Source organism: Microcoleus sp. D2_18a_D3 (assembly GCF_036702455.1).
GTDB lineage: Bacteria > Cyanobacteriota > Cyanobacteriia > Cyanobacteriales > Microcoleaceae > Microcoleus.
The window spans coordinates 40,476-98,146 of record NZ_JAUBTK010000015.1; the positions used below are offsets into that span (position 1 = coordinate 40,476).

Annotated in this window: 53 protein-coding genes, 1 other RNA gene and 1 pseudogene (1 of these 55 only partly in view); 24 read left to right on the top strand and 31 right to left on the bottom strand. The window is 45.8% G+C overall.

Going from position 1 to position 57,671, the window contains the following annotated elements:
* Window positions 1–764: 764 nt before the first annotated feature.
* Window positions 765–2,960, bottom strand: a complete 2,196-nt coding sequence (locus QUB06_RS09715) for a protein phosphatase 2C domain-containing protein (protein WP_333435114.1) — start codon at window positions 2,958–2,960, stop codon at window positions 765–767.
* A gap of 335 nt (window positions 2,961–3,295) precedes the next feature.
* Here QUB06_RS09715 and QUB06_RS09720 point away from each other — a divergent pair, with 335 nt between their 5' ends.
* The 4 genes and pseudogenes from QUB06_RS09720 (at window position 3,296) to QUB06_RS09735 (ending at window position 6,921) form a co-directional block, all read left to right on the top strand.
* Window positions 3,296–3,727 carry an NfeD family protein gene (locus tag QUB06_RS09720; RefSeq protein ID WP_333144335.1) on the top strand — a complete coding sequence of 144 codons (432 nt, stop codon included), beginning with the start codon at window positions 3,296–3,298 and terminating at the stop codon, window positions 3,725–3,727.
* A 235-nt stretch (window positions 3,728–3,962) separates the two neighbouring features.
* Complete coding sequence (locus QUB06_RS09725) at window positions 3,963–4,931, top strand: SPFH domain-containing protein (protein WP_333435115.1); 969 nt, start codon at window positions 3,963–3,965, stop codon at window positions 4,929–4,931.
* Between the two features lie 201 nt (window positions 4,932–5,132).
* Window positions 5,133–5,670, top strand: a pseudogene (locus tag QUB06_RS09730) (IS1 family transposase); the annotation flags it as partial.
* Window positions 5,671–5,850: 180 nt separating this feature from the next.
* A complete protein-coding gene (locus tag QUB06_RS09735) occupies window positions 5,851–6,921 on the top strand; it encodes an IS630 family transposase (protein WP_333435116.1) in 1,071 nt (356 codons plus the stop codon).
* Window positions 6,922–7,028: 107 nt separating this feature from the next.
* Here the strand turns inward: QUB06_RS09735 and cimA are convergent, their stop codons facing one another.
* A complete protein-coding gene (gene cimA / locus QUB06_RS09740; RefSeq protein ID WP_445251369.1) occupies window positions 7,029–8,687 on the bottom strand; it encodes a citramalate synthase in 1,659 nt (552 codons plus the stop codon).
* 75 nt (window positions 8,688–8,762) lie between these two features.
* Here cimA and QUB06_RS09745 point away from each other — a divergent pair, with 75 nt between their 5' ends.
* The 3 genes from QUB06_RS09745 to QUB06_RS09755 all read left to right on the top strand — a co-directional run bounded on the left by QUB06_RS09745 (window position 8,763) and on the right by QUB06_RS09755 (window position 10,682).
* Window positions 8,763–9,101, top strand: coding sequence for a 2Fe-2S iron-sulfur cluster-binding protein (locus QUB06_RS09745; protein WP_333144333.1), 339 nt, complete (start codon window positions 8,763–8,765; stop codon window positions 9,099–9,101).
* A gap of 151 nt (window positions 9,102–9,252) precedes the next feature.
* Window positions 9,253–10,362, top strand: a complete 1,110-nt coding sequence (thiO, locus tag QUB06_RS09750; protein WP_333435117.1) for a glycine oxidase ThiO — start codon at window positions 9,253–9,255, stop codon at window positions 10,360–10,362.
* Between the two features lie 113 nt (window positions 10,363–10,475).
* Window positions 10,476–10,682, top strand: coding sequence for a hypothetical protein (locus tag QUB06_RS09755; RefSeq protein WP_333284565.1), 207 nt, complete (start codon window positions 10,476–10,478; stop codon window positions 10,680–10,682).
* Between the two features lie 336 nt (window positions 10,683–11,018).
* On the opposite strand, the gene QUB06_RS09760 is transcribed toward QUB06_RS09755, so the two are convergent.
* Both QUB06_RS09760 and QUB06_RS09765 read right to left on the bottom strand, forming a co-directional pair.
* The gene (locus QUB06_RS09760) at window positions 11,019–11,486 is read right to left on the bottom strand and encodes a hypothetical protein (RefSeq protein WP_333162310.1); all 468 of its coding nucleotides are present in this window, start codon (window positions 11,484–11,486) and stop codon (window positions 11,019–11,021) included.
* A gap of 109 nt (window positions 11,487–11,595) precedes the next feature.
* Window positions 11,596–11,826: a hypothetical protein gene (locus tag QUB06_RS09765; protein ID WP_333435118.1), complete on the bottom strand. Its 231-nt coding sequence runs from the start codon at window positions 11,824–11,826 to the stop codon at window positions 11,596–11,598.
* 218 nt (window positions 11,827–12,044) lie between these two features.
* On the opposite strand from QUB06_RS09765, the gene QUB06_RS09770 reads away from it, so the two are divergent.
* Complete coding sequence (locus QUB06_RS09770; protein WP_333435119.1) at window positions 12,045–13,160, top strand: fatty acid desaturase; 1,116 nt, start codon at window positions 12,045–12,047, stop codon at window positions 13,158–13,160.
* A gap of 212 nt (window positions 13,161–13,372) precedes the next feature.
* On the opposite strand, the gene QUB06_RS09775 is transcribed toward QUB06_RS09770, so the two are convergent.
* Entirely contained in the window at window positions 13,373–15,121 is a 1,749-nt protein-coding gene (locus tag QUB06_RS09775; protein ID WP_333435120.1) for an ABC transporter ATP-binding protein, read from the bottom strand.
* A 70-nt stretch (window positions 15,122–15,191) separates the two neighbouring features.
* Here QUB06_RS09775 and QUB06_RS09780 point away from each other — a divergent pair, with 70 nt between their 5' ends.
* Window positions 15,192–15,362 (top strand): hypothetical protein, encoded by a 171-nt coding sequence (locus QUB06_RS09780; protein ID WP_333435121.1) that lies wholly within the window; start codon window positions 15,192–15,194, stop codon window positions 15,360–15,362.
* 319 nt (window positions 15,363–15,681) lie between these two features.
* The gene (groL, locus tag QUB06_RS09785) at window positions 15,682–17,373 is read left to right on the top strand and encodes a chaperonin GroEL (RefSeq protein ID WP_333435122.1); all 1,692 of its coding nucleotides are present in this window, start codon (window positions 15,682–15,684) and stop codon (window positions 17,371–17,373) included.
* 417 nt (window positions 17,374–17,790) lie between these two features.
* Here groL and QUB06_RS09790 read toward each other — a convergent pair whose 3' ends face one another.
* The gene (locus tag QUB06_RS09790; protein ID WP_050813024.1) at window positions 17,791–18,048 is read right to left on the bottom strand and encodes a DUF2811 domain-containing protein; all 258 of its coding nucleotides are present in this window, start codon (window positions 18,046–18,048) and stop codon (window positions 17,791–17,793) included.
* Between the two features lie 226 nt (window positions 18,049–18,274).
* Between QUB06_RS09790 and QUB06_RS09795 the strand changes: the two genes are divergently transcribed.
* A complete protein-coding gene (locus QUB06_RS09795) occupies window positions 18,275–18,541 on the top strand; it encodes a hypothetical protein (protein ID WP_333435123.1) in 267 nt (88 codons plus the stop codon).
* A gap of 649 nt (window positions 18,542–19,190) precedes the next feature.
* On the opposite strand, the gene QUB06_RS09800 is transcribed toward QUB06_RS09795, so the two are convergent.
* The gene (locus tag QUB06_RS09800; RefSeq protein ID WP_333435124.1) at window positions 19,191–19,850 is read right to left on the bottom strand and encodes a class I SAM-dependent methyltransferase; all 660 of its coding nucleotides are present in this window, start codon (window positions 19,848–19,850) and stop codon (window positions 19,191–19,193) included.
* Window positions 19,851–20,012: 162 nt separating this feature from the next.
* Here QUB06_RS09800 and QUB06_RS09805 point away from each other — a divergent pair, with 162 nt between their 5' ends.
* Window positions 20,013–20,174, top strand: a complete 162-nt coding sequence (locus QUB06_RS09805) for a hypothetical protein (protein ID WP_333435125.1) — start codon at window positions 20,013–20,015, stop codon at window positions 20,172–20,174.
* Window positions 20,175–20,523: 349 nt separating this feature from the next.
* Window positions 20,524–22,572 carry an ATP-binding protein gene (locus QUB06_RS09810; protein ID WP_333435126.1) on the top strand — a complete coding sequence of 683 codons (2,049 nt, stop codon included), beginning with the start codon at window positions 20,524–20,526 and terminating at the stop codon, window positions 22,570–22,572.
* Between the two features lie 38 nt (window positions 22,573–22,610).
* Here the strand turns inward: QUB06_RS09810 and QUB06_RS09815 are convergent, their stop codons facing one another.
* The 6 genes from QUB06_RS09815 to QUB06_RS09840 form a co-directional block, all read right to left on the bottom strand.
* Entirely contained in the window at window positions 22,611–23,870 is a 1,260-nt protein-coding gene (locus tag QUB06_RS09815) for a Gfo/Idh/MocA family oxidoreductase (RefSeq protein WP_333435127.1), read from the bottom strand.
* Between the two features lie 186 nt (window positions 23,871–24,056).
* The gene (rnc, locus tag QUB06_RS09820; RefSeq protein ID WP_333435128.1) at window positions 24,057–24,764 is read right to left on the bottom strand and encodes a ribonuclease III; all 708 of its coding nucleotides are present in this window, start codon (window positions 24,762–24,764) and stop codon (window positions 24,057–24,059) included.
* A gap of 280 nt (window positions 24,765–25,044) precedes the next feature.
* Window positions 25,045–25,478: RNase P RNA component class A (rnpB, locus tag QUB06_RS09825), an RNA gene on the bottom strand.
* Between the two features lie 449 nt (window positions 25,479–25,927).
* Window positions 25,928–27,109 carry a magnesium/cobalt transporter CorA gene (gene corA, locus QUB06_RS09830; RefSeq protein ID WP_333435129.1) on the bottom strand — a complete coding sequence of 394 codons (1,182 nt, stop codon included), beginning with the start codon at window positions 27,107–27,109 and terminating at the stop codon, window positions 25,928–25,930.
* A gap of 76 nt (window positions 27,110–27,185) precedes the next feature.
* Entirely contained in the window at window positions 27,186–31,421 is a 4,236-nt protein-coding gene (locus QUB06_RS09835; protein WP_333435130.1) for a PAS domain S-box protein, read from the bottom strand.
* Between the two features lie 739 nt (window positions 31,422–32,160).
* Window positions 32,161–32,385, bottom strand: a complete 225-nt coding sequence (locus QUB06_RS09840; protein WP_333435131.1) for a hypothetical protein — start codon at window positions 32,383–32,385, stop codon at window positions 32,161–32,163.
* A 34-nt stretch (window positions 32,386–32,419) separates the two neighbouring features.
* On the opposite strand from QUB06_RS09840, the gene hemG reads away from it, so the two are divergent.
* A complete protein-coding gene (gene hemG, locus QUB06_RS09845; protein WP_333435132.1) occupies window positions 32,420–33,880 on the top strand; it encodes a protoporphyrinogen oxidase in 1,461 nt (486 codons plus the stop codon).
* 118 nt (window positions 33,881–33,998) lie between these two features.
* Here the strand turns inward: hemG and QUB06_RS09850 are convergent, their stop codons facing one another.
* The 5 genes from QUB06_RS09850 to QUB06_RS09870 all read right to left on the bottom strand — a co-directional run bounded on the left by QUB06_RS09850 (window position 33,999) and on the right by QUB06_RS09870 (window position 39,414).
* Window positions 33,999–34,691: a response regulator transcription factor gene (locus QUB06_RS09850; RefSeq protein ID WP_333320696.1), complete on the bottom strand. Its 693-nt coding sequence runs from the start codon at window positions 34,689–34,691 to the stop codon at window positions 33,999–34,001.
* Between the two features lie 105 nt (window positions 34,692–34,796).
* On the bottom strand, window positions 34,797–37,064 hold the full coding sequence (locus QUB06_RS09855; protein WP_333435133.1) for a hypothetical protein: 2,268 nt from the start codon (window positions 37,062–37,064) through the stop codon (window positions 34,797–34,799).
* 588 nt (window positions 37,065–37,652) lie between these two features.
* A complete protein-coding gene (psb34, locus tag QUB06_RS09860) occupies window positions 37,653–37,820 on the bottom strand; it encodes a photosystem II assembly protein Psb34 (RefSeq protein WP_333103838.1) in 168 nt (55 codons plus the stop codon).
* A gap of 69 nt (window positions 37,821–37,889) precedes the next feature.
* Window positions 37,890–38,696 (bottom strand): thiazole synthase, encoded by an 807-nt coding sequence (locus tag QUB06_RS09865; RefSeq protein WP_333435164.1) that lies wholly within the window; start codon window positions 38,694–38,696, stop codon window positions 37,890–37,892.
* 208 nt (window positions 38,697–38,904) lie between these two features.
* The gene (locus QUB06_RS09870) at window positions 38,905–39,414 is read right to left on the bottom strand and encodes a CdiA C-terminal domain-containing protein (protein ID WP_333051398.1); all 510 of its coding nucleotides are present in this window, start codon (window positions 39,412–39,414) and stop codon (window positions 38,905–38,907) included.
* Between the two features lie 41 nt (window positions 39,415–39,455).
* Here QUB06_RS09870 and QUB06_RS09875 point away from each other — a divergent pair, with 41 nt between their 5' ends.
* Window positions 39,456–40,157, top strand: a complete 702-nt coding sequence (locus tag QUB06_RS09875; RefSeq protein WP_333435134.1) for a Crp/Fnr family transcriptional regulator — start codon at window positions 39,456–39,458, stop codon at window positions 40,155–40,157.
* Between the two features lie 246 nt (window positions 40,158–40,403).
* On the opposite strand, the gene QUB06_RS09880 is transcribed toward QUB06_RS09875, so the two are convergent.
* From QUB06_RS09880 to QUB06_RS09895, 4 genes are all read right to left on the bottom strand, one after another.
* Window positions 40,404–40,739 (bottom strand): cupin domain-containing protein, encoded by a 336-nt coding sequence (locus tag QUB06_RS09880; RefSeq protein ID WP_333435135.1) that lies wholly within the window; start codon window positions 40,737–40,739, stop codon window positions 40,404–40,406.
* Window positions 40,740–40,838: 99 nt separating this feature from the next.
* Window positions 40,839–41,618, bottom strand: coding sequence for a class I SAM-dependent methyltransferase (locus QUB06_RS09885; protein ID WP_333435136.1), 780 nt, complete (start codon window positions 41,616–41,618; stop codon window positions 40,839–40,841).
* A gap of 177 nt (window positions 41,619–41,795) precedes the next feature.
* Entirely contained in the window at window positions 41,796–42,854 is a 1,059-nt protein-coding gene (locus QUB06_RS09890) for a DUF389 domain-containing protein (protein WP_333435137.1), read from the bottom strand.
* A 192-nt stretch (window positions 42,855–43,046) separates the two neighbouring features.
* Window positions 43,047–43,301, bottom strand: coding sequence for a hypothetical protein (locus QUB06_RS09895; RefSeq protein ID WP_333435138.1), 255 nt, complete (start codon window positions 43,299–43,301; stop codon window positions 43,047–43,049).
* A gap of 31 nt (window positions 43,302–43,332) precedes the next feature.
* Between QUB06_RS09895 and QUB06_RS09900 the strand changes: the two genes are divergently transcribed.
* The 4 genes from QUB06_RS09900 to QUB06_RS09915 all read left to right on the top strand — a co-directional run bounded on the left by QUB06_RS09900 (window position 43,333) and on the right by QUB06_RS09915 (window position 44,557).
* The gene (locus tag QUB06_RS09900; RefSeq protein ID WP_333435139.1) at window positions 43,333–43,743 is read left to right on the top strand and encodes an MAPEG family protein; all 411 of its coding nucleotides are present in this window, start codon (window positions 43,333–43,335) and stop codon (window positions 43,741–43,743) included.
* A 90-nt stretch (window positions 43,744–43,833) separates the two neighbouring features.
* Window positions 43,834–44,016: a hypothetical protein gene (locus tag QUB06_RS09905; RefSeq protein ID WP_333435140.1), complete on the top strand. Its 183-nt coding sequence runs from the start codon at window positions 43,834–43,836 to the stop codon at window positions 44,014–44,016.
* Window positions 43,985–44,347: a hypothetical protein gene (locus tag QUB06_RS09910; protein ID WP_333435141.1), complete on the top strand. Its 363-nt coding sequence runs from the start codon at window positions 43,985–43,987 to the stop codon at window positions 44,345–44,347. Before QUB06_RS09905 ends, QUB06_RS09910 begins: the two co-directional genes overlap by 32 nt.
* 36 nt (window positions 44,348–44,383) lie before the next feature.
* Window positions 44,384–44,557, top strand: coding sequence for a hypothetical protein (locus tag QUB06_RS09915; protein ID WP_333435142.1), 174 nt, complete (start codon window positions 44,384–44,386; stop codon window positions 44,555–44,557).
* Between the two features lie 138 nt (window positions 44,558–44,695).
* Here QUB06_RS09915 and murD read toward each other — a convergent pair whose 3' ends face one another.
* The 4 genes from murD to glyS form a co-directional block, all read right to left on the bottom strand.
* Window positions 44,696–46,042 (bottom strand): UDP-N-acetylmuramoyl-L-alanine--D-glutamate ligase, encoded by a 1,347-nt coding sequence (gene murD, locus QUB06_RS09920; protein WP_333435143.1) that lies wholly within the window; start codon window positions 46,040–46,042, stop codon window positions 44,696–44,698.
* 88 nt (window positions 46,043–46,130) lie between these two features.
* Window positions 46,131–46,280 (bottom strand): hypothetical protein, encoded by a 150-nt coding sequence (locus QUB06_RS09925; RefSeq protein ID WP_333435144.1) that lies wholly within the window; start codon window positions 46,278–46,280, stop codon window positions 46,131–46,133.
* Window positions 46,261–46,503: a hypothetical protein gene (locus QUB06_RS09930; protein WP_333435145.1), complete on the bottom strand. Its 243-nt coding sequence runs from the start codon at window positions 46,501–46,503 to the stop codon at window positions 46,261–46,263. The genes QUB06_RS09925 and QUB06_RS09930 overlap by 20 nt, the downstream gene beginning before the upstream one ends.
* 353 nt (window positions 46,504–46,856) lie before the next feature.
* Window positions 46,857–49,004 (bottom strand): glycine--tRNA ligase subunit beta, encoded by a 2,148-nt coding sequence (gene glyS / locus QUB06_RS09935; protein WP_333435146.1) that lies wholly within the window; start codon window positions 49,002–49,004, stop codon window positions 46,857–46,859.
* A gap of 136 nt (window positions 49,005–49,140) precedes the next feature.
* Between glyS and QUB06_RS09940 the strand changes: the two genes are divergently transcribed.
* The gene (locus tag QUB06_RS09940; protein ID WP_333435147.1) at window positions 49,141–50,268 is read left to right on the top strand and encodes a HetZ-related protein 2; all 1,128 of its coding nucleotides are present in this window, start codon (window positions 49,141–49,143) and stop codon (window positions 50,266–50,268) included.
* A 605-nt stretch (window positions 50,269–50,873) separates the two neighbouring features.
* Window positions 50,874–51,932 carry a hypothetical protein gene (locus QUB06_RS09945; protein ID WP_333435148.1) on the top strand — a complete coding sequence of 353 codons (1,059 nt, stop codon included), beginning with the start codon at window positions 50,874–50,876 and terminating at the stop codon, window positions 51,930–51,932.
* A gap of 528 nt (window positions 51,933–52,460) precedes the next feature.
* Here the strand turns inward: QUB06_RS09945 and QUB06_RS09950 are convergent.
* From QUB06_RS09950 to QUB06_RS09970, 5 genes are all read right to left on the bottom strand, one after another.
* Window positions 52,461–53,093, bottom strand: a complete 633-nt coding sequence (locus tag QUB06_RS09950) for a ribonuclease D (RefSeq protein ID WP_333435149.1) — start codon at window positions 53,091–53,093, stop codon at window positions 52,461–52,463.
* Window positions 53,093–53,260, bottom strand: a complete 168-nt coding sequence (locus tag QUB06_RS09955; RefSeq protein ID WP_333435150.1) for a hypothetical protein — start codon at window positions 53,258–53,260, stop codon at window positions 53,093–53,095. Before QUB06_RS09955 ends, QUB06_RS09950 begins: the two co-directional genes overlap by 1 nt.
* The gene (locus QUB06_RS09960) at window positions 53,244–53,750 is read right to left on the bottom strand and encodes a CAP domain-containing protein (protein WP_333435151.1); all 507 of its coding nucleotides are present in this window, start codon (window positions 53,748–53,750) and stop codon (window positions 53,244–53,246) included. Before QUB06_RS09960 ends, QUB06_RS09955 begins: the two co-directional genes overlap by 17 nt.
* 295 nt (window positions 53,751–54,045) lie before the next feature.
* Window positions 54,046–55,284, bottom strand: coding sequence for a tryptophan synthase subunit beta (gene trpB / locus QUB06_RS09965; RefSeq protein ID WP_333435152.1), 1,239 nt, complete (start codon window positions 55,282–55,284; stop codon window positions 54,046–54,048).
* Window positions 55,285–55,313: 29 nt separating this feature from the next.
* On the bottom strand, window positions 55,314–55,505 hold the full coding sequence (locus QUB06_RS09970; RefSeq protein WP_333435153.1) for a hypothetical protein: 192 nt from the start codon (window positions 55,503–55,505) through the stop codon (window positions 55,314–55,316).
* Between the two features lie 550 nt (window positions 55,506–56,055).
* Between QUB06_RS09970 and QUB06_RS09975 the strand changes: the two genes are divergently transcribed.
* From QUB06_RS09975 to QUB06_RS09985, 3 genes are all read left to right on the top strand, one after another.
* Window positions 56,056–56,715 carry a TIGR00266 family protein gene (locus tag QUB06_RS09975; RefSeq protein WP_333435154.1) on the top strand — a complete coding sequence of 220 codons (660 nt, stop codon included), beginning with the start codon at window positions 56,056–56,058 and terminating at the stop codon, window positions 56,713–56,715.
* A 36-nt stretch (window positions 56,716–56,751) separates the two neighbouring features.
* Entirely contained in the window at window positions 56,752–57,432 is a 681-nt protein-coding gene (locus QUB06_RS09980) for a TIGR00266 family protein (RefSeq protein WP_333435155.1), read from the top strand.
* Between the two features lie 160 nt (window positions 57,433–57,592).
* On the top strand, window positions 57,593–57,671 hold the start of the coding sequence (locus QUB06_RS09985; protein ID WP_333435156.1) for a TIGR00266 family protein. The gene runs 617 nt beyond the window's last position; only the first 79 of its 696 coding nucleotides appear in the window; the start codon lies at window positions 57,593–57,595; the stop codon falls past the right edge of the window.

A 57,671-nucleotide genomic window follows, 5' to 3' on the forward strand; every position in this document is an offset into this window, starting at 1 on the left:
TTTAGATTTTCGATTTTAGATTTTAGAGGCGACCCCACGGATAAATGCGGGGGCTCTTCTGATTTTCGATTTTCGATGTCAATCGATTTTAGATTTTCGATTTTAGATTTTAGAGGCGACCCCACGGATAAATGCGGGGGCTCTTCTGATTTTCGATTTTCGATTTTGGATTGATTGCACGGATAAATCACGTGGCGGGTACCACCTTTGAAATTCGTGGTCAATATAAAAAAGCTTATGTTGTTAGTTCCTAATCGCTAATTGTTAGCTGCATGGAGATTCTTAAGCATTTTTAACTACTTTTTGTAGCGATGGCTGACTTTTTAGCCATCTTGTTTCTGCAAGCGGACTATGATACAAAATCATTAACTGTGATGGAGCATCTCATATTAGTAAAAACACTTCTTCTGGCTCCTTCCTTCTGCCTCTTTCCTCAAAACTCCAATTTCTAGCGGAGGGCTGCAAAAGTGAGATGATCCCCTGTGAAGTGTGATTTATATACAGCGTATTCCAGGTTTATGAAGTACACCCCAGAAACCAGGTTTCTTTACAGTTCTCGCATCCTTAGTCATTCTGTTCAAAAAACCCGGTTTCTCGCGATCTACATCTACATGGAATATGCTGTAAATCAATGACCTCTACCAGAAATCATTCCATTTACACTGGGAAAGTTTTCCCGAATTGGGATAGTAGAGAGCTGCGACGCTCGAAGCATTGTTTTGTCAGCTCAAAAGTCGATTCGGGCGACGGCGAGAGACTCTCCCTTACTCCGCTGATGGCAAAGGAGTTTCCGCTTCTTCGGGCGGCGGAATTTCCGCAGGAGTCGATTCGGGCGACGGCGAGAGACTCTCGCTATCGGGCGGCGGAATTTCCGCAGGACTCGATTCGGGCGACGGCGAGGGACTCTCGCTATCGGGCAGCGGAATTTCCGCAGGAGTCGATTCGGGCGACGGCGAGGGACTCTCGCTATCGGGCGAGGGACTCTCCGAAGGACTTGGGGCGGGAGTTTCCGGCGGTGGGGGAAGTTGTGCCGGATCTGGCTGGGGGCTTTGGAGGCTTTGCACCCACAAACCTAAACCGCCGCCGGCTAATATCAGCCCCAACACCCCCAGTAGGGGCAGCGGCAGCTTGGATCGCCGTTTTTGAAAGGGTTCCGGGGCGGGGGAAGTTTCGGGGTACAACAACTGTTTGGACGATTCTGAAAGCTGAGATTCTGGAATCCTCCCGGACTTCTGGAGGGACGCCGCGAGGGAAGGCGGCAGCGACACCGAGGCTGACACTGGCGCTGACGCCGGCGCTGAGGCCACGGCCGGATCAAACAGTACCAATCTCTCCGGCGACATCCGACAGTGAGTCGCCACCACGGAGGTGTTGTCATAACCGTTTTTCTCGTTGGCCAGACGAATCCAAGACTGAACTGCGGCTTCTAAAGACATTTTGCCCTCGAGCACCTCTGGGCCATAATTCTCCCAAGATTTCTCTACCCAGTCGTTGTCGCTCAAACCGTCGGAACACAGCAGCAGTAAGCCTTCCTCTTCGACAATAAATCGCTGAATCGTCGGGCGCAGGAAATCGGCATCCCGCGTACCCAAAGCTTGAGTCAGGGCTCCTGCATCCGATCGCAGTTGAGTCTCCCAATATAAACAATGTCCTAGCTGGACTTCCCTTGAGGCTACGTCGTCGTCCACAGTCAGCCGGTGACAGTAATTTTTGCCAATCCAATAAGCGCGGCTGTCTCCAACATTGACTAAATAAAGTTCGTGGCTGTTATTCGAGGGCAAATCCTCGGAAATTTTCACTTTTTGAGGCAACTGGAGGGCCATCACCAAAGTCGTCCCCATCCGCTGTCGCAACTCTTTTCCCTGCTCATTATTTTGAGCGGAAATCACATTATTCACAACTCTGACTATTTCTTCGAGTTGCTTGATCACCATTGTTGGCGTCATCAACTCTTCTTGTTGAGCAATTTCTGAGAGCAAATTTTGGATTAAAGCTTTCAGGGACTGCACGGCTAATTGACTGGCAACTTCTCCTCCTTCGTGGCCTCCAACCCCGTCGCAAACCATTGTCAAGTAAGGAATTAGTTTCTCGCCCCCTGAAGTTTTGCTAAATTGAAAATCAGCAGCAGTCGGATAGCAACTGTCTTCATTTTGGGAGCGCTGCGGCCCGGTATCAGTCATGCCGACTACTTCTAAGTGCAGAGGCAATTTAGCGGCTTGTTCTAATATTAAATCGTTTAGTTCCAGGGCGATCGCGTCGAAATTCATGCTGCTGCGGCGCATAAACTGACAAATCTCTCCGAGTTTCGACTGCACCTCGGGTTGCGCTGATTCCACCAAACCTGACCACACATCTCCCAAATCCCGCAGCGTCGGTACAAAATTGCCCCGGTGCAGTTCCAGCAGGCGTACCCGCCAACCTTCCACCCGCAAATTTTCCGGTACCAGCAAACTCGAAGCGACTCCCTGTTCCGACAGCGGCGCCCACAGTTGGAGCATTTGCCACAGCCAGTAAACTTGGCGCGCGGCGCTTGTCCCAGACCAAGATTCTAAAATAGAAGGATACAGGCGACCGAAATTATTGATGGGCACATTTTCCAACAACAGCACCTCTGTCGCTTCCGGTGCTTCCCCAAGCGAACAAAAACCGTAGACTTCCGGCGTATGCAGCCGTTGGGGATACAAATGCAGGTAAGGCATAATCGTATCCGGCAGTTGTTCCGGGACGCTGGGAGGCAACGCTGGACGGCTGTCGAGCCAGATTTGGGGTGCAATGACAAAGTATCGATCGGCTATTACCTTACCCGCCGGCACTTCCTCGGCTGCTTCTCCCACCACCCACACATAGCGATAAATTAAATCCGTTTCGCACGCTGCACAGTGCTGGCGGCCAAAGGTATTGCGGGGATCGGGACAGCTAAGATTCGGGCAATAAATGGGTTCGGAGAAACTGCTGATCATATCGAAATAGTTTGTGTAAAAACATTCTCAAGATATATGATTCGCAAGCTCAAATTCATGAGCTTGAGAATAAACTGATTTTAGCCCCTATCAATTTCTTAACTGCCTTTGGGCCCCTAGAAATTGTAGTTTCTGCCAGCCTGCACCGGCTTAAATTGTAATTTAAGTTACTAAACTCAGACTTGGAGTACGATGGAAGCCTCAACGTCGTACCGCTGTGCGAAAAATCGCTCTGAGGGGCTGCAAGTCGCAAACCCTTGCAGAGTCAGTTTTTGGCAATTCTTAAATCTTAAATTTCAAATCTAAGAATCTAAATAATATCACTATTCCTTTTTATGATCTTGACTCCGACGCTCCTTTGGCTGATAGCTGGGTCTTTGCTCTGTTTGGCAGAGATATTTCTCCCGACTGCTTTTGTCGCTTTTATGATGGGACTGAGCGCCTTCGCCGTAGCTGGATGCTCTCTAGTTCTACCTTACGTTAATTTACAAATATTCCTGTGGATGGTATTTTCGACCGTTTTTGTGCTGCTGTCTCGGCGGTTGATACCAAAAGGCACGGCAAGGGCGATCGCAGATTCTCAGGAAGCAAAAACTTTAACAGAAATTCCCCCCGGAGAAGCCGGCAGAGTCATTTATGAGGGGAATTCTTGGCAAGCTCGCTGCGAAGACACGAAGGCCACTATCCCCCCCAACCAAAACGTAATTGTCGTCGGACGTAAAGGCACTACTCTGATAGTTTTGCCAGAAAATCTCTTGCATTCTTAAACAAAATGCGTAATTAATCACAGGCAATTAGTAGTCAGTAGTCAGTAGTCAGTAGTCATTAGTCAGTAGTCAGTAGTCATTAGTCAGTAGTCAGTAGTCAGTAGTCATTAGTCATTAGTCATTAGTCATTAGTCATTAGTCATTAGTCCACAAACATTTAACAGTCAACAGTCAACAGTCAACAGTCAACAGTCAACAGTCAACAGTCAACAGTCAACATTTATAGGAGGCAACCGTGGAACAAATTTTTTTACTTGTATTTTTAGCTTTAGGCGGCTCAGCCCTCGCAGGTTCCGTCAAGATTATCAATCAGGGAAATGAAGCGCTGGTGGAAACTTTAGGAAAATACAGCGGCAAGAAACTGGAACCCGGTTTGAATTTTGTCACGCCGTTTCTCGATCGCGTCGTGTACGAGCAAACAATTCGGGAAAAAGTCTTAGATATTCCCCCGCAAGCTTGTATTACCCGCGACAACGTTTCCTTCACCGTTGATGCTGTGGTTTACTGGCGCATTGTAGACTTGGAAAAAGCTTGTTACAAAGTAGAAAATCTCCAGTCAGCAATGGTAAATATGGTGCTGACTCAAATTCGCGCCGAAATGGGTCAACTGGATCTAGAACAAACCTTTACTGCTCGTTCTCAAATTAATGAAATCTTGCTCAGAGACTTAGATATTGTTACCGATCCTTGGGGAGTGAAAGTAACGCGGGTAGAATTGCGGGATATTATCCCTTCTAAAACTGTACAGGAATCGATGGAATTGCAGATGGCAGCCGATCGACGCAAGCGGGCGGCAATTCTGACATCCGAGGGCGAACGCGAGTCAGCAGTTAACAGCGCCAAAGGTAAAGCTGAAGCGCAAGTTCTGGATGCAGAAGCGCGCCAAAAAGCGACTATTTTGGAAGCGGAAGCTCAACAAAAGGCGATCGTCCTGAAAGCTCAAGCAGAACGCCAAAGTCAGGTTTTGAAAGCTCAAGCTACTTCTGAGGCCTTGCAAATCATCGGCAAAACTCTGCAAAATGACCCCAATGCCCGGGAAGCTTTACAATTTTTGTTAGCTCAAAACTATCTGGATATGGGTCTAAAAATAGGCACCAGCGACAGCAGCAAGGTGATGTTTATGGACCCGCGCAGCATTCCCGCTACCCTCGAAGGAATGCGATCGATCGTTGGGGAAGGTAATAATAAGGAGGTGAAAAAGTAGTCTTAGCTAGAATGGGCAATTGAAAGAGACTGGTAACTCTGTATGAGGCATGAAAATCCTCATACAGAGTTAGCATAAATAGCAAGCAAAAATGATTGTGTCATCACGCACCACATTATTAAATAATCGGCGTTGCTGAATTAAGATATAATTGATTCGGAGAGCCATTCACAAAAAACAATTTAACACAAGTCATATTCTATGAAATGTCCTGAATGTAAGTCAACTCATATCAATAAAAATGGGCGAAAAAAAGGTAAGCAGAACTACCTGTGTGTTACCTGTGGTAGACAATTTATAGACTGCTATCAACCTCACAGAGGTTATGCTCAAGAAGTGAAAGACGAATGCCTACAAATGTATGTTAATGGCATGGGTTTTAGGGAGATTGAAAGAGTCAAAGGTGTACATCATACCACAATTATGAATTGGATCAAACAACTAGGATAACTCCTGCCCGATTTTTAGGATCGACAGACAATTCGCGAATTTAAAGAATTAGATGAATGATTAAGATTTGTTTGTAAAAAAAACAAAAATTTGGCGGCCGACATCGGTAAATCACTTTAAAAGCGGTATTTTAGGATGGGTACAAGGAGACCCTACTAACCAAACATTTAAATCTTTAGGGGATGTAGTTAGCAAATGGAAATGCTATTTTTATGTAACGCATCACCCGAAACTTTACCCGATGTTCATTCCCGATGCAGACCAGATTAATGGGAGGTTTGGTTTGACTCACGCCCCGAGCACCATTCTCATTTAACAGGCTTTCGGGCCTGTTCCACAAAGAATGAATTTCTTGTCGGTGGGATCTTATAGCCAGCCCATAAAAGCCTTATTGAGCATGATGTAAAATCTCATACCATTTTTTTAAAGATGTGATAGACTTGTGTAAAAAGTAAAGGAGAGAATTACAATGTCTGGTCGTCCTCATATAAAGATTACCGAATCTGTAGAAAGTTTGCGAGAAATACTCAAACAACAAAAAAGAATCCTAGCTTATAACAAAGTCCAAATGCTTTATTTGTTTCAGTCTAAACAAGTAGGAACTGTGCGGGAAGTATCGGCAGTTTTAGGTAAAAGTGAGGCGACAATTCATCGCTGGCTCTTTCAATATAAAAAGGGTGGTCTGGAAAATTTGTTAAAAAATCGCCAGGTTTTTGGTCGCCCAAAAAAGTTCTCAGTTGAAATAGCAGCTTCATTGCAACAAGAGTTGAGAGACCCCGAAGGATTTCAGAGTTATAAAGAAGTTCATCTTTGGCTCTGGTTGATTAAAGGAATAGCCAGTAGTTACCAGGCTGTATATTCTTTAGTTAGAGGGGAATTAAAAAGTAAATTAAAAATTCCCCTACCTCGCAGTATTTCTCAGAAATCTACGGCAATTAATGAATTCAAAAATAACTTGCATCAACAGATAAAAGCTCTACTATACCAAGCTTTACCTCAAGTAAACAAATATAAAAAAGTCATCTTTTGGTGCAGTGATGAAACGCGGCTAGGACTGCATACAATTCGTCGGCGTAAGCTGACGCTTTCAGGCGTAAAGCCCGTCGGGAAGCATCAATGGAAATTTGAGTGTTTTTGGCTGTATGGGGCAGTATCGAGCGCTACTGGAAAAAGTTTTTTTTGGGAGTTTTCCCATTTAGACAAAGTTTGTTTTGGAGCATATTTACAACTTTTGTCAATACAATATCCTGAGCAATTACACATCATTCAAGTTGATAACGCACCCGCTCATAAGTTGGACTCATCTGAATTACCAGACAATGTTATTTTACTATTTCAGCCTCCGGCTTGTCCCGAAGTAAATCCTACAGAAAGAGTGTGGGAATATCTGAAAGATTTTTTAGCTTGGTCGGTGTTTAGTAATCTTGACGAACTCCGCATAAAAGTCCAGGAAATTTTGGCATCTTTCACCGAGCGTGTCATTGGTTTTCTCACCGGATGGTCTTGGATCTTACATTCTCTATCTCTATCACATCTTTAAAAAAATGGTATCAGGTTTCACTCTTTTTAAATTGGCTAACTCTATCTTGAAATCGCCTGGTATCTATTTAAACATCGATATTCAGGCAACTTCTCTTCGCCGTTAACCTAATAACTCGACACAGTTAAAACGATCGCCTCCCTATCTCCCAAAACCAAACCATACTCCAAACCCTCAACAACCGCCTGATAAGAAGCATCCAAAATATTACCAGAAACCCCCACAGTCGTCCAGCGGTCTTGACCGTTGCTAAACTCAACCAAGACGCGAGTTTTAGCAGAAGTTCCCGCACATCCGTCCAGAATTCGCACCTTATAATCGGTTAAGTTAAAATCAGTAATTGCCGGATAAAAATTCCGCAAAGCCTTCCGCAAAGCCGCATCAAGTGCCGAAACAGGCCCGTTTCCTTCCGCGCATTCCAGAATATCTTGACCGTTAACAGTCACTTTCACCGTTGCTAAAGAATTAACTGTTTCCTCCCTACCTTTATCGCAGTGAACTTGAAAACCTTTGATTTCAAATAAATGCTTGCGCTTTCCCAAGGCCTCCCGCATTAACAATTCAAAAGACGCCTCAGCACCCTCAAATTGATATCCCTGACTTTCCAAATCTTTCAATTTTTCCAAAATTTGGCGGCAAGCAGGATTTTTGCGATCGAGATCCATGCCAAAAGTGCGCGCCTTCGCCAAAACATTGCTCAAACCCGCTTGATCCGAAATCACAATTCGCCGCCTGTTGCCAATTTTTTCCGGTTCCAAATGTTCGTAAGTTAACGGATTTTTCTCAACAGCCGATACGTGAATTCCCCCTTTGTGAGCAAAAGCTGAAAGACCGACAAAAGGAGCATGATCATCGGGAGCTAGATTGACAATTTCACTAATCGATCGACTTACTTGAGTTAATCTAACTAATTGCTCGTCTTCAATGCAATTCTGACCCAACTTTAGCTGAAAATTAGGAATTAAGGAACATAAATCGGCATTGCCGCAGCGTTCGCCGTAACCGTTAATAGTTCCCTGTACCATCCTCACTCCTTCCCGCACAGCAGCCAAAGCATTAGCAACCGCAACTCCTGAGTCGTTGTGAGTGTGAATTCCTAATTGTAAAGATTTTTCGCGATTGGTTCCTAAAGCTTCTAAAACATCGCAAACTACCTGACTGACTTCGTGAGGTAAAGTACCCCCGTTAGTATCGCAAAGCACTAGCCATTCTGCACCGGCATCGGCGGCAGCTTCTAAAGTTTTAATAGCATAATCTGGATTGTGTTTGTAGCCGTCAAACCAGTGTTCGGCATCGTAAATAACGCGCCTTCCCTGACTCCGTAAATATTCAATTGTATCTCGAATCATCGCCAGATTTTCTTCTAGCGTAGTCTTCAAACTTTCAATAACGTGCAAATCCCAGGACTTGCCAAACAGCGTCACCCAGCGAGTACCGGCGGACAAAATAGCCTGCAACATTTCATCATTAGCTGCCGTAGTTCCCGGCCGCCTAGTCGAACAAAAAGCTACAACTTCGGCTTGAGTTAGGGGCTGTTCTTTGAGACGCCAAAAAAATTGTACGTCTTTAGGATTCGCCCCCGGCCAGCCGCCTTCAATAAAGGGAATTCCTAAACTGTCTAACTGTCGAGCAATTCGCAGTTTGTCTTCGAGAGATAAGGAGAGTCCCTCACACTGAGCACCGTCTCGCAGCGTGGTATCGTAGATCCAGAGCCGATTTGTCATGGGAAATTGCGATCGAGAAATTGGTAATATATCACTTACCATATTAGATGAATTTATTTGAATTTAATGCGATAATATATAGGAAAATTAACATAAATCTAACTGGGGTAAATTGCTGTGGTCAAGGTACAAGCGCAAGGAAAAACATTTGAGTGCGATCGCGGAGCCAATCTCCGTGAAGTATTGCTCAAAAACGGCATCGATCTCTACAACGGCAACGCCAAAGTCATCAACTGCCACGGCCTCGGCACTTGCGGCACTTGCGCCGTCACCGTCGAGGGCGAAGTTTCCGAGTCCCAGTGGCGCGAAAAAGCCCGACTTTCGGTTCCTCCCCATTCTCCCGCCTCCAACCGCCGTTTGTCCTGCCAAACCAAGGTTTTAGGCGATATTAAGGTGACAAAATATGACGGTTTCTGGGGTCAAGGTTCTGAAACTGTCTGGAAACCCCAAGCATAGATTTTTTGTTAAGGAAGGCAGATAGGACGATCGCCTTGCCAGATAATCTGTAAGACTTGTGCAAGAATTCTCACTGTAAGGTGCACACAGGGCACCTTACCATAAAGAAACCCGAGAGGTCAAAAAAGCCAGAAAGTCCATATAAAAGTTAATGAATTCATCTAAAGATATTCTGATTATTGGCGGCGGAATAATTGGTCTTTCGCTAGCAGTAGAACTGAAATTGCGAGGGGCATCTGTCGCGGTTCTCACCGCCGATTCTAAACAACCGACGGCTCGGGCTGCTGCGGGAATGCTTGCCCCCCAAGCCGAACGAATTCCCCCCAGTCCGATGCTGGATTTGTGCGTGCAAAGCCGCGCACTGTATCCCGTCTGGGTGGAACAGCTAGAAGATATTACCGGATTAAAAACGGGATATTGGCGATCGGGAATTCTCGCACCAGTTTGTCAAAACGAGCCTCAAGAAAAGCCACTTTTGTCAAACCTTAATTATCAATGGTTGGACAGAGATACTGTTCGCCAACACCAGTTTGGATTAGGTCAAGAAGTAATTGGCGGTTGGTGGTATCCTGACGACGCTCAAGTAGACAACCGCGCTTTATTTCGGACGCTTCAGGCCGCAACTAAAGAATTGCAGATTGAGATTATTCAAGGCAGTGCAGAGGAAATCATTCGGCAGGGAAACCGAGTTTTTGGAGTGGAAACAACGGCAGGAAAATTACAAGCTGACCGTTATGTTTTGGCGGCGGGCCCTTGGTCTGAGAAATTATTGAATGTTCCTGTTTTTCCAAGAAAGGGACAAATGCTATCAGTATGTGTACCAGAAGATTGTGGAGTTATCCAGCCCCTACAAACCGTTCTATTCGGGACTGGCATTTATATTGTGCCACGTCAAGATGGCAGAATTATTATTGGCGCAACTAGCGAAAATGTAGATTTCACGCCGGGAAATACACCTGCGGGAATGCAAAGTTTGCTAGCAGGAGCGATTAAGTTATATCCCGAATTACAAAATTATCCGATTCTGGAGTTTTGGTGGGGATTTCGGCCGGCTACGACCGATGAATTGCCGATTTTGGGTGCTAGTGCTTGGGAGAATTTGACGCTGGCTGCGGGGCATTACCGCAATGGCATTTTGTTGGCTCCGGTGACGGCTAAATTATTGGCTGATTTGATTGGAAATCAGAACTCAGATCCGTTATTGGCTGCTTTTCATTATTCGAGGTTTCCTGAATCTTGGAAGTTTGAAAATGGTAAATAGTGAGATTTTTTGCTTTTTTTAAGACGAGGCAGAGCCGGGGAACGAGAAACGAAAGTCAACCAAAAGAATATTTTTTGCTATAATCAAATCAGCACAATAGGGTTTTGTAAGTTATGACTTTCAGTGATGTGGTCGAGACGATTAAGAATCTTTCTACTGACGAAAAGCAAGAGCTTCAACTGTTGTTGAAGCAATATCTCCGGGAAGAACGTCGCGAAGAGATGTATCAAAACTTTAAGTCAGCGCAGATTGAAGAACAAAAAGGTGAACTGAAATTTTTCGCTAACATCAATGAACTCAGAGTAATGATAGAGGAATAATTGTGGAAGTCAGTTTCAGTTCTTCATTCAAGCGTGCTTTCAAAAAGCGGATCAAAGGCGATGCTGATTAGGAGGCTAGGTTTTGGCAAAAGCTGGAACAGTTCATCAGAGAGCCGTTTGAACCAAGCTTAAAAACTCATAAATTGTCCGGTAGGCTCAAGGAGTTTTGGAGCTTTAGCGTAGATTACGACGAAAGGGTACTTTTCTACTTTACAGAAGACGGAAAAGCTGTGTTTGTAGATTTGGGAAGTCATGATGAAGTATATTAATCGACACAACAGTTGCTACAGTACCGCTGGAAGTAGCGCGCCAAACCATTTTTTGGTAAGTCCTGAATTAGTTCGCATCCTGTTTTTTGGGTTGGTTTAATTCTCTGCATTTAGCGGCCGCCAAATCGTAAGCATTTTGGTAATCGCTACCGCCTAACATCAAATCGCCGTAATATTCATAAGGTTGATTGCCATAAATCGGCAGCGGGTCGTCTTCAGGATAATCTTCTTTTGATTCTTCTAGGATTGCTTTGAGTTTCTTGACGCTGAAGCGCTGGACTGGGAAGTAATGAATGTCTTGAGCGATGAAACCGAGATGGGGAAATGTTGGGTCAACAATTCGCTCGTCGAGTTCAATCCAGCTATACTCGATGGGTTTATATGGCACTCCGGGCACAGCTAAAAAGCCTTGAACATAAATCGCGCCCTCGGTGGCTAACGCTGCTTTACAGGCGTTGTCAAAGCAGTTTTTACGGTTGCTTTTGATGCGAGTCGCCATTTCAATAGAAAGCGTCTCATCTAATAGTTCGGTCATAACCCATTTCTAGTCGCGTGTGCGATTAGATTGTAGCAAATCCGAGCTATCTCCGAGCACAAAAACGCAGGCAATTACGATCGCTCCTCAAATTCTCTTCTCAAGGACTTTAGCCAAAATCCTCTACGGTTGTGGATGTTGTGTCAGCTTTGGTTTCCGAGATGGGCTGTTTGCGATCGCCCCTATAGCCCGCCAATAAAAAGTTTTCGCCAGTAGCCCAACTTTTGAGCGTGCGATCGAGTTGAGGGTAGATCCCGGTACGGTAAAGTGTGGCACATACGATGCAAGCAAAAATAGCGGCATACATCACCAAAGGTCGATCGTGCAACCAATCAATCATATTAATGCCTTCCGGTGCAGCAATTTGTTCGGCTGCTAACAGGCTTCACAGTTTTTTTTGTAAACAAACCAGAGTTGTGATAACCTCATAAATGTGCCAAAATCGGTTCCCACAAAAAAACCTTTGGAAGAAACGGGGAAAGTCCGGGGTAAATCCGCCGCTGTCCCGCAACTGTGATGCTAAGCTAAGCACTTATCCACACACCATAGATATACTGAATGAAAAGCGCGATCAAAAAGTCGGATTTTGTGCTAGCTCCTTATATGAAGAGCAACAATTTGAAAGCTACTTGCCAAATACTCAATACAGTTATTCCTTATATATTCTTATGGTTTTTAGCATTTAAAGCTGCTGCTATTTCTGTATTCCTGCTGCCGCCGATAATGGTGTTGATGACACTTTTTTCAGGACGTTGTTTCTCTTTGATGCACGATTGCGGGCACTATTCTCTTTTTAGTTCCAAAAAAGTCAATCGCATTATGGGTTTTCTGCTAGGTATCATCAATGCGATTCCTCAGTACCCCTGGTCGAGGGGACACGCTTATCACCACAAACATAATGGTAATTGGGATATGTACCGTGGCCCTTCGGCGTTGATATCCACCGAAAAATTTGCGGCGCTAAGTCCATTTAGTCAAAAGATGTATCAGTTACTCAGACACCCATTGATGCTGTTTCCCGGTGGTTTTTTCTATCTAATTATTAAGCCCAGACTCGCGCTAATCTTAGGAATTACGGGTTTTATCCGACATATTTTTGCTTGTCTAAATCAAGATTTAGGCATGGGTTTATCTGCAATCATTGCTTCTTATAAATCCAAACATTGGTATACGACGGCTGAGTTTTGGGATTTACTCTTCAACAATATTTGTGTTGTTGGTAGCTGGATTTATATGAGCAACTTACTGGGGTTTGGCTTTTTCTGGAGTGTTTACTCAATTGTCATGACCTGTTCAGCAGCGATATTTATCTGTATTTTCTTTGTTCAGCATAATTTTGACGGTTCCTACGCTCATAAATCCGAAGGTTGGGACTATCTTCTTGGCGCAATTGAAGGCAGTAGTTACCTAAAATTACCAACTATTCTCAATTGGTTTTCCGCTGATATTGCTTACCACAATATTCATCATCTCTCTGAGCGCATACCTAACTATAATCTTCAGGCTTGTCACAATGCTAATATTCACCTGCTTGCTAATTCAAAATCACTGACAATTCGCGATATTCCTGACTGCTTCCAATTCATTCTTTGGGATGCTGCTTCAGATAGTCTGCAATCGATTAAATTGTTTCAACAACAACAAGAAATCCCCTTCAGTAATGTAGCTAATTAAAATCGGGGGGCAATAAATTTGGTGGCTTCTTGCTCCCCAAAATCCTATGGTGTCGTTTCCGGTTGCACCGAAATTATATAGAGGACACGGCAGTGCTGTGTCCCTACCCGGATTAATTGTAGGGACACTGGACACTCGCGGTGTGGAAAGCTGTGGGTAATATTAATTCCGATGCTACCACATTTGGTATGACTCAAAGTATCTGTCACTTGTCAATGCAGCAATTCCTCTAATTTTTGCTGGTTCCACAAATACTGATAAAGCCCTGTTTGCCCTACCAATTCAACGTGAGTCCCACTCTGAACTATTTCTCCTTTCTCCATCACAAAAATGCGATCGGCACTGGCCGCCGCTGACATTTGATGCGAGATAAAAATTACCGTTTTGCGATCGGTTCCCGTTGCCAAGTTTTGCAAAATGTCGGTAGCAGTTTGATTGTCAACGCTAGAAAGAGCGTCATCCAAAATTAACACCGGGGCGTCAACTAACAAAGCGCGAGCAAGTGCCGTCCGCTGGCGCTGGCCGCCGGATAAAGTAATGCCGCGCTCGCCGACAACTGTTTTGTACTCCTGCGGAAAGTTGAGGATTTCGGCGTGAATTTGCGCTTGTTTTGCCGCGGCTTCAATCTCCGGCTGTTCCGCTAAAGGGTTTCCGTAGCGGATGTTATTCTTGATGGTAGTGCCGAATAGAAAACTTTCTTGCGGAACGTAGGCGATCGCCCCGCGCAATTCTGTCAATTTTACCTCGGTAATATCCTGTCCGTCTACAAATAACTGACCCGGATCGATATCTAGCAAGCGTGGCAGCGCATTAGCTAAAGTTGATTTTCCCGAGCCGATCGCCCCGACAATTGCGACAGTTTCGCCCGGTTTTATGGTAAAATCAACATCTTTAAGCGCCGGTGTCCTAGCCCCGGGATAAGTATAATTTAGATGGCGGGCCACAATTTCACCTTTGACTGGAGTTGGCAGTTCACCTGCATCGGCAGCATCCTTAATTTGCGGTTCCACAGTCAAAATTGATTCGATGCGATCGACACTCACTTCTCCCCGCTGGTAAGCAGTAATTGTGAAACCCAACAGCGCCGTCGGAAACACCAAACGCTCGACATAAATCAGCAACGCCACAAAATCGCCAATGCTAATTTGACCATTAGCAATTGCCCCGCCACCAGCAGAAAGCAGCACCAACAAACTGATGCTTGCCAAACCGCCCAGCAGTGGAAAAATAAAGTTTCTAGTTTTTGCTAATTCTAAATTTGCTGATAGCAACTTCGCATTGGAATTGCGAAAAGCTCGGCGTTCGTTCTCTTCTTGAGCGTAGATTTTAATTACGGACATCCCGCTCATATCTTCTTGAATTAAATCGCTCATCGCCGACAATTCCTCTTGCACGGCTAACTGTTGGATGCGAAGTTTGTCGCTAAATAACTGTACCAAAACCAGCATTAAAGGATAAACTGCGATCGCGAACAGCGTCAGCCGTACATTAATCCCCAGCATCACCGGCAAAGTCAAAGCATAGGCAAATGCCGTATTCGCCAAACTCAGCACCGCAAACCCCACCAAGCGCCGAATATTGTCCAAATCGGAAGTAGCGCGGTTAATTAAATCTCCTACCGTATTGGCAGCAAAATAAGACGGTTCTAATGTTAATAAATGATTAAATATTTGCTGTTTGAGGTCAAATTCGACTTGACGCCCGACGCCAAATAGCAAAATCCGCGACGCCATCCGAATTACCCACATAATTGAGGCGAGAATCAGAATTAGTGCCACGAAGTTGAAAACTTCGTCAAATTTTGTCGCCACTTGGAGAGTGTCAACTGCATTCCGAATCAGCAGGGGAATGTAAACGCCCACAGCATTGACAACTAATAGCGAAAAAACGCCCCAGAAGGTTGGTTTCCAGTGCGGGCGCATATAAGAACCGAGTTTTTGCAGTCGAGAATAACGAGCCATAGGAAGAAGGAAGAAGGAAGAAGGAAGAAGGAAGAAGGTTCGGCAGCGGATTTTGTAACGGATGTAACGGATGGATGCTGAAGGAAGAAGGAAGAAGGAAGAAGGAAGAAGGAAGAAGGAAGAAGGAAGGCGCAATCTTCAGCTCATGTTTCAGCAATTAAGAACGTCATCATCGTCGGGCGTGGTTGCTATAGAAGGTAGAAGGTCGAAAAAAAATAATAGAAACTCTATCGAAAGGTAGATGACCGAAAACACAAGTTAAGAAATTTTTAATAAAAATTCTGCTTTGGGATAACGCGCCATCAAAATTAGGTTTTGGCCTGAACCAAAACCTGATTATATCGATATGTAACAAACCACATTATATCTGTGGCGACACGAGATATGTGGGGACACGGCATTGCCCTGTCCTTAGCCACCCGGAACGAGCTCGCCCAAATCTCCCATCCGTCCCCCCAATCCCCCACACCGTTGAGGCGCGCTACAATCAAAAATCGATCAACTTAGCACTCAGACTCAGAGAGTGCTAAATTTGCTAATGTAAGCGATTGGAGACAAACATGACCAAAATAGTTGCATTTAGCGACAAATCTCGGCGGGCACTAGAACGCGGCGTCAATCAACTCGCCGATGCTGTCCGCATCACCTTGGGCCCGAAAGGCCGGAATGTCCTATTGGAAAAGAAATACGGCGCTCCCCAAATAGTTAACGACGGTATCACCGTTGCTAGGGATATCGAGCTCGAAGATCCCCTGGAAAATGCCGGCGCTCGCTTAATTCAAGAAGTCGCCTCCAAAACTAAAGATATCGCAGGCGACGGCACAACAACCGCAACGGTTATCGCTCAATCCCTCATTCGCGAAGGTTTGAAGAATGTCGCAGCAGGCGCAAACCCAGTCGCGCTGCGCCGGGGTATTGAAAAAACGATCGCCCACTTGGTGCTGGAAATCGAGAAATTGGCCAAACCCGTCGAAGGAAGCGCCATTGCTCAGGTCGCCACGGTCTCCGCCGGTAACGACGAAGAAGTCGGCGCCATGATTGCCCAAGCAATGGAAAAAGTCACGAAAGACGGCGTAATTACTGTAGAAGAGTCCAAATCTCTGACAACAGAATTGGAAGTTGTCGAAGGGATGCAGTACGATCGCGGATATCTTTCTCCGTATTTCGTCACCAACACCGATCGCATGGAAGTTGAGTACGAAAACGCTCGCATCCTGATTACCGACAAAAAAATTAGCTCGATTCAAGAACTAATTCCAGTTCTCGAAAAAATCGCCCGCACAGGTCAACCGCTGCTAATTATCGCCGAAGATATTGAAGGCGAAGCTTTGGCAACTCTGGTAGTCAACAAAGCCCGCGGCGTATTGAACATCGCAGCAACCAAATCTCCTGGTTTTGGCGATCGACGCAAAGCTATGCTTCAAGATATCGCCGTGCTCACCGGCGGTCAACTGATTTCTGAAGAAGTCGGACTCAGCATCGATACCGCAACCCTAGAAATGCTCGGTACCGCCCGCAAAATTACGATCGACAAAGAAAACACGATCATTGTTGCTGGCGAAGAACACAAAGCTGACGTGCTAAAACGGATCGAGCAAATCCGCAAACAGCTAGAAGCGACGGATTCCGACTACGACAAGGAAAAGCTAACCGAACGCATCGCCAAACTCGCCGGCGGCATCGCTGTAATTAAAGTCGGCGCAGCTACCGAAACCGAGCTCAAAGACCGTAAACTGCGTATTGAAGACGCTCTGAACGCTACTAAAGCTGCTGTGGAAGAAGGTATCGTTGCCGGAGGTGGGACGACGCTAATTCACCTGATTACAAAAATAGATGCGATCAGAAATACTTTAGACAGCGAAGAACAAGTAGGCGCTGACTTGGTGAAGAAAGCTTTGGAAGCACCTTTGCGTCAAATTGCTGATAATGCCGGCGTTGAAGGTTCGATCGTCATCGAGCGAGTGCGGGCTAGCGAGTTCAACGTTGGCTACAACGCTCTTACCGACGTGTACGAAGATATGATTGCCGCCGGGATTATTGACCCCGCTAAGGTGGTGCGATCGGCTTTGCAAAATGCCGGTTCCATTGCTGGTATGGTATTGACCACTGAAGCTGTGATTGTCGAAAAACCCGAGAAGAAAAAAGCCGGCGGCGACATGGGCGACATGGGTGGCATGGGCGGCATGGGCGGCATGGGCGGCATGGGCGGCATGGGTGGCATGGGTGGCATGGGCGGCATGGGCATGATGTAGTCTTCAGCCATTAGTTTGTAGCCTGTAGGGTGCGCCGCACCATGCGTGTAAACAAGCGCGTCTTATGTACTACCCGTCTACTGTTTGACGATTAAGGCAGCTTATCCCCCCGGCATCCCCTGATAGTCCGGGGGGATTTTTCATTCTCTTGTAGGGGCAATCCCCCCGTGGTTGCCCCAATCCCCCCGTGGTTGCCCCAATCCCCCCGTGGTTGCCCCAATCCCCCCGTGGTTGCCCCAATCCCCCCGTGGCTGCCCCAATATTTGAAACACCGATTCCCTCGTCCGTGGAGGGGGTAGGCACCGGGAGTAGGGGTAGCACTACCCCTACAAAATCCCGATTTTCGTGAGAATGAAACCGCCCTGCTTCTTAAGGGAGATGCAATGGGGCTCGGCATTAAGCTATAAGCGATAGTTCTCAGGACGAGGGAGTTACATTGTTGCTGTGCAAGTCTTGAGGAGATTGAAACAGAGTTTCGAGATAAACTCTCGCAGCTTGGCGATAACTGCGCGAAGCTTCAGGCGTACCGCTATCGGCATTCTGCAACAAAAACAGCGACAGGGCCGCGCAAAATACTCGGTCTAGATCCCATTCGGGATGGGTTTCCAGGTAAGTTTTGAGAGAATCGTGCAGCGTTTCGGGAATTTCAGCAAAAATACTGACTGTTGGGTTCATCATTTTTTTTAGTCTCGCTAATAAATTGAAAACAGAACCCCCCCTTCGGCCGGATACAGGTGCAGGCACAGCCGAAATCAGAGCGCTTTTTTTTAGGTCGGTCGCATCATTGTGCGCTATGAGGGGGTGGGTTTGTCAATGTTGCGAAATATTACAAACTCCTTTATATAAAAAAAAGGTTTACCAAAGAATAAGCTTTTTAGGGCATTTTTTGTTACATATCTTTATGTGTTGGTGGGTTTATGAGGAATTAGGCAGCAAGTTAAGGAAATCCCCAATTCCGCAGCAAGATGCTACCGTGCCGTTAATTTCTGTGGAAAACTTTGTCGAATCTGTGGAAAACCTCAGACTGGCCTGTGGAAACGCTGTGGAATGTTTAGGGAAAAGTCAGGGAAAAAATAAGAATTGCAAAGGGCATGGGGCATGGGCATGGGGCATGGGGCATGGGGCATGGGGCATGGGGCATGGGGCATTGTTGACTGTTGACTGTTGACTGTTGACTGTTGACTGTTGACTGTTGATTAATGTTATTGGTTATTGGTTATTTGTTATTAGCCACTGCAAAGGATTAACAAATGACAACTGACAACTGACAACTGACAACAGTCAACTGACTAAGTGCCACTCTGCAGCTTTTTGGCGGATGGTTGCCCATTCTGCCGGCGGCATTTTGTCGAGATTGGCTAAGATAAAGCTCATGCGGACTCAACTTTGTCCCGGTGGCGCGCTAGGAAATCCCAGTAGGGAAGATTTATCATCTGTGCGGTTGATAGCAGCTTGGTTCTGCCAAAGTCGATCGCCTAATATCCAAACGCCAACAGTCATTTTATTTGTTTCACCATAAAAGTTATCTTTTACTTTTCATGTAAGGATTCAGGTCACTGAACTCCTTGCTGGGCAAAGACTTTAGATATGGAGCTTGATACTAAATCAATCTCTATTCTCAATAAACCACGAAAAACTGTCACTTCTCCTCGTTTATTGACAATTAACCACGAAAGACAAAAACCCTTATTTTGCCCTAAAACCCTTGCCAGACAAGGGTTGGAGCCGCAAGTTTTTAGACCTGAATCCTTACCTTTTCATGAGGGCTGGTTGTCTATTCAGAAAACTTAATGGGCTGAAAAATCACAACTCAAAACTCATGATTTCTCCGCTTCTGGCGAGAACGTACTAGAGCATAACATTGATTTCCAAAGATAGGGACACCGACCAGCAAATTTAAATTTTATGTCTGTGTATCCTTCAGATGTTAATAACTTGGTCAGCGTCTCTACTGAAAAGAATTTAATGTGACCGTTATCCCAAAGAACGGTAAAATGTTTATCTAGTTTGCCAGAAACCGCTAAAACAAGATTTTTTAAATAGCCGTGATAGGGTGTGGAAATAATTAGTCTTCCTCCCGGATTGAGGCATCTTTTTGCAGTTTTTGCTATTTCTTTAGGATAAAGCAAGTGTTCGATTACTTCAATAGCTAAGACAACATCAAATGAGTTCAGAATATCGGTATCGGGGAGGTCGTAAATATCTGCTTCGATAAACTGACACTCGGGGAAACTTTGACGGGAGATGGCAATTCCGGGTGCAGAAGTGTCAACGCCGACCACTTCGCAGCCGTGCTCTGCGATGACGTGACTGAGGCTGCCATTGCCGCAGCCGAGATCCAAAACTCGGAGTTTTGTCTTGCTGGTCTGCTGAAGTGCCGCCAGCATTTCTAAAAGGGGAGATATCAAATAAGCGTGATGATATCGGGGACGGTTATTTGTGTAATAATACGTATAATCGCTAAAGTTTTTTTTCATCGATTAAGCTAGGGAGATTATTGCCGAGACCGCGAATTTACGGAGCGTGGGTGCACTGTTTGGGCCAAGGTTCCCCATATTAGAGTGGTCAGAGTCGATCGGCAGCTCGATCATCTCATTCTTTTTGTTTGACAGGTGAATTATTGTCACCGAATCAATCGGATGGCAAAAGAAATCTTTGACAGGGTGCAAAATCTCGCATCGCCCATCTCTGGCCCATCTCTCGAAGGCATAAGGCATTCGGAAAGAAAAAGTCCGATCGAGCAAAATTCTCTCTGTGTACTACCCGGAGACAGAACTTTTTGCCCGTTAATTTGGGTGTGAGAGTGCATCTATGCGATTCTAGCTTCCAGCAACAGTGGTATGTCCACCCGACGCTTTTTGCAGCCTGAAAAATGGGCCTCTGGGCGATCGGGTGCCAATCGAGCCGAAAATTGAGAAGGGAAGTGTGACCGAAATCACAGGCAGTTGCCAAACAAATTGCTAAGCCTCTTTAAGTCCACACACTTAGAATCGAGATTACTACAGTGGCTTCTATAATTGTGTTTAAATGTTGTTCGGAAGCTGTGTTGTCCAGTCAGCAGAGCCCCCTAGACAGATTCACGCTTTCGGTCTGGTTTATTTCACTTTAATGGTCGCTGTTGGGTGTTGCACCTTAATTTAGATATTTCCTATGGTTAAGTTAGGTCAATCCTCCTTTCGCCGTATTTTACTGTCGCGGATTTTGTTGCTCAGCGTACCGGTTCTACTGGTGGGGGAGTATGTTACCTATCGCAAGGCACGCTCGACGCTTCTGGAAACTGCTCGTCAAAACTTGACAGAAAGTGCAGTCAGAAAAGCAGACACTATTGAACAGTGGGCGAAATCGCTGAAGTCGAATCTGATCGGCGCTTCCGAAAGCTCGATGTTGCAGTCGGTAGATCCGAAGGATTATCAAAAGTTTATCGCGCAATTAGGGCAGCGGTTGCCAGCGCAGGTTGATTGCTTGCAATTGACTAACTTAAAGACAAATCAAGTGATAGCAAGCACTTGCGGGCAGCAGCCGATTCAGTCGTTGCCGGCAAAATTTTGGCCGCCCGTACAGCAGCAGCAAACGCTGCTGGACGACAAGAGCGTTTACATCAGTCTGTCCTTACCTCCCCAGCGCCAGGGGACAGCAAACGATCAGAAGATGGCTTTGGGGGCTGAGGATTTTCCCGAGGCGGGTAAAGAAGGCTCCGATAGCCAAGCGAGTTTGGTGTTGAGCGCTCCTGTTTACATTCGTCGGGGCAATACCCTGCAGTTGAGTTATGCTTTGAGTTTGCAGTCGGCCTTGCCTGTGCAAACCAGCGCTCCCAAGGGTTCTCTAGCCGGCTATACGGTGGCGATCGACCAAGATGGGACAATTTTGGCGCACCCTAATGTCAACCGCGTGGGCCGCAATATCGACCAAGAGGCAGATGCCGATCGACTAAAAAGTATTGTCCGAAGGGCGATCGCAGGCGGAACAGCTTTTCTCCACCTATTTTCTTTTGAAAGAAATGGTGTAGAGTTGCTAGCAGGATACGCCGCTATCCCGAGTCCTTCAACTACACAGGAGAACAGCAAGTGGATTATTTTAGCTGTCTCTCGTTTAGATTACGCTCTGTCAGGTTTGGAAGAAATTCAGCAAGTTTTATTTAATTTAATTGTAGGTTTGGTTGCTGCTAGTATCATCGCGACTTTATATCTGTCTCGCGACTTGGCGCGTCCTGTGGAAAAACTGAGAGACTACGCCATGAAAGTAGATACGGAAGCGTCGCAGACAGTGCCCCAAGATTTCCAAATTAGGGAATTTAATCAACTATCAGAAGCACTCAACAGCATGGTACAGCGCCTCAGAGCCTGGGCCAAAGAATTGGAAGTAGCAACCAAAGAAGCGCAAGTTGCCAATCAATTAAAAAATGAATTTTTGGGGAATATTTCTCACGAATTAAGAACGCCTCTCAACGGGATTATTGGTTTTATTCAAATTGTGCGGGACGGCTACTGCGATGACCGAGATGAAGAAATGGAGTTTTTACAGCGGGCCCACGACTCGTCCATGCAATTGCTCAATATTATTAATGATATTTTGGACATTGCTAAAATAGAATCCGGCACCTTCTCCATGATTTTAGAAGTAGTTGATATTACTCAGGTACTTGAAGACGCGATTGATTTGCAAGCGACTCAAATTGAGGAAAAAGGCTTGAAGTTAAGTTTGCCAGAGCCTCACGATCCGATTATTGTTCATGCCGATCCGGAGAAGCTAAAACAGGTGTTTTTAAATATTTTGAGCAATGCCGTTAAGTTTACAGAGTCGGGGAGTATTAGTATATCTGTGCGGCTAGAATCGAGGACTAATTCTGCTAGTTTTAACAACGGCAGTGGGGAAAGTACGACGGGCCCCAGCGGTCAAAGCGATTGGGTGGTGGTGACAATTAAAGATACGGGAATTGGTATCGATCCCGAGCACCAGCAGAAATTGTTTCAACCTTTTGTGATGGCTGATGGTTCTACAACTCGCAGGTTTGGCGGTAACGGTTTGGGCTTGGCTATCTCCCGAAGGATCATGGAATCTATGATCGGAAGCATTACCCTGCACAGCGCGGGCGTGAATCAAGGTACTACGGTGATGATTTCTTTGCCTGTCAATCAGCAGTCAAGTTTTTATTTTCACAGCCCGGATTTAGTAACGGAAAAGGGAAATTCCAAAAGTTAAGGAGTGATTTTCCCAATCTAAAATCTAAAATCTAAAATCTAAAATGGTATTAGGGGCTGTCCGCCGAGTTCGAGGGATTTGCTCAAAGTGCTGAGAATGCGGATTAATTCGACCGAGGCCGCGCCCGAAGAGGTAAGACAGGGGGTATTTGTTTGCACGCAGTTGAGGAAGCGATCGCACACTCGCCTCAGCGGTTCTACTTGTTCTAAACTCAACACTTCGCGGTGTCTCAGGCCAGTTGGCTGCGGCGCGAGCGCACTTTCAAAAGAGTTATTCTCTTCCCCTCGCCACTCTGAATTGCCGCGCTGCAAAATCAGGGAAGTTTCTGGCGACATTTCATCAAAAATCAAGGTTCCCAAACTGCCAACAACTGTTAAGCGCCGTTGTTTGTCGGGATTTAGCCAGCACAGGTGAATAAATGCTTGAAATCCGTCGGGATAGGTGAGCGTTACCCAAACTAAATCTGCTAGTTTTTCTGCAGGATTAGTAGTCAGCAGTGAAGGAGCAAATTGATTTTCAATTTCTGCTGCGTCTTGATTTATTCCTTCTTCCCTATTCCTTCTTCCGACTTCCATCGGACTGACATCCGTTACATCCGTTACATCCGTTACATAATCCGTTGCCGAACTTCCTTCTTCCTTCTTCCCTCTTTCTTCTTCCTGCTTCCTTCTTCCTTCTTCCTTCTTCCCTCTTCCTTCTTCCTTCGGAAAAACAGTGCCGATCGCCCTTACTTCAATTGGCATTTGTTCCAACCAAGTATTGAAAATAGCGATATCGTGAATCGCCAAGTCCCAAAGGGCATCAACGTCATGGCGCACCGGTTCAAAATGGGTGCGCTGGGCGTAACCGTAGCGTAATTTTCCGAGTTGATGCTGTTGAATAATTCTTTGGCCTCGATCGACTGCTGGATGAAACAGATAAGTGTGGTCAACGAAGAGTTGCCGCTGCTGTTTTTCGGCTAATTGACAGAGTTCTATTGCTTCAGTCAGGTTGAGAGCGAGGGGTTTTTCTGCTAAGACGTGGTAGCCTTGTTTCAGCGCTGCTGCTGCGAGGGTGTAGTGTGTGGAAGCTGGAGTGGCGATCGCCACAGCTTGCAGTCCCGGCAAGGCTTGCACTTGAGACCAATCGGTAGCTAGAATCACCGAGGCATCCAGATTAAACTGTTTTTGAACGGCCGCCAATGAATCTCGATTCGGGTCTACCACCGCTAAAACTTGGCTGTTGGGATGTTCGAGAAAGTTGCGAATTAAGTTAACTCCCCAGCGGCCCGCACCCAATACAGCTATTCCGATTTTCATTGATTATAATTTCAAAAATCGCACAGCAATTATAGCATAATTTGTAAGTTATTTGGTGTTATTTAATACTAAAAATTCCCCATTCGCAATTCCCCATTCGCAATTCCCCATTCGCAATTCCCCATTCGCCCGAATGACTAATAACTAATGACTAATGACTAATGACTACTGACTACTGACTACTGACTACCAACTACCAACTAATTTATTGAAAGCTGCCTGAGCCGCTGCTTGTTCGGCCGCTTTGATCGATCGACCTTTTCCCTCTGCTACCAACTTTCCCTGAATGAGAACTTCTGCGGTAAAACGATCCTCCCCGCCCTGCACTGTCCCGGTTTCTTGCACGCTATATTTGGGCAAAGTTTTGTATTTGCCTTGAGTCAACTCTTGGAGAGCAGCTTTGTAGTTTTGGCGGGCAGGATCGCTGCGGATTTCCGCCGCTAGGCGTTGAAAGTGAGAATCTAGCCAAGGGCGAATTAATTCTAACGTCTGGGTACTCAAATAAAGCGCAGCCAGTACCGCTTCCAAAGCATCTGCCAGCCGGGGCTCAGCGCCTGTTTTGTCTGCGGCGGCGCTGCTGGAAACAATTAAATAGCGATCGAAGCCGTAACTTTCAGCGATTTTAGCAAGAATGCGATCGCTCACCAAGATCGATCGAATAGCAGCAAATTCCCCCACTGTACAGTCAGGATAAATCTCAAACAACAATTCCGACGCAGCCAGCCGCACGACTGCATCCCCGACAAACTCTAGTTGCTCGTAATTTGCCTTAGCTGACGCGCTCGCATGAGTCAAAGCTAAATCGAGGAGATGCCATTTTATCGAAGCATTCTTCGTCAGTCCCAATTTTTGAATTAATGTTTCAAGTTGCTTTTGGCGACCCGGATAAATCATACCATTTTAGATTTTAGATTTTAGATTTTAGAAGTGGGAATCACGGATGACTATCCGGGTTTGGAGCTTTTCAAAAGTTGCATTATTTTTTTTTACTGGTATCAGATTCATATTAATAAAAAAAAATTAGTTGAAAAACTAAATATTCCTCCGGGTGCTTATGGTGCACCTTACCCAAAATCTTCCTCCGGGTGTGCAGTGCACACCTTTCCCAACATAAAACAGGTCGAAAGGATTTGTTGACCTGATTCCCAAGCGGTAATTTTAATTAAATGGGGGGGGAAAAAGTCGGACATAAGCCGGGTTCTGTTCTCTCAACTGCAAGCAGTTTTCGAGGGCAGTTATCTATCTGGGACGCCTGTTACCAGACGCCTCAAGCGGTACCAAAAAACGGAACTGGTAAAAAACCAACCATAGTTCCTCCGACCTTGCTCCCAACTGGGGTTTACCGAGCCAGCACCTCTCGATGCTGCTGGTGCGCTCTTACCGCACCTTTGCACCCTTACCAAATTAGTGGTTGCTTCCCAGTCAAAAATCCTCAGTTACTTACTAATGACCAATGACTGCTGACTAATGACTAATTGGCGGTATCTTTCTGTGGCACTATCCTCACGATCGCTCGCACTGGGCGTTACCCAGCAAGTTTGGTTTTTCGGGAGCCCGGACTTTCCTCAGACAAGCTTTCGCTAATCCGCAACCGCCTGCGCCTACTTTTTCCCCAGATTTATTGTACGCGATCGTTCGTCAATCAATTTGAGATTTGAGATTGAATATTTTAACTTGTCGCCCACTTAATTTGGACATTTGTGTTTATTCTCACATCTGGCACTATTGTCAATAAGCTTTTTATGAACAGGCAAGATGCCTGTTCCACAATAAAATTCATCTCTTGTGGAACAGGCCGGAAAGCCTGTTAAGCGAGAATGGTGCAACATCTCAGTTTATTCAAACTCTTGTACGGTGGGCCCGAAGGCCCGCCCAACAATTAAATTTCCCTGCAACTCCCCTTAAAATCACTCACGGATGAATCTGGAGGCCCAAAAGTTGGGAATGATCATGCCAGGATTTATGGCAGGGATTCAACTAGGGGCAGGAAACCTTTTTACATAACAGGATTTTGAATTATTCAATCTTCAATCCCAAATCTCAAATCTCCAATCCGGTTACTTTAATGAGTCATCTTTCACAGTAGAAAAATTATCAAACCAGCCGCGCCGCCAGAAGAAGTAAACTAAACCAGAGGCGATCCCTAGCATAATTGCCCAACAAAGCGGATAGCCAAAATACCAATTAAGTTCCGGCATATTCCAGGGCGATTTCTCTGTATTGAAATTCATCCCGTATACTCCCGCCACAAAAGTTAGAGGAATAAAGATACTCGAAATCACCGTCAGCAATTTCATGATTTCATTCATTTTATTGCCAACCGAAGACAAGTAAACATCCATCAAACCCGAAGACAACTCTCGATAGGTTTCCACCATATCCATCACCTGCACCGTGTGATCGTAACAGTCGCGCAGGTAAATTCGCACCTCTGGACTAATCAAATCACTGCTATCTCGAATCAAAACATTAATTGCATCCCGCTGCGGCCAAATGGCGCGGCGCAGAGTCAGCAATTCGCGCCGGATTTTATAGATTTTTTCCAGGGTTTTGCGGGTGGGGTTTAGCACCACTTCATCCTCTAATTGTTCAATGCGCTCTCCATAAACTTCTAATACAGGGAAGAATCCATCTATAATCGAATCTAACAGAGTATAAGCCAGATAATCGGCTCCGTGTTTGCGAATCATTCCTTGTCCTTTACGAATGCGATCGCGCACGGGCCCAAAACAATCATAGTCTGGTTCTTCCTGAACAGTTAGCAGGTAATGCTTGCCCAAAATAAAACTTACTTGTTCTTTATGAAAAGTATCTGATTCTGGATGAAGCATCACCATCCAAGCAATGATTAAAATATGTTCTTCATAATCTACAACTTTCGGTCGCTGGGGAACATTAACTACATCTTCCTGAGCCATTACGTGCAAATTAAATACTTCGGCCATTTGCCGCCAAGTTTCTTTGTTTCCTAATCCCAACATATCCACCCAAGAAACAGATGCTGTATCTAAATACGCAGCACCTTCTTGAGGATTTGCCAAGTGGGCGCGAGTAGCTGCTGTTTCGCAATAGTCAATTAATACAATCTCCGGAGGCGGCGCATCGGGTTCTAAGTCGAGAGTTCCCGGCGGAGCCCCCTGATCGTCATAAAAATAGTCAACGTAGGAATCATCATCATCCTCATCATCTTTAATTGGTTTGGCAACGGCATTAGAAGTATGTATGCTTTTGTATACCATGCTAATATTCCTGACTTTTACAACCTTTAGTTAGAGTATCATTTTTCTCGTGCTACTACCAATTACCAATGACTCCTTACCTCTGCCGAATTGGAATCTCGATCGCAAATTCAGTTCCCTCTCCCGGCGCGGAAATGCACTGCAGCGTCCCTCCGTGTCTTTCCACCACAATCTGATAGGAGATAGACAGTCCCAAACCTGTACCTTTGCCTACTGGTTTAGTAGTAAAAAACGGGTCAAATACCCGACATTTAACAGACTCTGCCATTCCACACCCGTTATCGGAAATTACGATCGCAACCCGATTATTCTCCAACACCTCCGTGCGAATCCGAATCCAAGGCAATGTGTCACAACTTAAAGGTAAACTAGCAAAATCTTGCCCTTCCTCTTCCACATAACTCGCCAAGTCCAACTTCCTCTGCCTGACATTCGCCAAAGCATCAATAGCATTATTTAAAATATTCATAAACACTTGATTTAACTGTCCCACGTAGCACTGTATCTGCGGCAATTTTCCATATTCTTTAACTATTTGAATAGGACGATTTCTACCATTTTCTTTAATCTTATGTTGCAAAATTAACAGAGCACTCTCTATTCCTTCGTGAATATTAACACGCTTAAGATCGGATTCTTCCAGGCGGGAAAAGTTACGCAAAGACAGAACTATTTGGCGAATTCGATCTGCTCCCGTTTGAATTGAAGTCAGCAGGTGCGGGAAATCCTCTTTCATGAATTCTAGTTCTATTTCTTCGGCCAAATCTTGGATAACAGCAACAGGTTCCGGGTAGTATTCCTGGTACAAACTGCACAGTTCCAGCAAGTTTTTGGCATACTCACTAGCGTAAGTGATATTACCGTAAATAAAACTGACAGGATTATTAATTTCGTGAGCAATTCCCGCCACTAGCTGTCCCAAACCCGACATTTTTTCCGCTTGAATTAGTTGAGCTTGAGTCCTGCCTAATTGTTTCAATGTTTGCTCTAGCTGGCGATTTTTATGTTTTAATTGAGCTTCGGCTTGTTTGCGCTGGGTAATATTGCGGGCTAGAATAATAATCTGATCTGAATTAAACGGCAACAGTCGGGCTTCATAAGTTTTTTCTTCTTCCGACACGAAAAGCGAATATTCTATATCGATTGAATTTCTTGTTGCGGAAATTTCAAAGATTGCTTGGGCAAATTGGTCGGCGACATTGGGTGGCAATATGTCTGTGATTCGTTGGCCGATAAAATGTTCGGGAGGTAGGTATAAACTCGAAGAAGTTCCTGACAAATAATCCACGATTATACCGTCAGCATCTAGTCGAAAATACAAATCAGGCAAAGCGCGAAAAACTGCTTCTAACTCTAAAGTTTTTTGGCGCAATGCTTCCTCGGCGTAGTACCGATCGCTAATATCAAAAATCACCCCGTCCAAATAGCAAACGTTTCCATCTGCGTCAAACACAGGAGAACCCTTATCCCACACCCATTTAACCGTGCCGTCTGCTGCTAGCAACCGATATTCCAAGTTATAAGACTCTTTGTTTCCTATGCCTTGCCGAATAGTTGCTTCTACTTTGGCCAAATCTTCCGGGTAAATAATGCTAGCAAAAGTCCGGCATCTCCTGTCCAAAAGCCAAATAAAATCTGCCGCATGGTATCCCGTTAATAAGTAAACGGCATCGCTAATAAAATTAGTCGAAAAATCGCACTTCCAGCGATAAACCACTCCGGGAATATTAGCTACCAAAGACCTAAATCTGGATTCACTTCTACGCAAAGCTGCTTCCGATTCATGTCGTTCGGTAATATCGTGAGCGAAAGCTAGCACTGCAAATACATTACCTTCAGCGTCGCGCAGGGGAAGTTTATGGGTATCAAAAATATGTACTGAACCGTCAGCAATAGTTGCCGGATCGCAGGGATTGTGGATGATTTCGCCGGCCAGTACAGCAGAGTCGTCTGTGCGGAAGCCTCGGATATTTCTGGCGGAATTCCCAAACACGAGTTCTTCTGAAAATCCTAATTCTAAATCAGATTTGCCAATTATCTCTTCGACTGTTTTGCCGATCGCTTGAGCGAAACTCCTGTTGGCCAAAATACAGCGAAAATTTTTGTCTTTGGCCAAAATCCAGTCGCTAGTTTTGTCTATTACTGTACGCAGGAGTTGTTCGGAACGTTCGGTTTTTTCCAAAGACGCCTGCAGTTCTAGTTCTAGGCACTTGCGACCAGTAATGTTTTCAAAAGCAACACCGACGCAGTTGTTGGGTAATGGAAAAGCTTTAATAGAAAAAGCGCGAGTTATTCGACCCCCTTCATCGCACTCAATATCTTCAACTTCTACGGCTTTCTGGGTGCGAATTACCGAAGCAAATGCTTGGGGAATATTTTTCGATCGCAGGTGGGGAAAAATCTCGTCGATTGTCATTCCCAAAACATCCGCCATTTCTAATCCGGTAAATAGGGTAGCGGCAGGATTGGAGGCGATCGCCCTGAGAGTGCTGTCATCGTCTATATTTTCTAAATGGTAGACGTACAAACCAATTTGCATATTCTCGACAATTTGGTCGTAGAGGCGCACGCTTTCGTCTACCTGCCTGCGTTCGGTAATATCTTCAGTAATCCCCAAAACGTACTGAGGACGGCCTGCCGCGTCGAGAATTGGCACTTTGCGGGTGTGCAGTATTCTCATACCTTTGTGGCGAGTTTGGATCGGCTCTTCGCCTATGTCTTTAACAGTAGATTGGTTGTGTTCACCGGTCAATATTTCCCTGTCTTGAGCAGTAAAAACATCAGCTTGTTCTTTGGGGTAAATATCGTAGTCATTTTTGCCGATCGCCTCTTGAGAAGTAACACCTGCGATCGTTTCTCCCGCTTTATTCCACAGCACAAATTTCAGCGAAGAAGCATCTTTAGCAAAAACTCCCACCGGCAGGTTTTCTACTACGGAATTGAGGAAAGCTCTAGCTGATTTTAATTCAGATTCTGCACGCTTGCGTTCGATGCCTAAAGCAATGACATCCGCAACCGATGCTAAAGTTTCCTGAAACGGTGCTGTCAGCGGCTGGCTGCTGATAATTACCATTACTCCCACCAGCCGTTCTTCGACTATCAAAGGGTAGCCCGCGAAGGTGAGAATTTGCTTGGGGATTGGGCAATTTGTCGGCTTTTGACTGGCATTGATAATTGCTACTTCGGAACTTTGCTCATCTGTTGCTTTTGCGGATTCTTCCTCTGGGAGTCCAAAATTGTTCAGTTCAAATCCGCAGTCAAATTCCGGTTTTTGCTGTTTGGCTATAAAGTTAACCTTACTTTCAATAAACCTAGCCCGATCGTCTGTGCGGCTGTAGATTCCCGATGCTGCTTGCAATTGGCAAACATTATGTTGAGAGTTGAAAGTCCAAATTTCAGCCGAAGCGACATCGAGATTTCGCACCATTGCCTCGCAGCAGGGAAGCAGGATATCTTCAGGGTGTTTGGTAAGGGCAATACCCACATCGGCTACCATTGCTGTGAGGCGAGAAGCTTGGGCTTTTTCTGCTTCCAACCGTTTGCGATCGGTGATATCTTCCACCAAAGAAAGCACGGTAAAAGTGTCGCCACTGCGAATAATCGAGTTGAACCAGCGACACCAAATTACCTGTCCGCTTTTAGTATAGTTGCGGTTAATTGAAGTATTGCCGTTGCCAGTGGCTAGTTCAAGCTCGATCGCGCTTACAGCCTCTCGATCTTCCTCGCAAATCAAAGCCAAATCGCCGAACTGCTTGCCCATCATATCATCGGATGTCCAGCCAAAAATTTCTTCGGCACGTTTCGACCACTGAACTATCCGAAAATCTTCATCCCAGCCCACCATTGCCAGGGGACTGTTAGCTGCATTCAACCACAGTAAATGGTTCGATCGGCGCAACTGTTGAGTTTTCTGCTGCTGCCAGCGGTAATGCCTGGTGATATCTCTACCGACACCCAAAACCCGCATCTGCTTGCTAGAGGCATCTACCGCTGGCGTGTAAGCAGTTTCGTAAATTTTAATCCCGCCGTCTGCCGTCGTCACCTCATGAATTGCCAGCCGTTTTTCCCCGGTAATAAATACTTGTTGCAGGCAAGAATCAATCTGCGAGATTATATTTTTGACAGCAGCATTATTGGGATATAATTTTAATAATTCCTGATTAGTTTTGTTAACTATTTCAGCCGGCTCCAATCCCATCCAAGCAGCAGCGACAGGATTGATCGATAGGTAATTTTGCTGTCGATCGCACTCTAGGAAAGCATCAACAGAGTTAGAGAAAAAAGACTGAAACGAGTTGATAACTTCCTGCATGGGTATTTTTTCATGAGAAAAGCTTAGTATTGTGGAAACCTCGTGTCTTTAGACTCATATGTTGCACCATTTTCAATAAGCTTTTATGGGCGGGCCGGATGCCCAACCCACAAGAAATTAACTCTTTGTGGAACAGGCATCTTGCCTGTTCTTGAGAATGGTGCAAGATGTGAGTAGACCGATCGAGGAAAACACTCATCAGGCAGTTTTAACCGCCTTGAATATTGATTACTTCTACAGGGGGCTACTTGGTCACTTGGTACTTTTATGATCTACTTTCAACGGAAGAATTACCGTTTCAAATATTTCACGCGCGATCGCCTAGCAGCTTGGGCTTACACCCATATTTTTGATAACGTAATCAGTTAAGACGATCGCTGGTCAACTCTCTCTTTTGATTAGGGCATAAAGCCCCATCTGTTGAGAGCGGGGTGCTGACTTGCTTAAGCTCTAAAATTTTCCTAAAGTTAGTTTAACTGATATCTTGCACCATTGTCAGCAACAGGCATCTTGCCTGTTCCACAAGAAAATTTATATTTTGTGGAACAGGCCGAAAAGCCTGTTCATAAAAGGCTAATTGAGAATGGTGCAACATATAAGTTTAACCCACTCAAATCTTTTTGGACACTTTACTACTGCGTTGCCCAGTGCAATTTTCGGCGCTGTTCCCTATAATACAAAAATTTTAAATAAATAGTATTTTTGGGAATATAGCTTAATAACAGCAGATGGTCTTTTTTTACACCAGACCCAGCGGATACAAAAGCGAGATCGAGAGACGGGGAGACGGGGAGACGGGGAGGTGGGCAGAGGTTAATCCACAACCTGCGAGAAAAATGCTTAAGAAATGCCCGACAGCTTCCCAATTCCCGATTCCCAATTCCCGATTCCCAATTCCCAATTCGGTAATCTGAAAGCGGTTTGGCAGTACGCCCAGCAAAGAACGCAAGCCGTGCAAAGCCATGTAACATAAAGATTGCGATATTTTTCTATGTAATATGGAACTATTAGATACCTTGATTGTGGGTGCGGGTATTAGCGGTTTGAGTTTGGCGCACGCACTTCACAAGGAAGCAACGAGTCCATCCTCGCTGAAGATTGTAGTCGCTGAGAGTCAGGGACGTGTGGGCGGGAACATCACCACTATGACAGCGGGGGGGTTTCTCTGGGAGGAGGGCCCGAACAGTTTTTCGCCGACGCCAGAATTGATGAAGTTGGCTGTAGATGTGGGATTGAAGCAGGAGTTGATTTTTGCCGATCGCAAATTGCCTCGTTTTGTTTATTGGCAAAAAAAGCTGCAACCGGTGCCGATGAGTCCACCGGCGATGATTCAGTCTCAGTTGCTGAGTTTTCCGGGGAAACTGCGGGCGTTGTTCGGGGCTTTGGGGTTTGTCGCGCCGGCAATGGGCGCTGGACTTTCGCAGCAGCGTGACGAGGAAACTGTTTCTCAATTTTTCCGCCGTCATCTGGGGCAGGAAGTGATGCAGCGGTTGGTGGAACCTTTTGTTTCTGGGGTTTATGCCGGAGATCCGCAACAACTTAGCGCGGCGGCGGCTTTTGGGCGGGTAGCAAAGATGGCTGATGTGGGTGGCGGGCTGGTAGCGGGGGCGCTGCTTTCTGCTAGGAAAAGACCGAAGCAAATGCCTGCAGACCCGAATGTGCCTAAGACTAGGCCGGGGGAGTTGGGTTCGTTTAAACAGGGGTTGAAGGCTTTGCCAGAGGCGATCGCTGCTGAATTGGGCGATCGACTGAAACTCAACTGGCACCTGACTCGCCTCCAGCGTACAGAACGCGAAACTTACATTGCTGTATTCTCGACGCCCGACGGACAGCAGGAAGTTGAGGCGCGTACCGTGGTTTTGACCACACCGGCTTATGTTACAGCCGATTTGTTGCAGCCTCTGCAACCAGAAGTTAGCAGCGCTTTACAAGCTTTTACTTATCCTACGGTTGCCTGCGTGGTATTAGCATATCCGCATTCGGATGTCAAGGGTAAATTAGTAGGTTTTGGAAATTTAATTCCGAGGGGGCAGGGAATTCGCACTCTGGGGACGATTTGGACATCGAGTTTATTTGCCGATCGCACGCCTGCGGGCTGGCACACTCTCACCAGTTTCATCGGCGGGGCTACAGACTCGGAAATTGGCAATCTCGACTCAGAAGAAATCGTTCGGGAGGTGCACCGAGATTTGTCTCGGATTTTGCTGAAACCAGATGTGCCACAGCCCAAAGTTTTAGCGGTGAATGTGTGGAAGCGGGCGATTCCTCAGTACAATTTGGGGCATTTCGATCGCCTGCAACAAATCGATGAGGGCTTAAAATCTTTGCCTGGGCTGTATTTGTGCAGTAACTACGTTGGCGGAGTGGCTTTGGGAGATTGCGTGCGAAGGGGTTTTGAGGGTGCACGAGAAGTGGGCGAGTATTTGCAGAAAAAACAATCAGATACTCGATCGATCTGAATTATGGCGTGGGGAGGGCGGGTTTACAAATATCGAGGATGTGAATCCGAGATATTGGTGAACCCGCCCCTATACTGCCTTCTGCCTGGTGTGCCGACGGACGTGCCGGCGAATGCTACTAGGTTGTTGGCTCAAACTTGTAACCCACCCCCCTGACGGTTTGAATCATCGGCATTTGATTGGGATCTAGTTCAATTTTGCGGCGAATTTGACCGATATGAACATCCACCACGCGATCGGCTCCTACATACTCGTAGTCCCACACTTCATGCAGCAATTCCGATCGCCTCCACACGCGACCGGGTTTGCTGGCCAAACAGTACAGCAGATCGAATTCTAAAGCAGTCAAAGCAACTATCTGACTGCCGAGAATCACCTCGCGGCGAACCGGATCTATTAGTAGCTCTCCAAAAGTAAGACTTTGTTGTTCGGCGGGAGTAACAATGCGTTTGCGCTTCAAAATTGCTGCAACGCGAGCTCCAATCTCTACAAGACTAAAAGGTTTAGTAATGTAGTCGTCAGCACCTTCGGCAAACCCTTTCATTTTGTCAGCTTCATCGGTTCGGGCAGTCAGCATCAACACAAACACACCCGTGCGTCTTTGCATTTCTTGACACAGTTTGTAGCCAGTTGTATCAGGTAAATTTACATCTAGAACTACTAAGTCAGGATTGAGTTGCTCAAATAATTCCAGACCCGTCTCACCGTCCTCGCCAGACTCAACTTGATAACCTTGCTGGCTCAAAAAACGGTGAATTAAATTTCGGATTGCCGGGTCGTCATCAACCACAAGGATTTTTACAGGGGCCATGACCACAAGTTTGCTTGAAGAATTAGGCAAGAAGATTCAGCCATAATAATAGAAAACTGGATACAAATCTCGAAAAAATTGAGCTTTTAATAGTTATAGCCATATTTATAACCTACGCAAGATTTCGGGCAATAAATCTCCGGGAACTTTGGATAAGGCTAAATTTTGGCCTGGCAGCCCACATTCACTATAGAAAGCTCTAATCGTTTTGACAATATAGCTCAATGCTGTTTGCCGGGAATCAGCAGCTTGGGAGTTTGCCGGGGCTTGCAGGTTGAGTTTATCCCCATATATTAACCCTTTGTCATTGAGATATTGTCCCCATTCGGCGCACACTTGCAACTGGTGCTGCAGCGCTGCTTCTAGATGGCTTGTCTGTGCGACTTTGTTAGCGGCGAAATCTGGGTCTGTGGCTAGTTGATAGTGGGCTAGTCCGAGATTGTTACGGGCGGCCAAGGCGTCAAAAGTGAGTTTGGTTCGATCGATCTCTCCGGCGATATCCAGGGCGGCTTCGTAGGCGGTAATCGCCTGCTGCAATGATTCCGTCCGCGCCTGTTTCTGCTGAAACTGGTTCGCCAAATGCCAATAAGCGGTACCGAGATTGTTGTAGGTGGCTGCTGCTGCTGCGGGTACTAATTCTCTGGTGCGGTATTTCAATGCTTCGCGGTAGGCGGAAATCGCCCTGACTAGCAGGGGTTCTGAGGGTTCGTGCTGAGCGAGGTTCCAGCAGGCGGTACCGAGGTTGTTTTGCACTCCGGCATAGTTGAGGGGTTCTCGTTCGGGACTGTAACAGGAGAGGGCTTGGGTGTAAGCTGCGATCGCGCTTTTGAGATATACGATCGGCTCACCATCTTGAGCTAAATTCCAGTATGCTGTCGCCAAATTATTCTGAGCAGCAGCGTACTGCTGAGGCTCCACGGCGGGATCGAGATCCAGCAGCGCTTGTTGGTAAGCTGCAACTGCGTGCTGCAAGTTCTCTGTCTTGTCTTGATAGCGGGCTAAATCGGCCGAGGCGATTCCCAAATTTTTGTTTAATCTAACGCGGGTTTGGGGTACGGTTTCGGCATCTGTTCGGTTCAAACCTTCAAGGTAGAGGGCGATGCTGCGTTCAAGGCTGGATACTGGATCGGAGGCGTTGAGGGTATTGGTGCGATCGCGCGACAGCATCCAATAGAGAGTGCCGAGATCGTTAAGCAGATCGGAAATTGGCGGTAGGCTGTTGGACTCCTGGGCGTACTGAGTTAAATTTTGTGTCAATTGGGCAATCAGCCGCGCGCATTCCTCAGTTAGTGGTTGATTTTGCTGCGAGTTGCTGTCAACTTCGAGATACGCAATCACTTGTTCGATCGCGCGAATGGCGATTGTCAGGTTTTGCTCTGAAACGTCTCCGCCCAAAATGCGATCGCGGTAGTAATTTCCCAAACCGTGATAAGCCAAAGCCAATGCTTCGGAACAACACTGATGTTCTTGCAGCAGTTCGATGTATTGCAGGGTTTGCAGCGGCAGAAAATTCTCCTCTGATGAGGGATTATTTTCGCCTTCCAAATCCTCAGAAGCCGCTGCTAGCACCAAATCGGCCAGTTGGACGGATTTAGAATCTGGCGCTGGGGACGGGGGATGGGAAATTGGGGATGGTTCCTCATCTGCCAGTTGGACGGATTTAGAATCTGGCGCTGGGGACGGGGGATAGGAAATTGGGGATTGTTCGTCGGGAATTGGGGATTGTCCAGACAAAGAAGATATTAAAAGTTGGTTGCCAAAGTTTCCGCTGTCCCGCAAGTTTCGCAAGTCTCCTGAGTTCCCGAAGTCCTCAAAGTGCCCGAAGTCTTCCTTAGCTGGAGTTGGTTCGCCTTCAAACTCAAATACTCCGGTTCGCCAGTGCCAAAATTCTGGGGCCGATTGCTCGATCGAACTTAGCCAGGGGCGCGACACCCACAGCAACAGAGCAGACTCGCACAATTGCAGGTTTGCTTCAATGTCCCTCAAATAGCTCAGGAACGACCACTGCACGGATGCTGACTGCCTGGTCAGGTGTTCGGCCCCGATAATTTGAAATCCCGGCAAACGGCTGTAGCTGCCTCTGTTTTGCGGCGGTGGGTGTTGGGTCAGCCACGCGGCGATCGAACCCCAAGGATTTGGCTCGCTCAAGTCGAGTTCCAAACTGACAAATCGGGGGTAGTCGATCCGAGGATCGGAGCCTGCGCTCTCTGCGATTAATTCTGTGTGCAAGCGGGCTGCCAGACAGTCCCGCAAGCACAAGTCGTCGCAGGCGGCGATAAAAATTTGACGGCGTAAATTGAGGTCGATCGCCTGTTTCAAGCGTTGGTAGATCAGCTTGTTCGAGCTAGAAACTTTTTGGGAAGGAATAGACATCAGGAGCAGCCGATTTTAGATTTTAGATTTTAGGTTTTAGGTTTTAGATTTGGGATTGTAGATTTTAGATTGTAGAGTTGAGAGTTGAAATCTCGATCGCTCATAACTCACAACTAAGCCCCGAAGGCAGTCAATCGATTTGAGATTTGAGATTTTAGATTTTAGATTGAAGCCTTGACCGCACGGATAAATTCGGGGGCTCCTTTATCGGATACAGGTTTTTTATTTCTGGGCCCTGAGTCTGCTTTCGGAATGAATCCGGGGGCTTGTATCCTGGATGCTTGATTGTCAATCGCACCGATGATGACTAAAGGAGTGTAGATTTTCAATTGGCAATTTTATGTGGGTGGCAAACCAGTGTGATTAAGTGCAACCCAAGTCCCTGAACCCGACAGCCGAGAGGAAAACACCAAATTTATGCTGGTCTTATTTAGCTTTCCAGCTCGCTCGGCACGCTTCAGGATTGTCGCAACTCCCTGCTTTGTATTGAAACACAAAAACCATGTTTCCTTGGGAAAGGAAAACATGGTTTCTCGAAGGATTATTTAAAATTGCGATTTGAAGCAGCTTTGAGTCTCAGGCCAGTTTTCAGACGGAGGCAGCCACGTACACCAAACCGGCGACTAACATGGCTGCTGCAATACCCAGGATGATGTAGTTGCGTTGCTGGTTCTTGTTAGGAGGTACGGCTTCATACACCTTCGGCTCTTTAGCAAAGTTGTTCAGGCGTCCATCGTCATCTTTGATGTAAGGCATCAGTCACAATCCTTAATATTTTTGATGTTTACAACTCTACCAAAAAAGCGCCCAGGAAAATTCAGGAATTTATTTTGAGGTGACAGTGCCTGTTTGGGGGGAAGAGGCGATCGCGTAATCTTTGATCGGCATTCTGCCTGCTAAGTACGCCATCCGCCCCGCTTCTGCGGCCATTCCCATTGCTTTTGCCATTGCTGGGGAATTTTGGGCATTGGCGATCGCGGAATTAATCAACAGTGCATCGGCTCCCATTTCCATTGCTCTGGCCGCTTCGCTGGGCGTTCCGATACCCGCATCGACAACCACAGGAACCTTCACCGTGTCAATAATTATTTGAATGTTGGCCGCATTGTTGATCCCTTGCCCTGAACCGATGGGCGAACCTAAAGGCATGACTGTCGCACAACCGACTTCTTCGAGGCGTTTTGCCAGCAAGGGATCGGCATTGATGTAGGGCAAAACGGCAAAACCTTCTTTAACTAATTGTTCTGCAGCTTCCAAAGTGCCGATCGGATCTGGCAGCAAATATTTAGCATCAGGAATCACTTCTAATTTGACAAAATTATTGTCTTCTTGCCCTAAAAGTTTCGCCATTTCCCGGCCTAAACGAGCTACTCTAATGGCCTCATCCGCAGTTTGACAACCCGCAGTATTTGGCAGCATCCAGATTTTAGTCCAATCGAGAGCCTCTGCCAATCCTTCATGCCCCGGAGCATTTGTTTGCACTCGCCGCACAGCCACGGTAACAATTTCGCACCTGCTAGCATTGACACTTTGCTGCATTTCTGCAATGCTGCGATATTTTCCCGTCCCCGTCATCAAGCGAGAATGAAAAGTTTTGCCTGCGATAATTAGAGGTTTGTCTAAAGATGGCATTTCTGTATCTACTGGATAGCCAAAAATGCTGTACTCAAGTGCCTCTTCCCAGTTTTTTCTGCCTCCCAGCATTGCTTCAAGCTGCCAACCTTCTTTATTTGTCAGCTCATCGCGGGTAACTGCATAAAGAATTTGCCCAACAGTTATCAATTTGGCATCTCGCGGCATATTATTTTTTAATCCTCTTTGTATAATTTCTTCAAACTCATTAAAAACGTCTTCCATTTTCCCATTCCTCCCTAGTAATTTCTTGAGATTCTTCGCTATTGAATACTAATATAATGCTCTGAATCCGTTGTGTGTCGTCCCAATAAAAAGCTTTTCTGATGCCGTCGTTTACCTTCCAAAACTCGTAACTCTTTCGGTTTACGTGAAAAATAACCGTTACTGCACCTTGTTTTTTTGCTCTACTGATGCCTTCTTGCACTCGGTCTCTGATGTTTTGAGTCTGTTCTGTCAACTCCTTAAATTCGCAAATCTCACCGTCTATCTCAGCGTCTGGTGTTCTCACACCCTCTGCTGCTTGCTCGCTCAACATTCTAACTCTCTTCCCTATTTTAGCCAAAACTTCCGCAATAAAGATTTCCGAATTATTAAGATTATGTTGTTGGTGAATTAGCACAAATCCGCCAGCTATCTCATCAAAATAATATCGCCGATATTCTGGTTCTGCATTTTCGTAGATGGCTCTGCTTGTCTCGATATATTCTGAATTCACCGTTATGATACTCTGAATGGACTCCGGGTAGAGTTAAATGTATGAAAGCAACTGTTGAGCAACTGGCTAAAATTGAAATATTTACCAGCTTAAACCCAACTGAATTAGAGCGATTGCAAGAACATACAGCAATTCGGAGTTACCGACAGGGAGAAGTTGTGATGTATGAGGGCGATCGCATCCCGGAAAAATTATACACTCTTTTGAGCGGTTCTCTGCGGGTTGCAAAAACAGCGGCGGCGGGCAAAGAAACAATTCTCCGCACTTTGTTTCAGGGAGATATTTTTGCCGCACCTGCTTTGCTAGGCAACGGCATTGCCCCCGCAACGGTGACTGCAGAAACAGATGTGGAAGTTCTTACCACAGAACGGGAATTTTTGCTAGCAGCAATTCGGGAAAATCCTGAGATTGCCTTGCGAATATTGGCGGTTTTTAATCAGCGGTTGCAGCAACTGCACGAGACAGTGCACGGTTTGGTGTCGGAAAGGGCGATCGTGCGGCTGGCCCGATTTATTCATTACTTTGGCGTCGAGCAAGGTAGGAAGATGGCGGATAATAGTGTATGTTTAGAAAAACGTTTTCCCTACTATCAAATTGCTCGCAGTATTGGCATTAGCTACGAAGAATGCGTGCGGTTGTTTAAAAAACTCAAGCCGTTTGTCTCCTACAGTCGAGGCGGTAAAATTATTGTATTGGATTGGGAAAAATTGGAGAATCTCGCATCGGGAGATGAAATAGACTAAATGTTAAAATCCCAATGCTCGTAGGGGCGGGTTTTACCAACAATTTACGTCTCAAACTAACAATCTCGTAAACCCGCCCCGCCCCAACTGATGATGCTATGGGACATGATTTCACAAACAATATTTGACTGCCACTAACTATATAAAACCGCCCCCATAAGGGATTAATTGGGGCGGGTTTATGAGATTATTGATTTTAGGCAAGTATGGTTGGTAAAACCAGCCCATACAGCAATATTTATGGGATTAATGAGGCTCGGAAAGTGTCAAAATAAACGCCAAATTTTCTTCGGCTTTCAAAGCGTGAAGAGCGTGACCAGGCATGAAGACAAATACCCCCGGTTCCAAAACAATATCGTTGCCTTCAAGAGTCAAAATTCCCTTTCCTTCTATGACATTAACTGTGGCATTCCGTGCCGAAGAGTGTTCTGAAATTTCCGTTCCGGCTGCCAGACAAAATAAACTGTACTGACAATTATTGTCTTTGACTAAAATTTTGTTCAGGACTCCGGCGGCGGGATATTCAATTGCGTCTCGGAGTTGGATTGCTGAAGATTCTAGCGGTAAAAGAGTAGTAGTCATAGTTTTTGACAATTAATTAATTTGGTCACAAGCCTTGAATTTATCAGTGGCTTCACTTTCTTCCATCGAAAAGTGAAAATCGAAAATCTATTGAATCGGTTAAGATTGTTTTTTGGCGGAGATAACGATGTAGCCTAGATCCTGTTGGTAATGCTGGAAAACTTGACGCATTGCTAAGATACGATCGCGAATTTGCGATCGGCTTAATATATTCCACAAAATCCGCACAGTACCCACAAACCCTTCATCTTGCAACATTCGCTGCAAATTTAGGAGGCCCATCGCCCCGGTTTGAGACTTTTCTACTTGCAAACCCGCGTTTTGGTAAACAGCAATCCAGCCAGACTCAGACAAAGGCGTTGAATTGACGCGAATCACTTCTGATAAAGCTTTGTGAATTTCTGATTCTCGGTTTCTCGCTAAAAGTTCGTGAGAAAGAAATTTGCCGCCTGGTTTTAAACGATCGCAAATTCCCGATACAATTTTAGCTTTCCCCGACGGGGACTGCATTGTCAGGATAGCTTCAGCCAAAACCCAATCAAACTGTTGGGAAATCCGATCCAAGTGAAAAATATCTCCTTCCACAATTTCCACTCGATCGCTCAAACCCGCTGCTGCAACATTAGCACGAGCGCGGGTCACACTTTCGGGATTTTTCTCCACTCCCACTACTTTTACGCCAAAACGTTCAGCAAGGGCGATCGAACTATATCCAAAACTAGCAGCCAACTCCAAAACAGTCTCCCCAGGCTGAAAATCCGCCCATTCAAATAACTGTTCCGTAGCAAGTTTCCCCCCCGGCCTCAGCATTTTCTTGCCAGCCGCCGCCAGAACTTCATGTCCGGGTGCAGTCTTAAAATTCAGAGCAGTATTGGTCATTGAATTGACCTCCTATTTAACCTTACTCTCAGTTTGCCAAATTATCCCAAATCTTTCTATGATCTAGCTCATATTCAAATTCTCCTAGGCTGACGAACCCTACAATATCTGGAATTATACTCGATCGTCACTTCGTGAATTAGAGTTTCTGGGGTCATACAATTAGGGCTAAAATAGCTAAAGTTTCGGTTTCGATCGGGACTTATTCAGGGTTGAGCGCCGCACTTCTTCAACTTGACTGACTTGAAAAATTAGGGTAAATTGTTGACCCATTTCTTTTTCGACAAATGCTTCTAAAAGCTGCACCTGTTTGGGTGTCAAAGCTTTGCTACTGCGAACACTCAGACGAACTTCCGGCGGTTTCGCCAACCAGTTAGTATCGGTTTTAATCAGTTCCACCCGTTGAAAAGTGATAGTTCGGTTAAGCAACGCCCGCTTCAGGCTGGCTTCGAGTTGCGCTTGCTCGATCAATTCCGCAAAACTCACGCCCAGAGGAATCACAAGTATAGCCGTCAATGCTAGCGCCCACAAGAGGGCTTTACCGGCGCGATTCAGGGGGGTGTAGCCGGCCATTAAAGAGGTCAGCATACAGGAAAGAGTAATCCCCAGCAAATTAGTAAGATACAGGAGGCTTGCTCCCAAACTGAGCGACCAATTAGCTTGAGATAAGCCTAAACCTATAACACAAATTGGCGGCATGAGAGCCACGGCGATCGCAGTTCCCGCCAGAGTAGCAGAAACTTTGGGCTGAACTTTCGCATAGCCACTGATTCCCCCAGCGGCGATCGCAATTCCTAAGTCTAGTAATGTAGGTTTAGAACGAGCTAGAACTTCGCTCCCAAAGTCGGGAAGTTGTACCAAAGCGCCCAAAAAACAAGCTAGAAAAATTGCTAGCACCGTCCCGACTGCTAATGCAATTAAACCTTTGCGGAAGAGGAGAACGTTACCTTCTACCGCTCCAAATGCTAACCCTCGGATTGGCAACATCAGAGGCGCGACGATCATAGCACCGATAATGACGGCTGCACTGTTGGCAAGCAGTCCAAAGGTGGCGATTATACAGGAGCCGAGAATTAAGACAAGATAGTCAATATCTAGGGTTGATTCTTCCAACAAGTCAACTCGTATTTGCTTTAAATGCTCTGGAGCAATCCTGCTCCTGGTGAAATATTTAAGACGGTCTCGAATATTGTTGAGCAAAATAATCTCCTTAAATCGGGGGATTGTATCCGTCAAACGATTTTTGATTTTTGATTTGTGATTTTAAATTTACTCCACTGATTTTAGATTTTAGATTTACTCCACTGATGAATCTGGGATCTTGAACAAAAGTCTAAAATTTTGGGCTGCCCCGTCGATTTTTGATTTTTGATTTTTGATTTTTGATTTTTGATTGACTCCACCGATTTTAAATTCTAGATTTTAGATTTACTCCACTGATGAATCTGGGAACTTGAACAAAAGTCTAAAATTTGGGCTGCTCACCACAAGAGTCGGGGGCTTGTATCCGTATGCAGGTGCGAGCAAAAGAATCAAAATCCGAGCCAGCAAGTTTTCGAGGATGTCCCGGAACTTTAAAGTAATTGCCGCGCCACTAATACCCAGCAGTTGCATCACATCCCCCGCTTTGAATGACGGGAGGGCGATGAATGACGCGATCGGCAATAATTGATTTATAATCAAGATATATACTCCACCCCAATAATACCGAATCATGCTCGCAGAAGCAAACGCGACACTTTGGCCTAGTCTAATTACTGTTTCAGCATTAATTCTCTACTTCGTTGTTACCATCAACGTCGGCAGAGCTAGATTCAAACACAAAGTTTCTCCCCCGCAGATGACAGGAAACCCAGACTTTGAGCGAGTGGTGCGAGTTCAGCAAAATACCTTAGAGCAAATGATTCTATTTTTGCCCTCGCTGTGGCTGTTCTCGCAATTTATCAGCCCAATTTGGGGGGCTGGTATCGGCGCAGTTTGGATAGTTGGACGCATTTTGTTTGCTTGGGGTTACTATCAAGCTGCTGAAAAAAGAGCGGCAGGATTTGGCATTAGTACCTTAGCTACTTTAGCTTTGCTTGGTGGTTCCTTAACAGGCATAATTATGTCGCTGCTGAAGGTTTGAGCGTAGCTTCCGATCGACATAATTGTTTTTCTACTCGTTTCCAGGCTCTGCCTGGGAACCAGTTAAATGTAATAAATGTTAGGAGTAAATATGTCAGAAACCAACAAACCCGTATTTGAAATTAACCCGAAACTTTTTCAGCAGCTTGTCGAGTGGCAAGAAAAACTTGAACGAGAAGATGAATTAGCAAGCGAGTCAGAAGACGAGAAACCAATTGAGGTAAAAAATCCTCCCGACAGTGATGAACAGCATTCTCAAACAGATAATTTCTAGCTGGTGGCTAGCAGCATCTTTGGGATTTCCGGCTGCTGTCTCGGCTCAATCGCTGACACCTAGCCAAATTCAGCAAGTCAATAGCGGTTTGTTTCGTTCTAACTCTCAAGATTTTTTTCAGCAAGGCTATCGCCAACTGGAAAGAGAAATCGCAACTTTGTTGCAAAAAAATGTCGCTTCCGAAGACCGGATTCTGGAGATTGATGAAAAATTGCTCTCTCAGCTTTGCAGCGAAGAATTTAAAATCTCCTCGCCGCATTCTGATACAATAAGTGCTGCTCAGATTGCTGATTTTCAGACCAAATTAAAAGACATTTGCAGACACAATTAAAATGAAAGTGAGGTCAATATTCAAAGTTTAGTGCTAATGGATAAAGAGGCAATGGCAAAGTTAAAAACAGCCCTGCTGGAAGCGGAAACCGCTGCTCATTTGGCGGTCATCATTATTGATTATACTCATGAGGAAATGATGCTAGTTTTTTATGAGCTAGAATGGGAACAACAGGATAGGATTAAGACTGTTTGGAAAACTGTTAGTTAAAGTAGATTGGTGGAAATCAGAGGTTTTAATTTTTAACCGTAGATGTAAGCCGATAGACGCGGATGAACGCAGATTGAATTTTGTTAGTGTTCGCTGTGTATAACAATCTTAATTTGTACACAGCGAACAATGACATATCTAAACTAGGGATTCGAGGCATAGTTGGCGGAAATGATCGCCCCGTTGCTCGAAGTTTTGGTATTGATCGAAGCTAGCACAGGCTGGAGAAAGCAGCACTACTTTAACGTTGTTCTGTTTGCCTAATTCTGCTGCTCGCGGGATTGCTCTTTCCATTGTTTCGACAATTTCCCAAGCGTTGTAATTTGCTTGTGCGAGCCGATCGGCAAAAAGACTCGCTGCATCCCCAATTAGCAACACCGCAGCAGCTTTTGCCTTGATTGTATCAATCCAAGCGCGATCGTCCCCTTCTTTGGCGTCACCGCCCGCAATTAAAATCGCTGGTGCGCTAACAGAAGCTAACCCGACTTGGGCGGCGTCATAATTAGTAGCTTTGCTGTCGTTGATGAAATCTATGCCTTCCCAAGTGCAGATGTGTTCGAGGCGGTGCGAAACTCCGGGGAATTTAGCGATCGCCCGGGCGATCGCACTTTTATCTATCCCCGCCAAATTAGCTGCCGCCACCGCCATTAACAAATTCTGCAAATTGTGTTCTCCCACCATCCGCAAAGAATCAGCAGGCAGAATTTTCTCGCTTTGAGCGATTACCCAACCATCTTGAATATAGGCTCCAAAATCTGTATTTCCCAACAAATCTTTTTTACCTTTGACACTCGTCCAACACGCATCGGGCCAAACGTCAACTCCTTGCTGCCGCAAACAAGGATCGTCGCCGTTAATTACTTGCAATTCCGACTTTTTCAGCAAATGCGCTTTAATGTTGTAGTAATTTTCTAAAGTTTTGTGGCGGCTGAGGTGATCCGGCGTCAAAGTCGTCAAAACTCCGATGCGTGGCGCTACAAACGGCGAGGATTCTATCTGATAGCTGCTGATTTCTGCGATTACCCAATCCGGCTGTTTTTCGGCTAAAGCTAATTCACACGCAGCATAGCCAATATTGCCGCAAGCGGGAGCGTAAAGCCCGGCCTCGGCAAAAATAGCAGCAATTAAAGCAGTAGTAGTAGTTTTGCCGTTAGTGCCAGTAATTCCCACCCAAGGAGATTTGAGGTAACGCCACGCGAGAGCCATTTCTCCGATTGTTTCAATGCCTAACTCTCTGGCGCGCACTAATGCTGGACTGTCCCAGGGAACGCCCGGACTCACTACTATTAATTCTATAGATTCGACTGGTTCAAAAGATTTACCTAACTCCACATGAATTCCTTCGTTAGCGAATTCCTGTTGTTGTTCGAGCAAGTTTGGGGAAGATGAGCGATCGCTCAGCGTTACTTCCCATCCTTCGCGTTTGAGCAGTCTGGCGGCGGCAATTCCTGATTTTCCTAGTCCAATGATATGAGCGATCGGCATAAGTTGTGTGTGTGATGGAGCGAATTTCCCTGGTTTTATAAGTTTATATTTTAACCTTGAATTGGTTATTGACTATTGGCCATTTTGCTTATTTTTTAAGAGAGCGATCGCACGCGATATTTATTTGTAGGGCAACCGCACTGCCGTGTCCTAATTCGTAGGGAAACGGCACTGCTGTGTCCTCTTTTGTGATTTCGATCGACCTTTTTTTGAGTTTTTCAAGGAGTGCGTCTTTCAAGTTGTTCAATTTTTTCTTCTAACCGGACAATCTCTCTGGATAAACAGCGAAGCTGATATGATGATCCGGCCCCAGTAAGCGCCACCATTCCAAATAAATATATCTCCTTGATCAGAGGGTTTTCTTTATTTACTAGATAGTATATGGTAACAACGAGTGGCGCTAGCCAGAAACTGGCGTTTGACATTTGCGCCCATTTACGAATCAGTTGTTTCTCATTCATTGTTCATATCTTCCCTTTTCAAGAGCGAGGCAGAGCCTCTGGATATGGGTTCCCAGGCAGAGCCTGGAAACCAGTTAAAAGTCAGTTAAAACTGAGATATTGCACCATTGTCAGCAACAGGCTTTCCGGCCTGTTCCACAAAAGATAAATTTTCTTGTGGAACAGGCCGGAAAGCCTGTTCACAAAAGGCTATTTGAGAATGGTGCAACATAGGAGTTAAAACTGACTGAAAAGTCTAATATGTGTGGGTTTCAGTCCTCTTAAGAGGACTTTCGCTTTGAGACGGGGGTTTCAACCCCCGGCGGACTGAAGCGGAGGTTTTCAATCCCCGGCGGACTCAAATCTTGTCAATTCTAACTTTTGACGATCGCCCCAAAGTCAGCCAACACCCGCGCGTGATTCCGCAGCAAACCCAGTAAATTCAACCGATTTTGCTTAATTTCCGGGTCAGAATCCATCACCAAAACGCTTTCTGGCCCGTCGAAAAAGTTGCTGACAGTCGGAGCAATCTCAGTCAAACTATCTACTAACTGCTGGTAATCCCGAGTTTGTTTGCATAGCAGCGTTTGCGGCACTAACTGCACGACTGCATCGTAAAAAGCTTGTTCAGACGACTTTTGAAATAACTCCGCTTTCACCGCCGCTTTCGGTTCCAATTCTACTTTATCCAAATCACCTTGAGCCGCCAAACGAGTTGAACGATTGACTGTTTCGTAAATTAGATCCAAAGTCTGGTTGTTGCGGATTTCTTGCAGAAAAAGCGCTCTTTCCAGCGCGTCCAACAAATCTCTCAATGCTCGTTCAGTATATTCGGGGTCGTTTTCTCCCAAAACTGCATTTACCAAATCGTAATCTACATTTTTTTCTTCTTGCAACAAAGTCCGAATTCTTTGCAAGAAAAACTCGTATAACTGAGCCAGCAACTCCGCCGGTGTTTCCGGGCGCGCTGCGGTAAATTCGGCAACAACTTGTGCGAGCAACTGATGCAAGTTGACTGGCAACTGAGCCGCCCAAATAATGTTAGTTATTGCATTGGCTGCGCGGCGCAAGGCGAAGGGATCGGATGAACCAGTCGGCAACATTCCCAAGCCGAAGATGCTGACTAATGTATCTAATTTGTCGGCTATTGCGACAACTTGACCTGTGAGACTTTGGGGCAAATTGTCGCCCGCACCTTTGGGCAAATAATGTTCAAAAATCGCTGTGGCTACTTGTTCCGATTCGCCACTTGCTAAGGCGTATTTCTGCCCCATGATTCCTTGCATTTCGGGAAGTTCGTAAACCATTTGGGTTACAAGGTCGGCTTTGCAAAGTAAGGCTGCTCTGGCTACATCAGCTTGCTCTTCCTCTGTGATTTGCAGTTGATTGACAATTAAACTGGCAATCTTGCACAGCCGATCGACCTTTGCGCGCACTGTCCCCAAATCTTCCTGGAAAGTAACTTTTTCCAACTTGGGCAAATAATCCTCTAGAGGCTTTACCAAGTCTGCTTTGTAGAAAAACTGACCGTCTGCCAATCTTGCCCGCACTACTCGCTCGTTACCGGCGGCAATAATCGCGGCTTTAGCCGGAGATCCGTTGGAAATTGTAATGAAATAGGGCAGAAGTTCGGGATAATCTGGGCTTTTGAGGATGGGAAAATACCGCTGGTTTGTAACAATAATTGTGGTGATTACTTCCGGCGGCAATATCAAAAATTCCTCGTCAAATTTGCCGACAACTGCGTTCGGCCATTCTACTAAGTCGGTGACTTCTTCTAACAAATCTTCGGTAATGTCGGCGTAACCGCCTTGTTTTGTCGCTGCGGCTTCTACTTGTGCTTTAATTTGATTTTTGCGCTGGGTTCTATCGACCTCCACGCAAGCAGCCCGCAGACACTCGACATAATCCTCGGCTTGCGGAATCGAGACAGGCTGCGGATGTAACACCCGGTGTCCTTGGGAAATTCGATCGCTCTTGACCGTATCCGAACCGCTGACCAATGTAATTGGCAGTACAGTATCATCTAACAGTGCCACTAGCGATCGAATCGGGCGCGGAAACTTCAAATCTCCGTCGGCCCACCGCATAAATCTTTTGCCTTCTAACTTATTAATCCACTGCGGCACAAGTTCTGTCAAAATATCCGCTGTCATCCGCCCCGGAATCTTTTTGAGTACAAATACAAAATCGCCTTTATCGGTAGCGCGAACTTCCAAAGCATCAATTTCTACGCCCTGCTTTTTCGCAAAACCTTCGGCTGCTTTCGTCGGTTTGCCATCCTTAAAAGCCGAACTTGCCGGCGGCCCTTTTACCTCTTCTTCTCTATCTAATTGCTGAACTGGCAGTCCTTTCACGAGAACGGCCAAACGCCTCGGAGTAGCGTATACATTAATAGAGTCATTTGTCAAGGATTCTTCTGCCAGCGTTGCAGGTACAAGTCGCTGCCACTGCTGGGCGCTGCCTGCGACAAAAGATGCGGGCAATTCTTCCGTACCGAGTTCTAATAAAAAGTTAGGCATATCGCACCGTAATGGAATTTTGTTTAGGGTAATTTAAGGTAATTTATCCGATCGCGCGATCGTATATCTGAAAAATACTCAAAAATCCAGGATACCACGTAAAATCGGGGGTGAAAGACAATATTCTCGACAGCCCATGACCTTGGCGGAAAGACTAGGACAAGATTGGAAGTCTCGACTCGAAAAAGATTGCCCGCAGGAGAGTTCTAGCACTCGCGAGAGTGTTGTCCGCTGGCTGTTGGGAGACAAGCCCGAAAGATTTGACACTCTTAGCCCAACTCAATTGTCTGTCGCCTCTGGGGCGATCGACTTTTTATATCGAATTTTGATTTCTCGGTATCTGGGAGTACCGCCAGAAAAAGCTTACCGCAATTTGATCGGGCGGCTCGGCGGTTTGGTTGTGCTCCGGCAAAAAATCCAAGCGTGGGTTTCCCTGAGTCGCGACAGACAGCGGAGTGCGGTGGAGGTACTACAAGAAGTGATTCAGGAAATGCTCAATTCCGATCGCTACCTGCAGCAGCAAGTCGCCTGGATTGCCGAATGCACCTCAGACAGACGCCTGCGAAATGCTTTGCTGCTAGCGAGTACAGAAGAATACTGCTTGCGGCCGATCCGCAACCAGCCGCTGCTGGTGTACCGTTTTGTCAACTACCTGCGACGTGCCCAGCGCGGCGGGTTGACGCAGGTGCCTGCGGGAGACTGGGTGCGGCTGGTGTCGGAACAGGTTCTACCCGACGATACAGACGAACCGCTTAGCCTGCTAGACGAACAGGCGATGTCCGAGTATCGAGAAAATCAAGCTTGGGAAGAGCAGCAAACTCAGCGGCAGATTGTCCAACAAGAATTTGAGAATTACTTGGCCGCTGAAGTCGATCCGCTGGCTTCCCGGTGGTTGCAGCTTTACCTGCAAGGTCGTTCCCAAGAGGCAATTGCCGAGGAGTTGAAGGTTCCTATCAAGCAAATTTACCGCTTGCGAGAAAAAGTCAGTTACCACGCGATTCGGGTTTTTGCGGTCAAACAAGCACCGGAATTAGTCGCCAACTGGCTGGAAACTTCGCTCCAAGAACACAGTTTGGGCTTGACTCCCGCTCAGTGGCAGCAATATTTACAAGACCTCACACCGGTGCAGCGGCAGTTGCTAGAATCGCTGAAAGCAGGGAAAAGTGTAGAGACGATCGCATCTGAATTAAAGCTGAAAACCAATCAAGTCATCGGCGAGTGGAGCAAACTCTATTTAGCAGCTCAATCCCTCCGCAACGAGTAGATTGGTAATGGGTGGCGGGCAATTGCTAATTGTTAATTGGCGGTAGCATTTTTCAGAATCCGCGCTACAAATCAATTCCCTCACAGCCACAGATTACTGCGAGTTTCCCCGTGGAAAACCGCGCGATGCCCCTTGTATCAAATCAGGTTAGATCGATCGGGATATCGTAGCGCTGCCCTGACGATCGCGATCGGAGACGATCGCAGTCAACTCTCTGAGGTAAGATACTAGCAGCACGATCGACTTTTCAGGATTTCTTAACCAATCCTAAATTCAGCGGTGGCCCGTAAATCATCGGTTGTGGTGCATCTCTAATACTTGTGCATTAAAGACATAATTCTATTGTTGCCAGCCACGGGCATCAATCTGGGGCGATCGATGATAGTGGGTCTAGACTGCGCTAGTCATCATCTAGTTCTCAATCTTTTGGTAGAATTTGAGGCTGCAATACATAAGAGAGAAAATTCTGGGACTAAGGATTTTTCTTTAATAAAAGCTTCCGGTTGTTAGGCCAATTCCTCCGTAGCAGGAAGTTGCAGCGTTTAATTTTATCGCATCAGGTTGGTGCGTCGCGCTCGATCGCGCTTCCAACTACAAAGCAGCTAATGGTACATACATCTTCAACAGACTCGGCAGCTACAATGGACTCCGATCGAATATTTCAACTAATCGACACAGTTGTCCCCTTTGAAGCTTGCCTTTATTATCAAGTTTTGCCTTTATCTCTAGAAGGTAATCTGTTTAAACTGGGCGTAGTCGATGCCAAAGATGACTCCGCCTTGGACTACGTGCAGCGGATTTTAGCTTACATGAATTGCTCAGTCACAACAGAGCCAATTGCGTCGGAAACTCAGCGCTCGATGCTCTCAGCTTACTTGCTGCACGGGAGCCAGCTTCGAGAACCCAGCCAGACAGAAACCGCAGCAGCCCCAACACCCAAAAATCCCGCACCAGCAATTTCACGCCCCAAAGCAGAAACGCTGCTGTCTGTGCCAGAACCCTCGATGCCCGATCATGAGCAGTTTAAACCTGCTGGCGCCGAGGTTCCCCCGACACCGACACAGCTATCGGTTTTGAATGTCGAGGCCTTGCACTTGTCAAGCCCAGTCGAAGTTTTGGCAACTTTGCCCGCGCCCCAACTGCTGGAAGAATTGCTTGGTAGAGTGCTGCGAGAGGGTATCGGCCGCCTGTTTTTTGAGCGGCATCAGTCCCAAGGCCGGATTCTTTGGAGTCAAGACGGCGTTTTGAAATCGATGCTCGAAGGTATCGATATCGTCCTTTTCCAAGAGGTCATCGACGAGTTGAAGCGGCTGACAGATATGCCTGTTTGCCCGGTGGAACAGCCCAAACAAGTCGAAGTTGAGCGCATATATCAAAACACTCATTTGCTGTTGCGCTTGCGGGTAATGACGGTGGGTGGCAAGGAAGAAGCCACCCTGCAAGTTTTGCGGGGGGCTGCTTTGAGGTTTTACCAGCAGCAGCAGTTGTCTACTTTGAGTCGCGACGCGCTGCGGCTGGCAGAAGAATTGCAGCGGAAAGTGAATCAAATTCGCGATCGAACTCGGCTTTCTCCTGTGCCTTTAGAGGGGTTGCCCGCTTTGGAACAGGTGATTAGAAATGTGGATGACCAAATTGAAGCTTTGATGCACGAACACAATCCCTAGCAGCCCTACTTAGCAAGAGATCACTGTTTTGAATTTTTTTTTTACTCATATCGTTTCCGGTTGTATCGGAATGATTTAACCGCAGAGGGCGCAGAGAACGCAGAGGGAGAGAATACAGAGAGGAATATTTCCGATGCTACCGGATTTGATATCACATCAAGTCCGGTGAAATAATAATAATTACGTTTGTAGTGAGGACTCAAGTCCAAGCGAGTTTTATCATAACTCAAGTTTTCACTACAAAACAATTTGATGGCAGTTCTGCCAGGTGATATCTAGTCCGGTCGATTCCCTTCGCTTCGCTTCGCCCGAAATCAGGTAGGGGCGGGTTAACCAATAATATCTGCCAATAATTGACAATCTCAAAAACCCGCCCGGCCGGGATATTATGGTCAATCGATCGGACATAATAGGATACAATATTATACAAGTTCCAAAAAAGAATGCAACTGTATGCCCGTGCTCTAAACCCTGGTACTCATCTGTCATTCCCCATCTAAAATCTAAAATCTAAAATCTAAAATGGTATTAGCCATGCTCAAAAACATCCTTGTACTGCAATAAATCCAAACTCACAAAAACGGGCAAACACTGAAAACATTGCTGTGCAATTTCCCAGCGTTCTTCTCGCTGCAACATAGCAGTCAACTTTTGTTTAGCGCTCAGCAAATAGCGGACATCATTAGCAGCATAATTTAGTTGATCGTCAGAAAGATTAGTCGCATTTCCCCAATCGGAACTTTGAGATGTTTTATTTAATTCTACCTTTTCAAGTTCTAAAATTAATTCTTTCAATCCGTGTTTGTGGGTATAAGTTCTAGCAAGTTTACTAGCTAGCTTGGTGCAGAAAACTGGTGCAACGTCAATACTTAAATTGTAACGCATTGTTGCCAGATCGAAGCGCGCAAAATGAAATACTTTCTCAATACTTTCAGCTTCCATTAGCTTCTTTAAATTCGGTGCTGCTGTCTGATCTTTGGCAATCCGCACCACTGCAACTTTACCTTCTGGATTGCACAACTGCACCAAACACAAGCGATCGCGCCAGGGTAGCAAACCCATTGTTTCCGTATCAACGGCGATCGCCTCTGCTGTCAAATAATAAGATAAGAGAGAATCGGGAAGATCGCGATCGCACACTTGAAAATCTGCAAATTCCATTATTGGTAACTGTTGACTGTTGACTGTTGACTGTTGACTGTTGACTGCCTTCTTCCCTCTTCCCTCTTCCTTCTAACTTCAGCATCTACGTCACACTCGATAATTAATCCGTGTATCCGTGTCCGAATCCGTGTCGTGCCTTCCTCCCGCTTACCGACTGCGAACAAAAAGCTGAGTAAAATAATACTCGCCTTTGGCATTTTTCGCAACCCCAATACCGGTCACATTAAACTGACCCTCCATATTCTTGCGGTGGCCCTCACTTTTAATCCAACCCTCAACAGCGTTGCGTACCGGATCGCTGTAGCCCATATTGTAAGCAAGATTTTCAGCTACACTTTGATAAGGAATCGTAATTGCTTTCGCCCGCCCTTCAAATCCATCGTGGCTGAAACGTACTTTACCGTTAGCCATATTTTCGCTGTGAATTCTTGCTATCTGAGTGATTCGCGAATCGACACTCAGCGGCGGCAACTTTTTAGATGCTCGGTATTGATTTATCTGTTGGTTAACCGCTTTTTCTAAGTCAGTAATAGCACTCGAAGCAACATTAGTATTCATGGGAGTTTGTGGCAGCGATCGCGTAGGAATGGAAGTGTCACACTTTGGCAGGATTGTCAACAATCCCAAGCAAATCGAAATCAAACCTTTGGACATGAAATCAAACGAGAAATAAAGTTAATTGTTACCATTAGTGTCAACTTAATGCCAAAAGTAGTATGAGTATACCGTCTGAGGATGAGCCTCTAGATCCCCCTCGCATACCCCCTACTCCCCCTTAATAAGGGGAGTAGGGGTTGACTTTGAACGCTTCCAGTCCCCCCCTTATTAAGGGGGCTAGGGGGGATCTAGACTTCGATACAAACGAGAGATACAAAGGATTTTAGTCTTAAGTTAACACCAATTAATTGTTACCAATTCCTACAGAGCGATCGCGCCACATTCCGCCAAACTAGATATTCAGAACTTTTGCCACAGTGTTCACGTCTTTGTCGCCGCGTCCCGAACAGTTAAGCACAATGCGCGGCTTGCCTGTTAGCTGAGGGCACAGAGTCTCCAAATAGGCGATCGCGTGAGAAGTTTCCAAAGCCGGAATAATCCCCTCCAACTGCGAAAGTCGCTGAAATGCTTCCAGCGCTTCTGCATCAGTTACGCTATAATATTCAGCCCTGCCCGCATCCTTCAAATAACTGTGTTCCGGCCCCACACCCGGATAATCCAAACCCGCACTAATAGAATGTGGCTCAATCACTTGACCTTCATTATCTTGCAGCAAATAACTCATTGCCCCGTGCAGAACTCCAACACTTCCTTTAGTCAAAGTAGCAGCGTGCTTATCCGTCTCCACACCTTCCCCCGCCGCTTCAATACCAATCAATCTGACAGTTTCTTCCCCAACAAACTCGTGGAAAAGACCCATTGCATTAGAACCGCCGCCGACGCAAGCTAATAAAATATCCGGCAAACCGCCCCACTTTTCCTGACACTGAGCCCGCGTTTCTTCACCGATTACCGCATGGAAATCGCGTACCATCATCGGGTAAGGATGCGGGCCCGCTACGGAACCGAGAATGTAATGAGTTGTTTCGACATTTGTCACCCAGTCGCGAATCGCTTCCGAAGTCGCATCTTTCAGCGTTCCCGTACCTGCAGCCACCGGCCGCACTTCGGCTCCCATCAAGCGCATTCTAAACACATTTAAAGCCTGTCTTTCCATGTCGTGAACGCCCATGTAGACAACGCATTCTATACCAAAACGAGCGCAAACTGTGGCAGTAGCAACGCCGTGTTGACCGGCACCAGTTTCAGCAATTACGCGCTTTTTGCCCATGCGTTTTGCTAACAATGCTTGAGCTAAAGCGTTGTTGATTTTGTGAGCACCGGTGTGGTTTAAATCTTCGCGTTTGAGGTAAATTTGCGGGCCAGTTCCGTCTGCTTTAGCGTAGTGTTCGGTGAGGCGTTCGGCAAAATACAAAGGGCTGGGGCGGCCGACATAATCTTTGAGCAATTGTTGGAGTTGCTGTTGAAATTCCGGTTCGCTGCGGTATTTGTGGAAAGCGGCTTCTAGTTCAAATAAAGCGGGCATCAGGGTTTCGGGGACGTATTTGCCGCCGAATTTGCCGAATCTGCCGAGGGAGTCTGGGCGTTGGGCGCTGGTTTCGGTGGTGAGATGCAGGGGGGTGACTGTCATTTGATTTTAGATTTTAGATTTTAGATTTTTTAGATTGGCGGGTAAGCTAGAGGCGGGCGTGTCGATCGCGCGCTTAGTCGATCGTACCAAATTGCTTGGGGACTTGAGGCGATCGAACAAATTTGATTTTGACATCCTCCCCAACCGTACCGCAGGATGCCTAAACCTCGCCCGGAAAGGTTCACTTCACAGACTAGACTTATTGAAAAAGTCTTTTCCATCAAACAAATTTTCGGACTTGGCGCCGATCTGATGCATAATTATTTTTAAAATTCAAGTCTACTGACTTAGGGCCATGCCACCATAATATTGTTAATTGCCAGGAGATTTCGGTCATCGTTAACCATGCTTATAGCATTCTCACTAGCGCCGGTCGAACGGCCAATTATCGACTCTAAAACCAGATTTTCCACCTTTTTAATTTAAATATTTATAGCAAAGTTATAATTTTAGCATAATGATTGCAGTAAACTCATCTCGTCATACTTGTGCGATATGTTACATTTATTGAAGAACGCAACAGCTTGCTCATTCAATCCTAGTAAAATAAAAGCATAGACCTACAATTGTACTCTTTCATCCCGGTCTACTGATAAAACTCAATAACCTAAACCCCAAATCCATCTCCATAGATGGCGACGGGTAATATAAAAATTATTGTTCGCAGTGTTCCATCGGGGCGCTCCTTCCAGCAAATTATAGGTTAAATTGAGCAACCATTAGCAGATTTCACTTGTTTCAGTTATTGTTACAAAACAGGAAACCAAAATCGTGGATATCGACATTCGTTATAAACCTTCCTTTGCCACAATTTTTCTTACCCTCGAACCGGGAGAAAGCATTATTGCTGAATCAGGAGCGATGATAGCAATGGATGCAGCACTCACCATGAAAACAGAATTTAATGGAGGTTTTTTGTCAGGTGTATTGAAAAAGTTTTTTGGTGGTGAATCACTGTTCGTCAATCGATTTACAAATCCAACACGGCAGTCTCTCCAAGTCGTTCTTTCTCAATCGACAATCGGAGATATTGCCGAAGCTCAAGTCTACGAAAATAACCTGTGCTTTCAACCCGGTGCTTATATTGCCAGTACCCCCGATATCAAATTAGGCGTGCGCTGGGCTGGATTGGCAAGTTGGTTTTCGGGAGAAGGCTTATTTAAATTGCAAGCCAGCGGACAGGGAACGGTATTTTTTGGCGCCTATGGTGGTTTGACTCGCAAGAAAATTAATGGTGACTTTATTGTCGATACAGGGCATTTAGTAGCTTATGAGTCGGGAATGAAAATGTCGGTAAAAATGGCAGGCGGATTATTAGGTTCGATTACATCCGGGGAAGGGTTTGTGAATAAAGTCACGGGCAAGGGAACAATTTACTTGCAATCCAGAAGTATCGATGGTTTAGTTCAATTTTTGTCGAGTAAAGTTTGAGTTGCGAGCGAATATACCCATTACCTACTACCGAATATGAACATCGAACTTTTACAACAACCCGACAGCACGATCGCCCGTGTTACCCTAAATACAGGTGAAGAAATCGTTGCCGAGGCAGGTGCAATGGTGGCAATGAGTGGCTATCTACAAGCAAGTACGACATTGCGCCAAGGCAAAGGTGGCGGTATTCTCGGCGGACTCAAACGAATGATTGGGGGAGAGTCGCTATTTTTAAGTGTATTTCGCTCGCCCACACCGGAAAATACACTATTTTTAGCGCCCAAAATGTTGGGCGATATGCTGCACTATAAAATGGGCGCAAGTGGTTTAGTAGTACAAGCAGGTTCTTATTTAGCTAGCACATCAGATGTCAATATTGACTTGGGTTTTCAAGGCTTCAAATCGCTGTTTTCTGGAGAAAGTATCTTCTGGCTGGATATGGGCGGTCGTGGAGACGTACTATTGAGTTCCTTCGGCGCAATTTACGAAGTTCCTGTCAAAGGAGAATACATTGTTGATACAGGTCATATTGTCGCCTTTGAGAAAACTTTAAAGTTTGAAATTACCAAACCTCCCGGAAGTAGTTGGTTGAGTGCATTTCTCGGCGGAGAAGGTTTAGTTTGTCGCTTTAAAGGCAACGGTCGCCTGTTCTGTCAAACCCACAATGCCCTAGCATTCGGTCAAGCCGTCGGCACTCGTTTACCTCCGAGGTAGCAAGAGAGGAAGACGAAGAGAATGGAACAAAAAGGAGACCGATAAAGTTCTTATTACCTATTCTCTGTTTATTGTCAACTTTCAACTCTCAACCATCAACTGTCAACTCCCAACTCTCAACCATCAACTACCAACTGCCACCTATCAACTGTCAACTTATATGCCTAGCAATATCTCATATACAATCGAGCATTCTCCATCATATGCCCAACTAAAACTCAAAATTCCTGCCAACAAAA

Coding starts and splice junctions, on each gene's coding strand:
- QUB06_RS09715 (WP_333435114.1), bottom strand. CDS start 2,960: ATGATCAGCAGTTTCTCCGAACCCATTTATTGCCCGAATCTTAGCTGT.
- QUB06_RS09720 (WP_333144335.1), top strand. CDS start 3,296: ATGATCTTGACTCCGACGCTCCTTTGGCTGATAGCTGGGTCTTTGCTC.
- QUB06_RS09735 (WP_333435116.1), top strand. CDS start 5,851: ATGTCTGGTCGTCCTCATATAAAGATTACCGAATCTGTAGAAAGTTTG.
- cimA (WP_445251369.1), bottom strand. CDS start 8,687: ATGGTAAGTGATATATTACCAATTTCTCGATCGCAATTTCCCATGACA.
- thiO (WP_333435117.1), top strand. CDS start 9,253: ATGAATTCATCTAAAGATATTCTGATTATTGGCGGCGGAATAATTGGT.
- QUB06_RS09755 (WP_333284565.1), top strand. CDS start 10,476: ATGACTTTCAGTGATGTGGTCGAGACGATTAAGAATCTTTCTACTGAC.
- QUB06_RS09760 (WP_333162310.1), bottom strand. CDS start 11,486: ATGACCGAACTATTAGATGAGACGCTTTCTATTGAAATGGCGACTCGC.
- QUB06_RS09765 (WP_333435118.1), bottom strand. CDS start 11,826: ATGATTGATTGGTTGCACGATCGACCTTTGGTGATGTATGCCGCTATT.
- QUB06_RS09770 (WP_333435119.1), top strand. CDS start 12,045: ATGAAAAGCGCGATCAAAAAGTCGGATTTTGTGCTAGCTCCTTATATG.
- QUB06_RS09775 (WP_333435120.1), bottom strand. CDS start 15,121: ATGGCTCGTTATTCTCGACTGCAAAAACTCGGTTCTTATATGCGCCCG.
- QUB06_RS09780 (WP_333435121.1), top strand. CDS start 15,192: ATGGATGCTGAAGGAAGAAGGAAGAAGGAAGAAGGAAGAAGGAAGAAG.
- groL (WP_333435122.1), top strand. CDS start 15,682: ATGACCAAAATAGTTGCATTTAGCGACAAATCTCGGCGGGCACTAGAA.
- QUB06_RS09790 (WP_050813024.1), bottom strand. CDS start 18,048: ATGAACCCAACAGTCAGTATTTTTGCTGAAATTCCCGAAACGCTGCAC.
- QUB06_RS09795 (WP_333435123.1), top strand. CDS start 18,275: ATGTGTTGGTGGGTTTATGAGGAATTAGGCAGCAAGTTAAGGAAATCC.
- QUB06_RS09800 (WP_333435124.1), bottom strand. CDS start 19,850: ATGAAAAAAAACTTTAGCGATTATACGTATTATTACACAAATAACCGT.
- QUB06_RS09805 (WP_333435125.1), top strand. CDS start 20,013: ATGGCAAAAGAAATCTTTGACAGGGTGCAAAATCTCGCATCGCCCATC.
- QUB06_RS09810 (WP_333435126.1), top strand. CDS start 20,524: ATGGTTAAGTTAGGTCAATCCTCCTTTCGCCGTATTTTACTGTCGCGG.
- QUB06_RS09815 (WP_333435127.1), bottom strand. CDS start 23,870: ATGAAAATCGGAATAGCTGTATTGGGTGCGGGCCGCTGGGGAGTTAAC.
- rnc (WP_333435128.1), bottom strand. CDS start 24,764: ATGATTTATCCGGGTCGCCAAAAGCAACTTGAAACATTAATTCAAAAA.
- corA (WP_333435129.1), bottom strand. CDS start 27,109: ATGGTATACAAAAGCATACATACTTCTAATGCCGTTGCCAAACCAATT.
- QUB06_RS09835 (WP_333435130.1), bottom strand. CDS start 31,421: ATGCAGGAAGTTATCAACTCGTTTCAGTCTTTTTTCTCTAACTCTGTT.
- QUB06_RS09840 (WP_333435131.1), bottom strand. CDS start 32,385: ATGGCTTTGCACGGCTTGCGTTCTTTGCTGGGCGTACTGCCAAACCGC.
- hemG (WP_333435132.1), top strand. CDS start 32,420: ATGGAACTATTAGATACCTTGATTGTGGGTGCGGGTATTAGCGGTTTG.
- QUB06_RS09850 (WP_333320696.1), bottom strand. CDS start 34,691: ATGGCCCCTGTAAAAATCCTTGTGGTTGATGACGACCCGGCAATCCGA.
- QUB06_RS09855 (WP_333435133.1), bottom strand. CDS start 37,064: ATGTCTATTCCTTCCCAAAAAGTTTCTAGCTCGAACAAGCTGATCTAC.
- psb34 (WP_333103838.1), bottom strand. CDS start 37,820: ATGCCTTACATCAAAGATGACGATGGACGCCTGAACAACTTTGCTAAA.
- QUB06_RS09865 (WP_333435164.1), bottom strand. CDS start 38,696: ATGCCATCTTTAGACAAACCTCTAATTATCGCAGGCAAAACTTTTCAT.
- QUB06_RS09875 (WP_333435134.1), top strand. CDS start 39,456: ATGAAAGCAACTGTTGAGCAACTGGCTAAAATTGAAATATTTACCAGC.
- QUB06_RS09880 (WP_333435135.1), bottom strand. CDS start 40,739: ATGACTACTACTCTTTTACCGCTAGAATCTTCAGCAATCCAACTCCGA.
- QUB06_RS09885 (WP_333435136.1), bottom strand. CDS start 41,618: ATGACCAATACTGCTCTGAATTTTAAGACTGCACCCGGACATGAAGTT.
- QUB06_RS09900 (WP_333435139.1), top strand. CDS start 43,333: ATGCTCGCAGAAGCAAACGCGACACTTTGGCCTAGTCTAATTACTGTT.
- QUB06_RS09905 (WP_333435140.1), top strand. CDS start 43,834: ATGTCAGAAACCAACAAACCCGTATTTGAAATTAACCCGAAACTTTTT.
- QUB06_RS09910 (WP_333435141.1), top strand. CDS start 43,985: ATGAACAGCATTCTCAAACAGATAATTTCTAGCTGGTGGCTAGCAGCA.
- QUB06_RS09915 (WP_333435142.1), top strand. CDS start 44,384: ATGGATAAAGAGGCAATGGCAAAGTTAAAAACAGCCCTGCTGGAAGCG.
- murD (WP_333435143.1), bottom strand. CDS start 46,042: ATGCCGATCGCTCATATCATTGGACTAGGAAAATCAGGAATTGCCGCC.
- QUB06_RS09930 (WP_333435145.1), bottom strand. CDS start 46,503: ATGAATGAGAAACAACTGATTCGTAAATGGGCGCAAATGTCAAACGCC.
- glyS (WP_333435146.1), bottom strand. CDS start 49,004: ATGCCTAACTTTTTATTAGAACTCGGTACGGAAGAATTGCCCGCATCT.
- QUB06_RS09940 (WP_333435147.1), top strand. CDS start 49,141: ATGACCTTGGCGGAAAGACTAGGACAAGATTGGAAGTCTCGACTCGAA.
- QUB06_RS09945 (WP_333435148.1), top strand. CDS start 50,874: ATGGTACATACATCTTCAACAGACTCGGCAGCTACAATGGACTCCGAT.
- QUB06_RS09950 (WP_333435149.1), bottom strand. CDS start 53,093: ATGGAATTTGCAGATTTTCAAGTGTGCGATCGCGATCTTCCCGATTCT.
- QUB06_RS09960 (WP_333435151.1), bottom strand. CDS start 53,750: ATGTCCAAAGGTTTGATTTCGATTTGCTTGGGATTGTTGACAATCCTG.
- trpB (WP_333435152.1), bottom strand. CDS start 55,284: ATGACAGTCACCCCCCTGCATCTCACCACCGAAACCAGCGCCCAACGC.
- QUB06_RS09970 (WP_333435153.1), bottom strand. CDS start 55,505: ATGGAAAAGACTTTTTCAATAAGTCTAGTCTGTGAAGTGAACCTTTCC.
- QUB06_RS09980 (WP_333435155.1), top strand. CDS start 56,752: ATGAACATCGAACTTTTACAACAACCCGACAGCACGATCGCCCGTGTT.